At 47.0% G+C, this 57,531-nt stretch carries 56 protein-coding genes (2 of these 56 cut by a window edge); 15 read left to right on the top strand and 41 right to left on the bottom strand.

Going from position 1 to position 57,531, the window contains the following annotated elements:
- The 4 genes in view from QJQ48_RS08460 to QJQ48_RS08475 are tightly spaced (at most 53 nt apart) and all read left to right on the top strand, a layout consistent with a single transcriptional unit that may run on beyond the window.
- Positions 1-527 carry the 3' end of a mechanosensitive ion channel family protein gene (locus tag QJQ48_RS08460; RefSeq protein ID WP_346290781.1) on the top strand. 1,219 nt of this gene lie to the left of the window's left edge, so only the last 527 of its 1,746 coding nucleotides appear in the window; its start codon lies off the left edge, out of view; the stop codon is at positions 525-527.
- 53 nt (positions 528-580) lie between these two features.
- The gene (locus QJQ48_RS08465) at positions 581-2,419 is read left to right on the top strand and encodes a glycoside hydrolase family 15 protein (protein WP_346290782.1); all 1,839 of its coding nucleotides are present in this window, start codon (positions 581-583) and stop codon (positions 2,417-2,419) included.
- Between the two features lie 40 nt (positions 2,420-2,459).
- Entirely contained in the window at positions 2,460-3,275 is an 816-nt protein-coding gene (locus tag QJQ48_RS08470; protein WP_346290783.1) for a Nif3-like dinuclear metal center hexameric protein, read from the top strand.
- Entirely contained in the window at positions 3,268-4,281 is a 1,014-nt protein-coding gene (locus QJQ48_RS08475) for a glutathione S-transferase family protein (RefSeq protein ID WP_346290784.1), read from the top strand. The genes QJQ48_RS08470 and QJQ48_RS08475 overlap by 8 nt, the downstream gene beginning before the upstream one ends.
- 169 nt (positions 4,282-4,450) lie before the next feature.
- Here QJQ48_RS08475 and QJQ48_RS08480 read toward each other — a convergent pair whose 3' ends face one another.
- Entirely contained in the window at positions 4,451-5,878 is a 1,428-nt protein-coding gene (locus QJQ48_RS08480; RefSeq protein WP_346290785.1) for a LuxR C-terminal-related transcriptional regulator, read from the bottom strand.
- A 283-nt stretch (positions 5,879-6,161) separates the two neighbouring features.
- Here QJQ48_RS08480 and QJQ48_RS08485 point away from each other — a divergent pair, with 283 nt between their 5' ends.
- Positions 6,162-6,695, top strand: a complete 534-nt coding sequence (locus tag QJQ48_RS08485) for a pentapeptide repeat-containing protein (RefSeq protein ID WP_346290786.1) — start codon at positions 6,162-6,164, stop codon at positions 6,693-6,695.
- A gap of 93 nt (positions 6,696-6,788) precedes the next feature.
- Complete coding sequence (locus QJQ48_RS08490) at positions 6,789-7,190, top strand: DUF4112 domain-containing protein (RefSeq protein WP_346290787.1); 402 nt, start codon at positions 6,789-6,791, stop codon at positions 7,188-7,190.
- Here the strand turns inward: QJQ48_RS08490 and QJQ48_RS08495 are convergent.
- The 4 genes from QJQ48_RS08495 to QJQ48_RS08510 all read right to left on the bottom strand — a co-directional run bounded on the left by QJQ48_RS08495 (position 7,187) and on the right by QJQ48_RS08510 (position 11,282).
- The gene (locus QJQ48_RS08495) at positions 7,187-7,810 is read right to left on the bottom strand and encodes a hypothetical protein (RefSeq protein WP_346290788.1); all 624 of its coding nucleotides are present in this window, start codon (positions 7,808-7,810) and stop codon (positions 7,187-7,189) included. The two genes, QJQ48_RS08490 and QJQ48_RS08495, sit on opposite strands and share 4 nt — an antisense overlap.
- A 32-nt stretch (positions 7,811-7,842) precedes the next feature.
- Positions 7,843-8,457, bottom strand: coding sequence for a hypothetical protein (locus tag QJQ48_RS08500; protein ID WP_346290789.1), 615 nt, complete (start codon positions 8,455-8,457; stop codon positions 7,843-7,845).
- 759 nt (positions 8,458-9,216) lie between these two features.
- Entirely contained in the window at positions 9,217-9,873 is a 657-nt protein-coding gene (locus QJQ48_RS08505) for an ABC transporter ATP-binding protein (RefSeq protein WP_346290908.1), read from the bottom strand.
- 161 nt (positions 9,874-10,034) lie between these two features.
- The gene (locus QJQ48_RS08510; protein WP_346290790.1) at positions 10,035-11,282 is read right to left on the bottom strand and encodes an FtsX-like permease family protein; all 1,248 of its coding nucleotides are present in this window, start codon (positions 11,280-11,282) and stop codon (positions 10,035-10,037) included.
- Positions 11,283-11,711: 429 nt separating this feature from the next.
- Here QJQ48_RS08510 and QJQ48_RS08515 point away from each other — a divergent pair, with 429 nt between their 5' ends.
- Entirely contained in the window at positions 11,712-12,566 is an 855-nt protein-coding gene (locus QJQ48_RS08515; protein WP_346290791.1) for a DUF4114 domain-containing protein, read from the top strand.
- Between the two features lie 75 nt (positions 12,567-12,641).
- Here the strand turns inward: QJQ48_RS08515 and QJQ48_RS08520 are convergent, their stop codons facing one another.
- The 4 genes from QJQ48_RS08520 to QJQ48_RS08535 all read right to left on the bottom strand — a co-directional run bounded on the left by QJQ48_RS08520 (position 12,642) and on the right by QJQ48_RS08535 (position 16,217).
- Complete coding sequence (locus QJQ48_RS08520) at positions 12,642-13,175, bottom strand: DUF2996 domain-containing protein (RefSeq protein WP_346290792.1); 534 nt, start codon at positions 13,173-13,175, stop codon at positions 12,642-12,644.
- 160 nt (positions 13,176-13,335) lie between these two features.
- Complete coding sequence (locus tag QJQ48_RS08525) at positions 13,336-14,292, bottom strand: GDP-L-fucose synthase family protein (protein WP_346290793.1); 957 nt, start codon at positions 14,290-14,292, stop codon at positions 13,336-13,338.
- Positions 14,293-14,474: 182 nt separating this feature from the next.
- On the bottom strand, positions 14,475-15,557 hold the full coding sequence (gmd, locus tag QJQ48_RS08530) for a GDP-mannose 4,6-dehydratase (RefSeq protein WP_346290794.1): 1,083 nt from the start codon (positions 15,555-15,557) through the stop codon (positions 14,475-14,477).
- Positions 15,558-15,926: 369 nt separating this feature from the next.
- Positions 15,927-16,217: a hypothetical protein gene (locus QJQ48_RS08535; RefSeq protein WP_346290795.1), complete on the bottom strand. Its 291-nt coding sequence runs from the start codon at positions 16,215-16,217 to the stop codon at positions 15,927-15,929.
- 172 nt (positions 16,218-16,389) lie between these two features.
- On the opposite strand from QJQ48_RS08535, the gene QJQ48_RS08540 reads away from it, so the two are divergent.
- The 3 genes from QJQ48_RS08540 to QJQ48_RS08550 all read left to right on the top strand — a co-directional run bounded on the left by QJQ48_RS08540 (position 16,390) and on the right by QJQ48_RS08550 (position 20,512).
- Positions 16,390-18,366: a 3-oxoacyl-[acyl-carrier-protein] synthase III C-terminal domain-containing protein gene (locus QJQ48_RS08540; protein ID WP_346290796.1), complete on the top strand. Its 1,977-nt coding sequence runs from the start codon at positions 16,390-16,392 to the stop codon at positions 18,364-18,366.
- Positions 18,366-19,331, top strand: a complete 966-nt coding sequence (locus tag QJQ48_RS08545) for a DUF6999 family protein (protein WP_428843034.1) — start codon at positions 18,366-18,368, stop codon at positions 19,329-19,331. Before QJQ48_RS08540 ends, QJQ48_RS08545 begins: the two co-directional genes overlap by 1 nt.
- A 140-nt stretch (positions 19,332-19,471) precedes the next feature.
- Positions 19,472-20,512: a pentapeptide repeat-containing protein gene (locus QJQ48_RS08550; RefSeq protein ID WP_346290797.1), complete on the top strand. Its 1,041-nt coding sequence runs from the start codon at positions 19,472-19,474 to the stop codon at positions 20,510-20,512.
- On the opposite strand, the gene QJQ48_RS08555 is transcribed toward QJQ48_RS08550, so the two are convergent.
- The 3 genes from QJQ48_RS08555 to QJQ48_RS08565 are packed head-to-tail and all read right to left on the bottom strand — an operon-like array spanning position 20,509 to position 23,038.
- A complete protein-coding gene (locus QJQ48_RS08555; RefSeq protein ID WP_346290798.1) occupies positions 20,509-21,165 on the bottom strand; it encodes a class I SAM-dependent methyltransferase in 657 nt (218 codons plus the stop codon). The genes QJQ48_RS08550 and QJQ48_RS08555 overlap by 4 nt on opposite strands.
- A 52-nt stretch (positions 21,166-21,217) precedes the next feature.
- Positions 21,218-21,766, bottom strand: coding sequence for a plasmid pRiA4b ORF-3 family protein (locus tag QJQ48_RS08560; RefSeq protein ID WP_346290799.1), 549 nt, complete (start codon positions 21,764-21,766; stop codon positions 21,218-21,220).
- A gap of 24 nt (positions 21,767-21,790) precedes the next feature.
- Positions 21,791-23,038, bottom strand: a complete 1,248-nt coding sequence (locus QJQ48_RS08565) for a glycosyltransferase family 4 protein (protein WP_346290800.1) — start codon at positions 23,036-23,038, stop codon at positions 21,791-21,793.
- Positions 23,039-23,082: 44 nt separating this feature from the next.
- Here QJQ48_RS08565 and QJQ48_RS08570 point away from each other — a divergent pair, with 44 nt between their 5' ends.
- Positions 23,083-23,865, top strand: coding sequence for an FkbM family methyltransferase (locus tag QJQ48_RS08570; RefSeq protein ID WP_346290801.1), 783 nt, complete (start codon positions 23,083-23,085; stop codon positions 23,863-23,865).
- Between the two features lie 59 nt (positions 23,866-23,924).
- Here QJQ48_RS08570 and QJQ48_RS08575 read toward each other — a convergent pair whose 3' ends face one another.
- From QJQ48_RS08575 to QJQ48_RS08645, 15 genes are all read right to left on the bottom strand, one after another.
- Positions 23,925-24,821 carry a glycosyltransferase family 2 protein gene (locus tag QJQ48_RS08575; protein WP_346290802.1) on the bottom strand — a complete coding sequence of 299 codons (897 nt, stop codon included), beginning with the start codon at positions 24,819-24,821 and terminating at the stop codon, positions 23,925-23,927.
- A 9-nt stretch (positions 24,822-24,830) separates the two neighbouring features.
- The gene (locus tag QJQ48_RS08580) at positions 24,831-25,763 is read right to left on the bottom strand and encodes a glycosyltransferase family 2 protein (RefSeq protein ID WP_346290803.1); all 933 of its coding nucleotides are present in this window, start codon (positions 25,761-25,763) and stop codon (positions 24,831-24,833) included.
- A 26-nt stretch (positions 25,764-25,789) separates the two neighbouring features.
- Positions 25,790-26,686: a glycosyltransferase family 2 protein gene (locus QJQ48_RS08585; protein WP_346290804.1), complete on the bottom strand. Its 897-nt coding sequence runs from the start codon at positions 26,684-26,686 to the stop codon at positions 25,790-25,792.
- A gap of 9 nt (positions 26,687-26,695) precedes the next feature.
- Positions 26,696-27,490 (bottom strand): 6-hydroxymethylpterin diphosphokinase MptE-like protein, encoded by a 795-nt coding sequence (locus tag QJQ48_RS08590; RefSeq protein WP_346290805.1) that lies wholly within the window; start codon positions 27,488-27,490, stop codon positions 26,696-26,698.
- 21 nt (positions 27,491-27,511) lie between these two features.
- Entirely contained in the window at positions 27,512-28,258 is a 747-nt protein-coding gene (locus QJQ48_RS08595) for an SDR family NAD(P)-dependent oxidoreductase (protein WP_346290806.1), read from the bottom strand.
- 1 nt (position 28,259) lies between these two features.
- Positions 28,260-29,192 (bottom strand): phosphoglycerate dehydrogenase, encoded by a 933-nt coding sequence (locus tag QJQ48_RS08600; RefSeq protein ID WP_346290807.1) that lies wholly within the window; start codon positions 29,190-29,192, stop codon positions 28,260-28,262.
- Between the two features lie 3 nt (positions 29,193-29,195).
- Positions 29,196-29,891 carry an acylneuraminate cytidylyltransferase family protein gene (locus QJQ48_RS08605; RefSeq protein ID WP_346290808.1) on the bottom strand — a complete coding sequence of 232 codons (696 nt, stop codon included), beginning with the start codon at positions 29,889-29,891 and terminating at the stop codon, positions 29,196-29,198.
- Positions 29,892-29,924: 33 nt separating this feature from the next.
- On the bottom strand, positions 29,925-30,743 hold the full coding sequence (locus QJQ48_RS08610) for a putative capsular polysaccharide synthesis family protein (protein ID WP_346290809.1): 819 nt from the start codon (positions 30,741-30,743) through the stop codon (positions 29,925-29,927).
- Positions 30,744-30,803: 60 nt separating this feature from the next.
- Positions 30,804-31,763 carry a glycosyltransferase family 2 protein gene (locus tag QJQ48_RS08615; RefSeq protein WP_346290810.1) on the bottom strand — a complete coding sequence of 320 codons (960 nt, stop codon included), beginning with the start codon at positions 31,761-31,763 and terminating at the stop codon, positions 30,804-30,806.
- Positions 31,764-31,820: 57 nt separating this feature from the next.
- Positions 31,821-32,645: an FkbM family methyltransferase gene (locus tag QJQ48_RS08620; RefSeq protein WP_346290811.1), complete on the bottom strand. Its 825-nt coding sequence runs from the start codon at positions 32,643-32,645 to the stop codon at positions 31,821-31,823.
- A gap of 35 nt (positions 32,646-32,680) precedes the next feature.
- Positions 32,681-33,466 (bottom strand): FkbM family methyltransferase, encoded by a 786-nt coding sequence (locus tag QJQ48_RS08625; protein ID WP_346290812.1) that lies wholly within the window; start codon positions 33,464-33,466, stop codon positions 32,681-32,683.
- Between the two features lie 17 nt (positions 33,467-33,483).
- Complete coding sequence (locus tag QJQ48_RS08630) at positions 33,484-34,746, bottom strand: ABC transporter ATP-binding protein (protein ID WP_346290813.1); 1,263 nt, start codon at positions 34,744-34,746, stop codon at positions 33,484-33,486.
- Positions 34,747-34,752: 6 nt separating this feature from the next.
- A complete protein-coding gene (locus QJQ48_RS08635) occupies positions 34,753-36,051 on the bottom strand; it encodes a protoporphyrinogen/coproporphyrinogen oxidase (protein ID WP_346290814.1) in 1,299 nt (432 codons plus the stop codon).
- 8 nt (positions 36,052-36,059) lie between these two features.
- Entirely contained in the window at positions 36,060-36,896 is an 837-nt protein-coding gene (locus tag QJQ48_RS08640) for an ABC transporter permease (RefSeq protein WP_346290815.1), read from the bottom strand.
- A 72-nt stretch (positions 36,897-36,968) separates the two neighbouring features.
- On the bottom strand, positions 36,969-39,059 hold the full coding sequence (locus tag QJQ48_RS08645) for a glycoside hydrolase family 10-like protein (RefSeq protein WP_346290816.1): 2,091 nt from the start codon (positions 39,057-39,059) through the stop codon (positions 36,969-36,971).
- A 433-nt stretch (positions 39,060-39,492) separates the two neighbouring features.
- Here QJQ48_RS08645 and trxB point away from each other — a divergent pair, with 433 nt between their 5' ends.
- The 4 genes from trxB to QJQ48_RS08665 all read left to right on the top strand — a co-directional run bounded on the left by trxB (position 39,493) and on the right by QJQ48_RS08665 (position 43,894).
- Entirely contained in the window at positions 39,493-40,872 is a 1,380-nt protein-coding gene (gene trxB / locus QJQ48_RS08650; RefSeq protein ID WP_346290817.1) for a thioredoxin-disulfide reductase, read from the top strand.
- Positions 40,873-40,971: 99 nt separating this feature from the next.
- The gene (locus tag QJQ48_RS08655) at positions 40,972-41,820 is read left to right on the top strand and encodes a DUF1206 domain-containing protein (RefSeq protein WP_346290818.1); all 849 of its coding nucleotides are present in this window, start codon (positions 40,972-40,974) and stop codon (positions 41,818-41,820) included.
- 233 nt (positions 41,821-42,053) lie between these two features.
- Entirely contained in the window at positions 42,054-42,875 is an 822-nt protein-coding gene (locus QJQ48_RS08660) for a hypothetical protein (RefSeq protein WP_346290819.1), read from the top strand.
- Positions 42,876-43,003: 128 nt separating this feature from the next.
- The gene (locus tag QJQ48_RS08665; RefSeq protein WP_346290820.1) at positions 43,004-43,894 is read left to right on the top strand and encodes an ABC transporter permease; all 891 of its coding nucleotides are present in this window, start codon (positions 43,004-43,006) and stop codon (positions 43,892-43,894) included.
- Positions 43,895-43,942: 48 nt separating this feature from the next.
- Here the strand turns inward: QJQ48_RS08665 and rfbB are convergent, their stop codons facing one another.
- The 14 genes from rfbB to QJQ48_RS08735 form a co-directional block, all read right to left on the bottom strand.
- Positions 43,943-45,031: a dTDP-glucose 4,6-dehydratase gene (rfbB, locus tag QJQ48_RS08670; protein WP_346290821.1), complete on the bottom strand. Its 1,089-nt coding sequence runs from the start codon at positions 45,029-45,031 to the stop codon at positions 43,943-43,945.
- 11 nt (positions 45,032-45,042) lie between these two features.
- The gene (locus tag QJQ48_RS08675; protein ID WP_346290910.1) at positions 45,043-46,116 is read right to left on the bottom strand and encodes a glucose-1-phosphate thymidylyltransferase; all 1,074 of its coding nucleotides are present in this window, start codon (positions 46,114-46,116) and stop codon (positions 45,043-45,045) included.
- Positions 46,117-46,129: 13 nt separating this feature from the next.
- Positions 46,130-47,014, bottom strand: coding sequence for a dTDP-4-dehydrorhamnose reductase (rfbD, locus tag QJQ48_RS08680; protein WP_346290822.1), 885 nt, complete (start codon positions 47,012-47,014; stop codon positions 46,130-46,132).
- A complete protein-coding gene (gene rfbC / locus QJQ48_RS08685) occupies positions 47,011-47,562 on the bottom strand; it encodes a dTDP-4-dehydrorhamnose 3,5-epimerase (RefSeq protein WP_346290823.1) in 552 nt (183 codons plus the stop codon). Before rfbC ends, rfbD begins: the two co-directional genes overlap by 4 nt.
- A 63-nt stretch (positions 47,563-47,625) precedes the next feature.
- Entirely contained in the window at positions 47,626-48,687 is a 1,062-nt protein-coding gene (locus QJQ48_RS08690; protein WP_346290824.1) for a glycosyltransferase family 4 protein, read from the bottom strand.
- On the bottom strand, positions 48,677-49,603 hold the full coding sequence (locus tag QJQ48_RS08695; protein WP_346290825.1) for a glycosyltransferase: 927 nt from the start codon (positions 49,601-49,603) through the stop codon (positions 48,677-48,679). Before QJQ48_RS08695 ends, QJQ48_RS08690 begins: the two co-directional genes overlap by 11 nt.
- Before the next feature lie 87 nt (positions 49,604-49,690).
- Positions 49,691-50,626, bottom strand: coding sequence for a glycosyltransferase (locus QJQ48_RS08700; protein WP_346290826.1), 936 nt, complete (start codon positions 50,624-50,626; stop codon positions 49,691-49,693).
- Between the two features lie 240 nt (positions 50,627-50,866).
- The gene (locus QJQ48_RS08705; RefSeq protein WP_346290827.1) at positions 50,867-51,802 is read right to left on the bottom strand and encodes an NAD-dependent epimerase/dehydratase family protein; all 936 of its coding nucleotides are present in this window, start codon (positions 51,800-51,802) and stop codon (positions 50,867-50,869) included.
- 5 nt (positions 51,803-51,807) lie between these two features.
- Entirely contained in the window at positions 51,808-53,052 is a 1,245-nt protein-coding gene (locus QJQ48_RS08710; protein WP_346290828.1) for a glycosyltransferase family 4 protein, read from the bottom strand.
- Between the two features lie 66 nt (positions 53,053-53,118).
- A complete protein-coding gene (locus QJQ48_RS08715; RefSeq protein ID WP_346290829.1) occupies positions 53,119-54,102 on the bottom strand; it encodes a glycosyltransferase family 2 protein in 984 nt (327 codons plus the stop codon).
- Between the two features lie 130 nt (positions 54,103-54,232).
- Positions 54,233-55,138 carry a class I SAM-dependent methyltransferase gene (locus tag QJQ48_RS08720; RefSeq protein ID WP_346290830.1) on the bottom strand — a complete coding sequence of 302 codons (906 nt, stop codon included), beginning with the start codon at positions 55,136-55,138 and terminating at the stop codon, positions 54,233-54,235.
- A gap of 16 nt (positions 55,139-55,154) precedes the next feature.
- The gene (locus QJQ48_RS08725; protein ID WP_346290831.1) at positions 55,155-56,060 is read right to left on the bottom strand and encodes a DUF4915 domain-containing protein; all 906 of its coding nucleotides are present in this window, start codon (positions 56,058-56,060) and stop codon (positions 55,155-55,157) included.
- A 72-nt stretch (positions 56,061-56,132) separates the two neighbouring features.
- Positions 56,133-57,479 (bottom strand): ABC transporter ATP-binding protein, encoded by a 1,347-nt coding sequence (locus QJQ48_RS08730; protein ID WP_346290832.1) that lies wholly within the window; start codon positions 57,477-57,479, stop codon positions 56,133-56,135.
- A gap of 20 nt (positions 57,480-57,499) precedes the next feature.
- On the bottom strand, positions 57,500-57,531 hold the final stretch of the coding sequence (locus tag QJQ48_RS08735) for an ABC transporter permease (RefSeq protein WP_346290911.1). Its footprint extends 808 nt past the window's final position; the window shows 32 of its 840 coding nt (coding positions 809-840); its start codon lies beyond the right edge, outside the window; its stop codon occupies positions 57,500-57,502.

Consider the following 57,531-nt stretch of genomic DNA (forward strand, 5'->3'; position numbering starts at 1 on the left):
AGCTACGGGACGCAGATGGTCGCCTAATTACCATTCCCACCAGCGATATTGACCGGGTGGCTAACTATTCCCTGCACTGGTCACGGGCCGACCTGAAGCTACCGGTTCACTACAACGCCGACATCAATCAGATGATTGAGCTGGCGCGTACAGTGGGACAGGATTTGCAAGATGATCCAGACTGGGGCGAATTGATTTTGGAAGATCCGCAAATTTTAGGCGTGGACGACTTTGGCGATAGCGCTCTGATTATTCGCGTCTGGATTAAAACCCAGCCGCTGAAGCAGTGGGACGTATCGCGGGAGTATCGCCGCCGCTTCAAGCTAGCCATGAACGAAACGGAAACTTCGATTCCTTTTCCCCAGCAGGAGATCTGGCTGCATCAGGCTGATTCCTTCACGATTGAATCGAAAAATCGCTCAGAGAAAGCTGACTCAGCCGCGCAGCGAAACGGACAGGGGAAAACCGATGCTCAACCGCGAAACGCACCCAGCGAGGCGACAGAAGAGGCTGAGCCAGATACTTAGGTGCGCTGCTAGCCCTTTATATTGGTTAAAGACAAGGTTTAGAGGACATCGCGTTGAAACCCTATCAGCCCATTGAGAACTACGGCGTCATCGGCAATATGCGCACCACTGCCCTTGTCGGACTCAATGGCTCAATTGACTGGTTTTGCTATCCCAAACACGACTCACCCAGCGTATTCGCGGCCATCTTAGACAATCAAAAGGGCGGCTATTTTCGGATTTATCCCTGCCTAGAGGGCGTCAACCATAAGCAGTTTTACTGGCCAGAAACCAATGTGCTGGTGACGCGGTTTTTAGCAGACTGCGGCCTGGGCGAAGTTGTAGACTTTATGCCAGTGGGGCTAGAACCCGGACAAGAAGGCTATCACTGGTTAATTCGCCAAGTACGAGGGATTCGCTGCAGTCTCAAGTTTCGACTGGAATGCTACCCGGCGTTCAACTATGCCCGCGATCGCCACAAAGTAATTTTGACCGAAAATGGCGCTATCTTTCGCTCAGAGGGTTTAAGTCTAGCTCTGGTCACGGACGTTCCGCTGCAGGTAGACGAAGGGGGCGTCTGGGCAGAGTTTACTTTAGAAGCGGCTGACCTGAAAACCTTCGTGCTGCGGGAAATGCAGTCTGACTGTGATGACTGCGGCCTGCCATTGCCCAACGATGCAGCCACCGGACTCTTTGAGCAGACCGTGGGCTATTGGCGCAACTGGATCAAGCAGTGTGTTTACAAAGGGCGCTGGCGGGAAGTGGTTGAGCGATCGGCGCTGGCCCTGAAGCTGATGACCTACGAGCCAACCGGCGCGATTATTGCTGCCCCCACCTGTAGCCTGCCAGAAGAGATCGGCGGCGAACGCAACTGGGACTACCGCTTTACCTGGATTCGCGATGCCGCTTTCACCCTGTACGGCCTGCTGCGCATCGGGTTTACCCAAGAAGCGGCTCAGTTTATGGACTGGATTACAGCTCGCTGCCACGAGCTAGATCCCAACGGCACGTTGCAGACGGTCTACAGCATTGATGGTGAGCACGATCTAAAGGAAGAAGACCTGCATCATCTAGAGGGCTATCGCGGCTCAGCCCCCGTGCACATCGGCAACAGCGCAATGGGTCAGCTCCAGCTTGACATCTACGGCGAGCTGCTAGATTCTGTCTACCTGTTTAATAAGTATGGTACGCCGATTTCCTATGACCTTTGGCAAAAGCTGCGAGAGCTGGTGAACTGGGTGTGTGACAACTGGCAGCGGCAAGATGAGGGCATCTGGGAGCCCCGCGATGGCCGCAAGCAGTTTGTCTATTCCAAATTAATGTGCTGGGTAGCGCTCGATCGCGGCTTGAGATTGGCGGCCAAGCGCTCGTTCCCGGCCGATCGCGATCGCTGGACAAAAGTGCGCGACGAAATTTACGAAGAGGTAATGGCAAAAGGCTGGAATGAGGAGCGCCAAGCCTTCGTCCAGCACTACGACAGCGATGTTCTAGATGCCAGCAATTTGATTATGCCGCTGGTCTTCTTCATGTCCCCCAACGATCCGCGCATGTTGAAAACCCTGGCCGCAATGCGAAAGCCACCATCTCAGGGGGGCCTAGTTTCTAGCAGCCTGGTTTATCGCTACGATCCGCAACATGCCGAAGATGGCCTTGAGGGGGAAGAAGGCACCTTCAATCTTTGCAGCTTTTGGCTGGTGGAAGCATTGACCAGAGCCGGACGCACCGATGCCAATAAGCTGGATGAAGCGCGGCTGATGTTTGAGGAAATGCTGAGCTACGCAAATCATCTCGGCCTTTATTCAGAAGAAACCGGCTCCAGCGGTGAAGCCTTAGGCAACTTTCCGCAGGCATTTACCCACCTCTCTCTGATCAGCGCGGCCTGGAATCTGAACGAAGCGATCGAGCAGCCCTAATACGGCTTTTTCTACAATAGTTAGAAACGGGGGAACAAAGATGAAAGTTGCTGACTTAATCCACTGGTTTGAGGCTTGGGCTCCCCCCGCCTGGCAGGAAAAGTGGGACAACTGCGGCTGGCAAATTGAACCCGGTGTCCTAGACGAGCCAGCCCAAGTGCTGGTGTGCCTGACGCCGACGCTGGCGGTGATGCAGGAAGCGATCGCCCTGCAGGCTCAGGGCACCCCCGTCAACCTGATTTTTGCCCACCATCCGCTGATTTTTAGCCCCCTTAAAGCCGTGACCAAGGGGGATGCCATTGGCGACATGGTACGCCTCAGCTTTAGCCACGGCATTGGCGTTTACAGTGCCCACACTAATTTTGATCAGGTTGCGGATGGTACTGCCGACGTGCTGGCCCAGCTCTTAAACTTGCAGGGCTCCAGCCCGGTTGTCCCGACTCAAAATGAGCTGGGCTATGGCCGTGTCGGTGACTTACCCAGCCCTATTTCGCTGCAGCAGCTCTTAGGCAAGATTCGCGCGGCGCTCAATCCGCCCGATCTGATTTTTTCGCCCACTGCCGATTTGGCTCAGCCAGTTAAGCGCGTCGCGGTTTTAGGCGGCTCTGGCGCTAGCTTCCTCAGCAACGTAGCTGAGACAGGGGCACAGGTCTATCTCACCTCGGACTGCAAGTTTCATCAGTTTCAGGAAGCCCGCGATCGCGGCCTAATCTTAATCGATGCCGGGCACTATGCCACTGAGCGGCTTGCCTGCGATCGCCTAGTGCAGAAGCTGCAGCAGGCAGGCGTGGAGCGGGCAAAGCTCAGCGATCGCGATGAAGATTTTCGTCAGTTTTGGGTGAGCAATCATGGCTAAAAAGAGCGCTCTGCCTCCTGGTCTGCTGATCCGCACCGGCAAGTGGGTGTGGACAACCCTGTGGCAGGTAATGATGTCTAAGCTAGCGCCGAGCGATCGCGGCGGTGCCTATGTGCGGCCTGAGAGTCAGTTCCGCGATCGGGTCAGCCCCGAAGCCGAGGCGCAATTTCCGGCAGCAGCAGGACGCTACACTCTGATTGCTGGACTGGGCTGTCCCTGGGCGCACCGAACCCTAGTGGTGCGAGCGCTGAAGGGGCTGACGGAAGCGATTCCGCTGGTGATTGTCTCGCCTAGCTCCGACCAGGGTATTTGGCTGTTTGAGCAGCCGTTTGCTGGTTGTCAGACTTTGCCCCAGCTCTACCAGTCTGCGCGGACGAACTATGGCGGGCGATCGACGGTGCCAGTGCTGTGGGACAGTCAGACTCATCAAGTTGTCAATAACGAAAGCGCCGAAATCATCATCAACCTGAATCAGGCATTTAATCAGTTCGCGCAAAAACCAGCACTCGACCTGTACCCGGCAGCACTGCGATCGCAGATTGATCAGTGGAACGACCAGATTTATCACGCCGTAAATAATGGCGTCTATCGCTGCGGCTTTGCCCAGTCCCAAGCGGCCTACGAGCAAGCGGTTGGGGAACTGTTTGAGATGCTAGATTTAATCGATCGCACCTTAGCGAGTCAGCGCTACCTCTGTGGCGCTCAGCTCACCTTAGCTGATGTGCGGCTGTTTACCACTCTGTTTCGCTTTGATATCGTTTACTACGGCTTGTTTAAGTGCAATCGCCGCCGCATTCAGGACTATACCCACCTTGGCCCCTACCTGCGGGATCTCTATCAGCTTCCCGGCGTAGCCGAAACCTGTAATCTAGCAGCGGTGAAGCAAGACTACTACGGCAATTTGTTTCCGCTCAACCCTGGCGGCATCATTCCCGATGGGCCAGACATCAGCGATCTTCAAGCTCCCCACGGGCGGGAAAAGCTAGGACAAGCCGCGATCGCCTAAATTCAAATCAGCAGCCTCTTCCTAAATCTGGTTTAAATCATGACAGCCTACACCATCAACCTTGACCCGGTAGTCAACCGGAAAATCGGTTTTACCTCAGTTTGAATTGGCTACGGCCAAGATTTGGTAAGTCTAGCAGTGGCGGCAGCAGCTTTAACTGGCCAGCCCCTTAGATCCAGCCGCGTATAGCCGCCTGATAGACAGCCTGATAGCGGTTTTTGGCGTTGAGCTTAGTGAGGCTGTTGTTGACATGAAACTTGACGGTGCTTTCACTGATAAAAAGCTGCTGAGCAATATTGCGATCGCGGAGTCCCTGGGCCAAGAGTGCCATAATCTCCTGCTCTCTATCGGAAAGAGGCGTTAGCGGGTTGGTCGCAGTCCTGACGACACAGGTTTCTCCGGCAATGACCTGTCTGACCAACTGATAGAGTCCTGACGGTTCAATTGACCAGTCAATCACAGCGTCAACCTGACTCGGCACAGGGGCAGCAGCGTGTCGAACCCAAATGACTTTGGCGGCTGTTTGAAGTTGGGCAATTTGATTTGTCAGCAAAATGGCTGACTGGTCAGTCAGGTTGCAGACAGATAAGCCGGCGGTGTGAGCTAAATGCGTCACTACAGATTGCAGCAGCGGCTGCTGGCAGGCAATGCGGACTAATGGCCCTACCTGGCAGTCGGGATAGGGCAGCGTCAGCAAAAAATGGACAATATCTTGTTCTGTGCCCGGCTGGGTTTGTAAGTTTCCCGCCAAGCGAGAGGCTGCAAAATTGAGTTCGCTGAAATGCGATCGCAGCCAGGTTTCTACGGTTGTCTGAACCGGATCTGAGGCTAGATCAGGCGCTTTGGCGATCGCCTCTAAGGTCACGGTTTCTTCCCCATAGGTGAGACGGCAGTAGCGGCAGCTGAGCTGACTCAGGCGTTCAGCAGCGCACAGGAATAGGTGGTTTAGGTCAGCGCTGAGTTTTTTTTCTGTCCCGACTAAGGTCAAGCGAGGCGAGATGAAGATAGCAGCTAGCCGATCGGATAGAGTTACCTGATGACTAGAGTCTGGACTTTGCAGAGTCGGCTGCTGGGCCTGGAGGGCAGCGTCTAGGCTAACAGTGGCCGTCATGCATAAAACCTGCAGCACTTCCAAAAATTCGGGGGCCATGCGGTGATGGCTAAAGGTTGCCAGAACACCAATGACGCGATCGCCCGCTGCCAGCGGGTATCCGGCGAATCCTTGAATTTTATTGGCGATCGCCCAGTCCCGATCTTTGACCCAGGGTTCGTTGGCTAGCTGGTTGCTGAGAAACGGAACCCGGTTCTGAGCAATTTTACCGACTTTATAAGCGCCCATAGGCACCCGCGCAAATGAGCCGTCAATGTGGGTATAGAGGCCCGAAGAGGCTACTAGCCGCAAACTGCTCTGGCCGGGTTCAATCAGCCAAATCCGGGCAAAGGCGCAGCCAAACTGTTCAACTAAAGCCTCTGTAATGTGGCGGGCTATCGTTTTGGGGGTCAGGCAGCCAGAAATCTGCTGCACGATATCGCTGATCCGCTGCAGATCGAAGAGTAAACGAGTAGAGTCTAAGAGGGTCGGAATTGAGTTAGCCACTCACGCCGCCAACGCTAATGGATCCTTTTACTGGGTAGGAAGAGTTGCGAGATGTTGCATTTTGCGCCCTATCTACTGAGAGACAGTGGTTCTCAATGCCTAACTCAAGTTGAATATAAATAAGCTTTTGACTCTGTATCGACAGGTACACCTAATAGCTCAGCTTGGGCTTATAGGTGCGGATATAAAAGAGTCGCTCTGTAAACTGTTGAACGACAAAACATCTGAGCCTTGGGCCTATACTGGGCCTGCTGCGGCGCAGCTTAGATGGGGAGAATTAAAAATGAGGTATGGCTCTCAATACTGGGCGATCGCGGCTGTGCTATTAACCCTGGCTAGCTGCTCCCAGCAGGCTCAAGATCTCTATAAAGTTGAAATTGAGCGCTCCTGTCAGAACTGCAACCTGCAGGGAATCAACCTGGCTGGGCAAAATCTCAGCGCCAAGTACCGAGTCCCTTTAAGAAATACACCACTCTCAACCGGGCCAGAAGGGCTGAACCGGGCAGCGCCCGTGGACTTAACCGGATCTAACCTGCGGCGGGCCAACTTGAGCAATGCTGACCTATTTGAGGTAGTGCTCAATCAAACAAATTTGAGAGAAGCTGATCTATCTGGCGCTAACCTAAATGCAGCCCAACTGGTTGAGGCCGATCTGAGCGACGCGAATCTACAAAATGCTAGGCTGCAGGACGCGAATCTACAAGAGGCCAATCTGACCGGGGCCGATCTGAGCGATGCTAACTTTGAGGGGGCGGATTTAACCGGCGCTGACCTGACCGATGCGCTAACTGCAGGGGCAACTGGCTTGGAAAAGTAACCGAGCTTCCGCCGTGCGATAGAGGCGATGGCGCTGACAAGTTTCTCTCTGGCGATATAAGACGGGTATCAGCCTTTTTGAGACGATAGAACTATGAATACAGACGCCCGCCTGAGAAACCTTAATCGCATTCGCCGCATCAGCCGCCTGATGGACACAGCCATTCGCATCCCAGGAATTGGCTTTCGTATCGGCCTAGACCCGATTATTGGTCTAGTACCAGGGGTTGGTGACGCGATCGCAACAGCGGTGTCTGCCTATATTTTGTTTTTGGCAGCCCGGTTTCGCTTACCGGCTGGGGTCTTTAGCTGGATGGTTTTTAATATTGCCCTAGAAGCCGTTGTTGGTGCGGTGCCTCTCGTAGGCGATCTCTTCGATGCTTACTATAAGTCCAATATTCGCAACCTAGCGCTGTTGGAGAAACACCTGCAGATCGAAGCGCCTCAGCTAGAAGAACTTGATCCACTCAATCTGTCTAGCGCCCCAGCAGATTAACCTCCGCTATGCATCCTATCTATTAGTGACTGCTGAAGCGCCGAAGGGACTCCAGATGCTAGTGCCATCGCCATCAATAGTTCTTGCAACGGCCTTTCTGTTATTGAGGTGGAAGCAGAGATCATCTTGACTTCCTCAGCGAGTTGATAGAGGTAGCCTAGTGCACGCTGCTTAGCATTCCAACAAGCCGCTGCTGCTCGATGTTGCTTAACGGCTTCTTGAGCCTGTGCTCGCAAGATTGGATCTTGAATCAGAATCGGATCTGCGCCGTCAGGCAAAGTCACTCCTGGTGGTAAATCCGGAGTAGCAGATATGGCATCAGGCCCGCGAGCAGCGGCGGCTCCTAAGTGTAGCCAAGCTAACAAAAAGAGCATTCGAAGTCGTAGTAGAGCCATCGCATCTGCTGTAGCCGAGGCAAAGACGAGCAGACACTCAGCACAGCAAAACCGCGACTCAATAAACGCTGCTTGGTTACGCCGCAAAGCTTGGCTTGTCAAGGCTATGACAGCATTAACTGGAACTAGACCAGTTGGAGCCGCTTTAATAACGTTGAATAAGCGGCTAAGCTCGCTATCGTATTCTGTAGATGACAAATTTTCCCAGGCTTCAGATTCTTGCACTAAGAACTGTTCAGCTTGATGGTCTGACATGGCTATGGCGTCCGCCCACGGGCAGCTCCTTCTTTCGCTGTTCCTTCAGAGCCGTCGTTTCCAATCATCACCTGCGCATGAACTCCTGTACTATAGGACATCCCATTACCGCCATCCCCCATAATTCGGTAGTGCTGGGGAATTGCCCAAGTGAACTCTCCGCGACTAAAGGGCCCTCCTGTGCCAGGTGGATTTGTGCCAACAGTATCAACAGCGCCGCTGTTCTGAATATTAGGCGTCAGCCAGACACCGGCTGGGTGTCTTATTCCATCCCAGCCTAGAACGGTATCATAATATCCAGTAGCCGAAGCGTTCACTTCCTCTTCTCGCACTTGAATTCGTGAAAACGACACATTGATAGGCATGATGGTTACGTCTGCTACAAATCCCGATCCAGCTAACCCCGCTGTGTAGACCCGATCGATAGGATTGCTCAGCAGGCGTCGGCTGGGAGAAATCGCCGTCATTACCACTGAACAGGGGCGGCCACGGTTAGGATTAGCTGTTACTGTAACTTGGCTGCCTGTGGCTGGTGCTGTCCAAGTAACAGCAGCTCCTTCGACTGGAGAAATAGAGCCGCCCGTAGCTGACCATCGCGCCGGTGTTGAACAAGTCATATGAACCTGTTCATTGACGCCTACTTCTCGGCGTATATTGCTTGTTCCATCAGGGGCGGCCACCAAAGTTCGTGTTGTAATAGTGCAAATACGGCGACGCGGTGGATCATCAGGCACAATTTCTGGCTGCGGTTCCGGCTCTGGAACCCCTGCTGGAAGTGGAACCCCTGCATCTTGAGGAACTCCTGCATCTTGTGATACGGGACCTGGTCCTTCTGCTGGTTCCTCCGTAGTGTATGAACTAGATGTCTGCTGACTCCATACAGGCAGACAAGAAAAATCGTGCTTACAGCCGCTCAATACAGGCAGTTTATCTATTGATGCGTGTTTGGTGGCTGTGGATAATGGTTGAGTCAGCGCGAGATTAGACCTGGGACGAGATAGTTGCAGTCTTGCTGGCTGCGCAAACGAATCTTGTTGACCCGATTGTGCTTCTCTAAAGGTGCGCATAATCCACCTCTTATCTACATTTGACAATAGATGTAAGACTAAAATTTTTGTTCAGTAATCAGGCAGTTAATTGAAATTGAAGCTGAATTTTTGCTTGAAGAGTATTAAGAGTAGGGAATCCCCCCGCTACGTACTTCCCTCTATACTAGCTTTGTCCACAATTCAAGTCCGTCTTGACCAGCATCTATAGAGCATTAGCTTTAGAAATTTTGGACTACATGGTCTGACTGAGGCGCAAAAATAGGTAGTTTGCTTTGCCCATAAAGATTGGTCAAAGCTCGATGCCTACGGTTGATGCTCTACTGCAAGTTACTCCCAGCTAGGATGCAGATTGATTTGGCCGTCCTCTAGATAGGTGATGCGATCGGCATAGCCGGTAATGCGCGGATCATGAGTGACAATTAACACCGTACAGCCTTCCTCTTTAGCAAGCTGATGCAGCAGTTCAATTACGGCCTGCCCCGTTTGCGAGTCTAGAGCGGCAGTCGGCTCATCTGCCATGATAATTTGGGGATTGCCCGCCAGCGCTCTGGCCACGGCTACCCGCTGCTTTTGCCCCCCGGAAAGATCCTGAGGCAAACGTTCGGCTTTGTCGGCGAGTCCTACCTGATGCAGCAGTTTCATCCCCTGCTTTCTGGCAGCGCTGCCTCGAATGCCCTGGATTTCTAGGGATAATTCTATGTTTTCAGCCGCCGTCAGCGCCGGAAACAAGTTGAATCCCTGAAAAATAAAGCCAATGTGGTTCCGCCGGAAACGAGTTAGGGCTTTGCGAGACAGGCGAGTTACCTCCTCTCCCAGCAAGTAAACCTGGCCTGCTGTTGGCGTTAAAATGCCTGCTAGGATCGACAGCAGCGTCGTTTTACCCGATCCCGAAGGCCCCATGAGTAGCCGAATTTCTCCCGGCTCAACCGTCAAATCAACGCCCTTCAAGACTCGAAACTGCTCTAGCCCGGACTGAAACACCATCTCGATGCCTTTAGCTGCGATCGCAAACTGATGAGTAGTCTGCTCTTGGGGCAGCAAACGGGAAGGGGTTGACCCAGGAATCTGGGAAGACGGCATAGATGCAATCATAAAAAGCTCTCTTTCAGCCTATCAAACTCTTTTTCTTTCAGCTCAGACCCTGCTCAAGCCTTAAACACAATGCCCGGATCGACCCGCATTACCTTTTGAATCGCAAAGACAGCAGAGCCGACACACATCAGCACCGTCACCCCTAAAACGCCAGCCGCCGAGGCCGGGGTGATTAGAATAACGATGCCCTGACTGGCCAATGTCCAAGCGCCCAATCCCCAGCACAGCAGAATACCAGGAACATAGCCCAAAATTGCCATCCATAGAGCCTGCTCTACAATGACGCCGTAAATAGTTGAGTCCGAAGCTCCCATCGCCTTGAGAGTGCCAAACTCCTTCAGGTGTTCAGCGACCGACGTGTAAAGGATTTGCGCCACAATCACCATGCCCACAATCACGCCCACAACGGCCCCTAAGCCCAAAATAAATCCGATACCCGTGCGGTTCTGCCAGTAGGACTGGGTCTGATCGATCAGCTCCTGACGGGTAAAAGCGCGAGTGCCGGGTAAGGCTTGCTCTAGCCGCTGCTTGGCTGTCGCCACGTCAACGTCGGCAGCAACCCGCACCAGCAAAAAAGTTACGGGCGCATCGGCCCCCAACTCAGCCGGTGCAGCCGACTGCTCTGACGGCGCATCTGCAGATTCACGCTCATAGGAGTTGACGCAGGTGATATCTCCGTTCCCAAGCTGGCAGGTAAGACCAGCCGAAAATCCCGAAGTCGCGTAGGCGTTGGCATTTTTAAGCGAAGCAAAAACAAACTTGCTGGAGACTAAGGACTGCGTTCCCTGAGTGACACCCACCAGCCGGGCTGGCAGCGAACGGATTCTAGCCATGTCGCCCACCTGAGCTAAGCCAAATGAGCGCAAATTAGTTTTATCGACAATTACCGTATAGGGCTGCTTTAGAGCCTCAATCGTCTCTGCAGCAATATCACCGGGTCTAAATAGCTCTCCATCTGGATCAAAACCGAATATTCTCAGCGTCGTCAGTCTGCCCCGCTCGGAATACCACCGGCCTGAGCCAATGATTAGCGGCTCTACCCGCTCAATTCCCTCAACCTGTCGTGCCTCTCGTAGCTGCACCAATGGAAACGGCTCGGTCAGCTCAAAGTTGACAATATTTTCGGAAGCGACCCAAATGTCAGCACTGGACTGCTCAATTAGCAGCGTCGTTGAGCGGGTAAACCCCTTGAGAATGCCAGTTTGAATCGTGACCAGACTAACCGCAAACATGATGCCAGCCTGGGCTACCAGCAGCCGAGGCAAATCTTTGAGCAAGTTCTTACGGGCAACAGAAACCATAGGTGAGATGAAACGGCCAGAAGAGTTGCGTAAGTCCTACTTTAATCGTTTTCCAGGTGGCTCTGAAGCCGTCTGAGCCAGTTATTCAACTGTACAGCCTTGGTCAGATGAATTGATCATGAAGGCGATCGCCGCAGCCAGCGACAAGTTCAGTGAGAAATCTGAGAGCAATTCCGACATTTGGCGCAGGATGTCTATCTCGCTTCAGTTTCAAATCAAACAGGCTGTGTACTTATACGTAGGAAAAATCCAAGCCAACAGCAACCTGTGAAGCTCTACCTAGAAAAGCTCTAACTGAGATAAATAGAGCAGTTGAGAGACTCGCAAATTCACTATTAATTTTGACGATTGCTTTGTCCATACTGAGGAAAGTTGAATTCTCAAAGTATCAACTATTGGAATCGTCACTCAATTGGAGGTCATAAATTTATGAGACGTTATAGTTCTGCCCTAGCAGCAACTATTGCAGCGATCGCCCCCCTGATAGCTGCCTCTGCAGCCAGTGCGGCCACCCTCTCCCGGCAAGCTGCAGATTTGCTGACTCTAGATGCAGCCAGCAGCGAGTATGCAGCCAGCTATAGCAGCCTGTCAGAGGCCTACGGAAACCAAGCTACCAGCCATTCATTGAGCTTTGAAGACTGGTTTACAATCAACTCCTTTATCAATCATGAAAAAGCTGCTTATGGTTCATCCGGTGCTCAGCTAGATGAACTCGTCGCTCTAGATATCAATGCTCTGACCTGGGAGACAGGGGTTCAGGATGTTGAGGTATTTTTTGTCAATGAAGGCGCGGCTAATCGCAATAAGCTGGGTTACGCCACGACAGCGCCCGTAGCGGGTAGCGGCCAAAGCCTGCCGAAGTTTTGGAACAACAACGTCAGTGTCATTTGGAGCGATCTTGCTTCGCCCAACAGTATTTTGGCCGAAAGCAACGGTCCGCTAACCCTGGGACAGGGCTACAGGATCGGCGATGTAGCGGCAGGCAGCACCCTCAACTTTTTCTTGCGCAACCCCGGCAACAAAGTGTTTGATAGCCTCAGCGCTGAAACCACGCAAAATGCTGATGGACTGCAGCATGTAACTACTTACCGCTACGGCGAATACCTGGTCCTTGCTTATGAAGATATCTATAATGGCGGCGACATGGACTACAACGATGTGGTTATCGCTGTCCGAGGCTTAGCAGATACTGAAACAGTTGATGTTCCTGAACCCACAGGTATTCTGGCTTTGTTAGGTTTGAGCCTAGTAGGTGCAGTAGCCAAGCGACAGCGTCAAAGCTAACGGCGCGGTTCAGACCCTACCCCAAACGTATCTGAAGCTGAGTTAAATTTGGAGCGGCTGTGTCAACCTATGAGCCTAATTACGAGTCAGCCACTTCTGCGCATTCAAACGTTGAATAACGTATAGCACCATCAGGTCGAGGTTGACTCGGCGCTCATCTCCCATGAACTGCTCAACCGTACTCGGCTGGCCGCCACCGTCAGCATAAGAGAAAATCTTTGGCCCCTTAATGTCTTCTTTCAAGAAAGCGACATTAAACTGGCGCTGCCCTTGATACCAGCGGCCAATCACCTGCCAGCAGTCGGAGACATCTTTTTGGTTGAGAATTTCCAGCTTGCGCTTTTCAAAGTCCAAGGTCAAATCATCCAGCCCCTCCTGCGCCAGCGCTTCTTTGAGTTGGGGCAGATAGTCTTGCTGAATAAAGTCTTGAAAAGGCTTATCCTCAGGGGCGGGTGGCTTTTCTTTCTTCGCTTTGGATTTAGCCCCTCCCTGAGCTGATTTTCCGGCACTACCGGAAGTCTTAGCAGAAGGCTGCGACTGTTCTGACTGCTTTTTGTCGTCAGCGTTGTTTGCGGATGACTGTTCTGTAGACTTCTGCTCTTCTGCCATAAGCACAATCGGGGTTAACTCTGCAAGGCAATCGGCACGTCTGCAAATACGGGCGATCGCCCAACTGACATGCCGCTGCACTTGTATAGATTCTAAAGGCAAATGACTCTAACAGACAGCTCTGTTGAGTCATTTACCAGCCCAAAGCGAGATTTTTAATCTAGGCGGCCTGAGGAACTGCTTGTTGGCGATACCAGGTGACCGTTTGCTTCAGTCCTTCCTTAAAGTCTGTCTGGGCTTCAAACCCGAAGGCTGCTTTAGCCCGTTGCGTGTCTAGGCAGCGGCGCGGCTGACCGTTGGGCTGCTCAGTTTGCCAGACGACCTCGCCCTCAAATTCCATTACCTCGCAGATTAGGTAGACTAGGTCGCGGATGGAAATTTCATAGCCAGTTCCCAGGTTGACAGGTTCAGAATCGCTGTAGGATTGGGTCGCCATAACAATGCCGCGAGCCGCGTCTTCGGAGTATAGGAACTCACGGGTGGGACTACCATCTCCCCAAACGGCTAGGCTCTTTTCGCCTCGGAGCTGAGCTTCATGGACTTTGTGAATCAGGGCTGGAATCACATGGGAACTGCGCGGATCAAAATTGTCTTCAGGGCCGTAGAGATTGACAGGCAGCAGATAGATACCATCAAAATCATACTGCTGGCGATAGGCCTGTAGCTGTACCAGCAGTGCCTTTTTAGCAATGCCGTAGGGCGCATTGGTTTCTTCGGGATAGCCGCTCCACAGATCGTCCTCTTTGAAAGGAACGGGGGTAAATTTGGGGTAGGCACAGATAGTGCCGACACAGACAAATTTCTGGACGCCCGCTTCGTAAGCCGCGTGAATTAGCTGCGCTCCCATCATTAGGTTGTCGTAGAACAGCTCGGCTGGCTTTTCCCGATTGAGGCCAATGCCGCCGACATGAGCCGCTAAGTGAATAATGACATCCTGCTGAGCTGCGGCTTGCTGACAGCTCTCCCACTGGCGCAGATCGCAATCGCGCGATCGCGGCACGGTAATTTTTTGGGGGTCTGCGCCTGCTGCGGTGAGCTGAGCAATAACCTGTTTACCTAAAAATCCGGCTCCGCCTGTTACGAGAATGCGCTTGTTCGTTAAATCTAAAGTGCTCATCAGCTTAAAAAGTCAAGATACAACTGCGAGATAAGGAAAAAGCCTCTAGGGTTGAGTCTGAGGGCAGGGAGTTAGAAACACCTGTTAAAGAAAAGACCCGGAAACGGCACAATGCAAGCTTGAACATGCGGTTTGTGATATTTCCAGGCCCAGTCATCTATCAGCAAAGACATCTACTTGGCTTAGGAGAGAATGCCGGCCACATCACGGCGGATGGTGGCGATGTCGATGATGCTGCCGTTACCGTTGTCTTCTCGCTTGACTGGAATACCAATGGCTTCCAGGTCAGCCTCCACCATGAGCTTAGTCAGTCCTTCAAAGGTGATGCTAGGCTCCCAACCCAGCTTCGACTTAGCTTTGCTCGGATCGCCAATCAGCAGATCTACTTCAGCTGGACGCAGATAGCGAGGGTCGAAAGCCACGTAGTCTTCCCAGTTGAGATTGACGTGCTCAAAGGCAATTTCTAAAAACTCTTTGACTGAGTAGGTTTCGCCCGTGGCAATCACGTAGTCATCGGGCTGCTCTTGCTGCAGCATTAGCCACATAGCTCTGACATAGTCTTTGGCATAGCCCCAGTCTCGCTTGGAATCTAGGTTGCCGAGATAGAGCTGCTTCTGCTTACCAGCAACAATGCGCGCGATCGCGCGCGTGATTTTGCGGGTGACGAAGGTTTCGCCCCGGCGGGGAGACTCATGGTTGAACAGGATACCGTTGCAGGCAAAGAGATCGTAAGATTCGCGGTAGTTCAGGGTTTGCCAGTGAGCGTAAACCTTAGCGCAGGCATAGGGACTGCGGGGATAAAACGGCGTGGTTTCTTTCTGAGGTACATCCTGCACCTTGCCGTACATTTCGGAAGAACCCGCCTGGTAGTAGCGAACTTCCAGCCCTGTACGCTGCTGGTAATCTCGAATCGCTTCCAGCAGGCGCAGAGCACCCATCGCCACAGAATCAACCGTATATTCAGGCGAGTCAAAACTAACTCGTACGTGCGACTGAGCACCCAGATTGTAGACCTCAGCAGGCTGTACCTGTTCTAGAATACGGCGCATCATGGTGCCATCAGTCAGATCGCCATAGTGCAGAAACAGTTTGGCCCCTTCGCTGTGAGGATCTTGGTAAATGTGATCAATTCGATCGGTATTAAAGGTCGAAGTTCGACGAATAATACCGTGTACTTCGTAGCCTTTTTCTAAGAGTAGTTCAGACAGATAAGAACCGTCTTGACCTGTAATACCTGTGATCAGTGCGCGCTTCACTTGCGTCATTTTCTAAGATTCCCTTGTACTTTCTAGGCGTAATTGGCTAGCCTTTTTTCCTATATTCACTCAGATAAACAGCCCCAACTACACTGGGAATATAACTATTGCCAACGTAGTGTTGCTTAAGGACTCCTGTTTCATCAGAGAAATCACCCAAACCTTTTCACAAGGTACATCGGATTCCTAGATGCTTTATCAAGAAACGATGTTTTGTCTACTAAGACTGCATCAAATTTCTTCCTAAAGTGTCTTGCTTGAAGAGCAAAAATCTGGTGCTGAACGTCTTGTATAAGCTGTCAGTTCCAGATTTAAGAAGTTATCCGTCAATAGTAAAGACGGATAAACTCAAGGGTACCCAGCCACTAGCCACTTCCCTCAAGCCCGGCGATCGCGCTGGATATCATAAATCGCTTTCTCCCAGCACCACTGCTCTGAGCGCCCTGGATTTTGCATTTTGACCCGGTCCACCAGTCGCAAAGCCACCGCCTGATTGCCGTTAGTTAAACGCAGCAGTTCTCGCTGAGTCTGCCGCCCCACGGCTGTTTGAGAAGCGGGACGCGGTGGCTGTCGTCTAGGGCGATAGGCGCGGGAGCGACGCGATCGCGTTAGCCAAAAGTAAACGCTAACCAGAATGACAATTGCGAAGAGTAAAGACAGAAAAGACATAGCTAGAAACGTCAACCCTGTGCGACTGAACCTGGAGCGATATTTTTGAGATTAACAAATTCTCAGCTGACTCAGGGTCATTAGCCAAACTGTCACAGCAACTGTCACTGTCCGCGAAAATCTACCTAGAGTTGGGCATAAAAGAACCGCTATTTTCAGCAGGTAAATTTTTATGCATGGCGCTTATATCACTCAAATCGGTCAGTGCTTGCCCAATCAGGCACGAGGCAACGAGGAAATAGAAGACTATCTTGGCAGGGTCAACGGCAAGGCGTCCAAGGTAAAGCACCGCATCCTCAAGAGTAACGGCATTCAGCAGCGCTACTATGCCCTCGATCGCCAACAAAATCCCACCCATCTCAATCATCAGATGGCGGCGATCGCCATTCGGGACGCTCTATCCCATTCGGATTTAGAGCCTGCTGCTTTTGATCTGCTCTGCGCCGCTACAACTTGGCCGGATCTACTGGTGCCAGGGTTTGCCAGTATGGTACACGGCGAACTGGCTGAACTACCGTCCCTGGAAGCGACCTCTCACCAGGGAGTCTGCTGTGCGGGAATTGCCGCTTTGAACTACGCCGCGTCTCAAATAGCGCTGGGACAGAGACGCAACGCGATCGCTGTGGCCTCTGAACTGGCCTCCCGCCTGTTCAAGCATACTCAGTTTGAGGCCCAGACAGCGGTGCAGGCCGGTAAGCCGCTGGCCTTTGACACTGAGTTTTTGCGGTGGATGCTTTCCGATGGGGCAGGAGCTTTAATTCTCCGCGATCGCCCTAACGCCAAGGGCCTTAGCCTCAAAATTGAGTGGATTGAGCTAATTTCCCATGCCAGCGCTTACCCGGTCTGCATGTATGCCGGCACTGCCGATGACACGGCAACTCAAAGCTGGATGGACTATCCCACTTACAGCGCCGCTGCTCAGGCCGGAGCAATCAACCTGCGGCAAAATATTCGCCTGCTGGACAATGTGATCAAGCTAGGAGTCGAGGGCTGGCTGCGGCTGATTGATCTAGGCCGAGTGCAGCCGGATCAGATTGACTGGCTTCTGTGCCACTACTCCTCTCACTTTTTCCGCAGTCAGATTGTGGAACTGTTAGAGAAAGCTAACTGCATGGTGCCGGAGGAGAAATGGTTCACCAATCTCTACACCCGTGGCAACACCGGCTGCGCTTCAATCTACCTGATGCTGGAGGAACTATTCCACTCTGGCAAACTCCAGCCTGGTCAGCAGATTTTCTGCTTTGTCCCTGAGAGCGGGCGATTTACGACGGCGTATATGATGCTGACGGTGGTGGAAGGTGGGGAGAAAGGGCAATGGGAAGACGCGGAGACGCGGAGACGCGGGGAGGAGGGAGAGAGTAGTGTCTATGGGGGGGAAAGACAAGCTTTGGCTTCAGTGGACTGTAATCTGAATGCGGAGCCATCAATCACCACCAAACCCTCAACTGATCTCCCGACTGACTCACTTTTCTCCCCTTCCTCACCTTCTTTACCTGCCCCGCCTCCACCTCACCTCCTCCGCGACCTCACCCTCACCTGGCTAGACTTCGAGCGGCGGCTGCAGGCAGTGCCGATTGTGCGGCGGCTGAACCGAGGAGAGTTTACCCTGGCGGACTATCAGGCACTGTTACGCAACCTGCGGCCTCAGGTGGTGGAGGGGGCGCGCTGGATTGCGCGGGCAGCCTCAAACATGACGGACTTTCGGCTGCGATCGCTCTTTATTGGTCATGCTCAAGACGAACACCGAGATTTTCAAATGCTGGAGCGCAATTATGTGTCCGTTGGTGGAGATTTGGCCGAAATTGTAGCAGCCGAGAAAAATATCGGTAGCGAAGCGCTGTCAGCGTTTATCTTTCACCGCGCCTCCCAGGAGAATCCGATTGATTTAGTCGGCAGCATGTTCATCATTGAGGGATTGGGCAATCGCCTAGCGGGCAAGTGGGCAGAGCAGATTCAGCAAAGCCTAAGACTCAGCCGGGAACAGGTGTCGTTTTTGGCTTACCACAGCGATAACGATGAGTCTCATATTGGCAAAATAGACTCTATTCTGCAGGCTGACTGGATGACGCCAGCGATCGCCCAGCGCATTGTCAAAACGGCTCAGGTTACGGCTCGACTGTACTTACTGCAACTGGAGGAAATTGAGTGATGTCACCGTCTGAAAAAGTTATGACTGAGGCGGCTGTCTCCGAGCAGATCTACCGCTGTCAGCCTTACGATCGTGCTAACCCCAATATGTGGGACGTACTGTATCTCGATCAGGCTATCCCGGTGGATCCGGTAGCAAAGGCACATATGATTGGCGATCTTAAAAGCAGCAGCCGCATCTATCTGCTGTGGCCAATTCGGCTGATTGCCAATATGCTGCTAGGGTTGATTCTTACCGTGAAGCGGTTATTGCCGTTTGAGTTCCACACCTACGGGCTGATGCATCGCTCGGCAGCTTGGTTTCTCAAAACCTGGGTGTCGCCAGCAGCCTGCTATTTGATTGTGCGCCACATTGGGCTAGGGTCTAACATTATCAATTTTCTAATTGACAATGGGCCAGATCCGGCCATCGAGCGATCGCGCCTTTACCCCAAGACGGTAGACGATCTGGCCGACAATGCCTTCCTAGAGCACGATCTGATTCTCTATAACTTTGTCTATGATTTCCACCGGGCGCAGCAGGAGAGTCCCCACTGGTTGGAACAGGTAAAAGCGCGAGGGCTTTGCTATGACAGCATTCAGCCTGTAGAAACCAACATTGACTTTACCCCGCGCTGGCATCGGCTGCTGGATTTAGAATCGGCAATTGAGCTATTCAAGGTTTTTTATTCGCTTTGCCTCACCAGTGAAGAGTTTGAGCGAGCGGTGCTATCGCTGCAGCTAGACGAAAACTTTGGCTGCTACATCAGCGCCCTAACTGATGACTATCGCTGGAACCACGTCATTTCTAATCGCCATCCCCTAGCTCCCAACAGCCCCTTTACCGCAGCTCGCGACTTGCTGCTGCATGGCATTACGACCGAGTATCTCCATCGCTACCTCGAAATACAAAAAGAAGTGTCAGCTCACCCGCTGACCCAGAGCGTTCCTTGCCATCAGACACCAATGCAGCCCGCTCAGCCATAGGCACTTCATCCGAGAAACGACGTATCTTTTGCAACCTAGATGGCGTAAAAACACGGTCTTTTGCCTAGCAAGATGGGCAATCTGAGAAAGGTGCCAGCAGGTTACTTGCGGCCATTCTCAGGGATAGACAGGCAAATACCATGATGAAGCAGCAGTATCTCAGCCTCCTTAAACAAGGAGTCGCTGAGTGGAACGATTGGCGATCGCAGGCGCAAGATGTCTCCCCCAAGATCACGGTTCAGAGGCCGCTTGATCTGAGAGAAGTCGTTCTGGCTCAGGCGGATTTGAGACAGATCAATCTGAGTCAGGCAGACTGCTGCATGGTGAATCTACGGAACACAGATTTGCGCTGGGCTAACTTCAAAGAAGCCCTGCTCTACACCGCAGATTTGACTCAGGCAGACTTAACTGCCGCAAATCTAATTGGGGCAGACCTGCGAGAAGCCTGTTTGGAGCGAGCCAATTTACAGTGGGCGCGGCTGGATGTTGCCGTACTGTCAATGACCGATTTAACGGCTGTTAACCTGAGAGAGGCTAGCCTGCGAGGCACCGATCTTCACCAAAGTCGATTACGAGGTGCGGATGGCTGTATGGCGAACTTCAGCGAGAGCAATCTGCAACAGGCTGATCTGACAGACGGCATATTTTATACTGCCGACTTTCAGGGAGCGAATCTAAAGCAGGCTAACTTAAACCGAGCTGATTTTCGGGAGGCTCACTGCATTCAGGCCAACTTTCAGGATGCGATCGCCCATCAGGCCAACTTTAGCTTGGGCAGCTTTGCCCTAGCCAATTTAGTAGGCGCGACGCTGTGCGATGCTGATCTGCACTGGGCTAACCTCAGTATCGCCAATCTCTGCATGGCGAACCTTCGCAATGCCAATTTAGCCGGGGCTGTTCTGTTTGGCGGCAACTTAATCAGCGCTAATTTGCATCAGGCCAACTTAACCCAGGCCAACTTAGCTGAAACCGATTTGCGTGAGGCCATGCTGAGCGGGGCTGACCTGAGTGATGCCAGCCTCAAACGGGCCAATCTCAGTATGGCTAATCTCAGAGGTGCTAATCTAACCGACGCTGACCTGCGCTATGCCAATCTCAGCGACACCAACCTATCAGAAGCGAATCTGATAGGGGCACGCCTGAAAGGGGCAACGATGCCAGATGGGAGCCGACATGATTAGGTCAGCGGCTCTGTCCGTTCAGCAATCACTGCATAGAAGGGATCGCCGCCGCCAACTCCCAGCATTTGCAAAAAACTGGGCAGGGTAGAGGCTCGCTCAACGACCTCAGGGGTACTGAATCCCGACACTGACCGGAAATAGCGCTTGACTAGCTCAACTCGTCCCGTTTCGCTGTTGTCGCGCCAAGCCGCGATCGCCTTCTGGTAAAACATGCGGTTAGAAAAGCTGACAATGGCAATTCCACCGGGCTTGAGAATGCGGTAGATCTCAGCGAAGACTTTTTCGGGGTATTGCAGGTACTGTACCGAAACCGTATTGAGCACTGCGTCAAACGACTGGTCTGCAAACGGTAGATGCTGGTTCTCGTTGAGGTTTTGGACGAAGTAGTGATCTAGCCGGGGATTTTTAGCCAGTTCCTCAGCATTGAGGCCGTGACCGTCTACCCGCTCGAAAGTGAGGTCGTCTGGCAGGTGCGAGACCCAGCTACTCATTAAGTCGAGAATGCGGGTCTGAGGCTGCAGGCGATCGCGGTAGAGATCGGTAAGCTGCTGGATAAAGCTGTCATCAACGTGGGTAACAAAGCGAGGTATTTCGTAAAAGCTGGTATCGCTGGAGGGGTCAAGCTTATAGCGCTGTTCTGGGGTGAGCAGCATAGGTGATTAGGGGAGTAAACAACTACTCTCTAGTGTAGAAAATTTAGAAATGTTAAGCAGACTGTAGCCTCTGGTTTGCAGCCGTTAGGTCAAAAGCATTGGGATCGAAATCACCACCGACCCAGTCCCAGAGATCCATATAGTCAGGATCTTCGGGGTCACTAAGCCGCTCTAGCAGTTCCTCATAGCCCCAGATGCCGCCGCTATTTTCCGGCGGACAGGCCTGCTCGCCCGCCAAGCAAACAGGATAGGTCTGCTGCTGCTCAGGGGATAAAACTGCTTCAACTAAAACCTGATGCAGCCAGCCGTCGCCAAAGTCATAGAAATAGGTGAACTGGCCCTTTGCTGGCAGGCTAAGCTGATTTAGGCCAATAGCCTGCTCGTCCTGAATGGCCTCGTCGTTGGTCAGACTCGGCGGGCCGTAGCGATCGCCGTCAATTCTAAACTCGTGCAGGTGCGCATTTTGCCAACCCATCACCGCCTGCAAAATCAGGTGGAGCTGCGCTAGGGAACAGCTAGCCTCGACCTGACAGCGCCGCCAAATGGCCGGGTCGCTATCGGTTAGGGTGATTAGGAGCTGATAGATCTGAGTTGACTGCACGTGTCTTTGAGTAAAAAGCGAGTTCTAAATCACTGCATGGTAAGCTGCCATCGTCTTTTCCGCTAGCTGCGACCAGCTATAGCAGGCTTTGACTTTTTGCTGTCCCGCTTTGCCCAAAGCCTCAGCTTGAGCAGGGTATCGCAATAGATAGCAGATGCGCTCAGCGATCGCCCCCGGTTCCTGCTGCACTAAAAAGCCGTTTTGCCCTTCGTCGATCACGTCTGCGATCGCCGCAATCTTGCCGCCAATCACGGGCTTAGCAAAATGCCAAGCTTCGGTGTAAATGCCGCCAAAGCTTTCCTGAGTCGAGGGCACACAGAGTAGATTACAGGCCGCTAGAGCATCTGTCTTCTGCTGCAGCGAGACTGTGCCTAGACGGTGGATTCGCGGGTCTGAAAACGGCTCAAACACCTGCTCCGACTGACGGATGGCTGGGCCAATGAAGACAAAATGGGTCTCTGGAAACTGTTGCCATACCTGACTAGTGGCTGCCAGAAGCTGCTGGTAGCCTTTGTACTCATAATGCTGCCCCAAGAACAGCACCATTGGGCCGCTGATATGGCGCTGCTTGCGAAAGCGATCGCCCTCAGCCTGCGGTGCTAAGACTGGACCAATCCCGGTGATGTGAACCTTCTCAGCCGCTACACCTAGCTCAATCAGGGTTCTTTTCTCCGTCGGCGTCAGCGCAATGACCGCGTCGGCTTGGCGGTAGAGATTGATATAAGCCTGGTAGCGCCAGCCGACCCAGCGGGGATGGTGAACGGGAGTAAAGACGAAGGGAATATTGTGCTGCCGGGCCGCCCGCAGGCTGGCGTAGCTAATGCCCTCACGCCCCATACGGACATTGTGAATCAGGTCGGCTGACCGAGCATAGGGGTCTAAATGATTAGCAATGCGGTTGGCGATCGGCGGCAGCGCCAGGAACATCAGGGGATAGTAAAGCGGCAGCCAGGGAGCCAAACGCAGCTTTTCTCTCCAAGAAAACCCCAGACGATGGACTGGAATGCCGTCAATTGTGTAGTGATGGGGCTGAGTAGGTGCTCTCAGCGTTGTTCCCAACAGCCAGTCGGTGCGATTCGTATCCCAGTGGCAGACAGCCTGTGAACTATATCCCCGCTGCTGCATCTGCTGGGCCAGCAGATGATGGTGAATCTGAGCGCCGCCGAGGGCAGGCGGATAGGCCGTGAGGGTGTAGAGCAGGTGCATGAGTTGGGTAAGCTGGAAGATAACTTGATCGCGTCGCGCATTTCTGACATTAGTGCGAGCGGGCAATTACTTACACTTGCTTCAGCCCTAAGATTTCAGGCTTTAGTCTCATGAACCGACTATTGTGGATTCGTCCTTTGCTGAAAAATTACACTTACACCATTCAGCGAGGGCTGGCAAAAGGTCTGAAACGCAAGGGGGGACTAGGTTTTATTCCGGGTCGCCAAGCCGTTTCTGCTGAAGATGCTTTTCTGCAGCAGCTCGACCTGACCGACAAAATCGTATACGACATTGGGGCATTTGAGGGGGTTTTCACCCTATTTTTTGCCCGCTCTGTCGGCAAAAGCGGCAAAGTCTATACTTTTGAAGCAAATCCTGTTAACTACGAACGAGTTCTAGAGAACGTTGCTCTCAATCAGTTTGCCAACGTTCAGGTGATTCACATTGCTTTAGGAGACGCACCAGGTCAGCTAAAGCTGATGTTTAGCAGTGTAGAAGCAGGTTCTGGCAGTTTACATACCGAAGTTCAGCAGACACAGCATCAAGACAATCAGGCACAGCAGGTTGAAGTGCCTGTTGACACGCTTGATCACCAGCGAGAAGTTCACAAGCTACCGCTGCCGGACTTTGTCAAACTCGATGTAGAAGGGTTTGAACCGAATATTCTCAAAGGCATGGAACAGCTTCTTAGCCAAACTCGGCCGGAGCTATTCATTGAGCTACACGGCTTTTTGATGACAGCGGAGCGGACTCAATACTGGCAAAACCTGATCTATCCCTTGATCCAGAAAGGCTATTCTATTCACCACATTGAATCTGATCGAAAGGTGACAGCAGATATGCCTGATCCACCGCTAACAGGACATCTATACTGTCAGATTAATCAAGATTAAAATGGTCGCACTCAGTGCAGAGCTAGAATCCTAAACAAAAGACCTAGCTATCAGCTTACTCAAAAAGACTGAAGCTGTCCCTGAGTTGCCCAAAAAATAGCAGTTAATATTTTTTTAAGGTACTGCGGAGAGTAAGAGGGCAGCGATCGCAGACAGGTGATCAACGTATAGAAAGGATACAGATACTTGGCTTTACCAGAGTACATTGAGTCGGCATACTGCCGATAAATGTAAAACAGGTTTCTGAAATAGTGATAGTGCTTTATCTCCGTGAATTTGAACAAAGATTCTGGATGGTAGTAAAAAGCATCTGATTTGGTAGCGATTTTATAGTTTGTCTGTTTGATACGAATAAAGTATTCGTATTCGTCACCCCAAATAAATAGCTCTTTTTGGACGTAGCCAATTTGCTCAACAATCTCTTTATTAATCAGAACGCCGTTGAAAAAGTTAGCAAATCCAGAATAAATACCTCCTGGGGCGGCAGCTAGGAGCTGCTCATAAGTTTGAATATACTGACGAATAGCAAAGTTTCCGTGAGCGTCAAGAATACGTAACTTCAACGCCAGCTTACTAGCATCCTCAGTCGAAAGCACGGTGGAGCCGATGACCTCAAAGCGATCGCTAACTGTCAGCAGCTTCTCTAAACAGTTCGGTGCAGGATAGCCATCGTCATCCATCAGCCAGAGCCAGTCATAACCTGCTGTGTGAGCCCGCTTCATGCCTTCATGGAATCCGCCTGCTCCACCTGTATTTGCGGGCAGTCGGACATAGTCAATTTGCGAATTATCAAGATAGCCTTTGTCTTGCAATAAGTCAGGCGTGCCGTCGCTAGAAGCGTTGTCAATAACTATAATTTTATCGACAGTTCTCGTCTGCTGTTGCAGGAGTTCTAAGCAGCGAATTAGCAGTGCTTTGCGATTAAAAGTAACAACAACGGCAGCAACTTTAGACATACCTGAAATTTATGACTTAAACACAAATTTTATCCACGCCTCAAGATACCCTAAAGATTCAGGTAAATTCAGCAAAAACCAAGAATAGAAACGAATTTTGATTCGTTGAGTCAGACTTAGCTGAACTGAATCAAAAGGAAGGCTGTGCCAATCAAACCCTCGCGGCGATAAAAAGTTTCTGATAATTCTTAGCGGATGCTTCCAGCCCCATCTGCCTGCCCAGGCCGCATTTTTCTGACATAGCCAAAAACCGCCATGACCGCTGCGCTTAGACTTGTGCCAGACTTGCTGGGCGGTTGTGCGAGGCGGATGGCTAACGATGCAGTCAGGAGCATAGGCGATCGCAAAGCCTGCGGCGCTGAGACGCATTCCCAGGTCAATGTCTTCAAGCTCATTGAGAGTTTCATCAAACCAGCCGATTTTGGTGATGGCGCTTTTTTTAATCATCAAATTGCCTGTCATAGCCGCTCTGTAGTTTTTAATCAGGTTCTTCTGACTGAAGCTGTAGAGGGTATCTAGCATCTCTGCGGTAGAACTTTGAGGCGTTAGGGGTTCTACCACAACTCGCCCCCCTATAAAGTCGGCTTGAGATGTTTGCAGCGCTTTGATGCCTTGTGTTAGCCAGTTTTGTCTGGGTACGCAGTCGGCGTCAGTGAAGGCAATAATTTCACCTGCTGCCTGAGCAATTCCCTGATTGCGAGTGGCGGCGGCGTTTTGAATTTCGTCTTCTATGACTGAGCGAACTTGCTCAAAGGTAGCAACAACCTCGCGGGAATTATCCGTAGAGTTGTTGTCTACGACGATAATTTCAAAGTTGCCTGCAAGGTCCTGTGAAATCAGGCTAGAAATAGTATTGGCAACAGTCTCTGCACAGTTAAAACAGGGGATAATGATACTGACTTTAATAGAAATGTTACCGTTGATCGTTTCTAATTCTTCCACTTCTTACTTGTCGATCTATATTTTAGTTATCTTATGACTTTAAAGCTGTTACATAGCTCTTTAACGAATTTAATACAAGACCGAGAGAACATTAAGCGCAGTATAGTAATAATCGTCAATCTCAAATAAGGTTTCATAAATGGAATGATTCCTCTAATGCCCCAATATCGAAAACAAAATTGAAAATAACCTCGAATATAAAAAGGCGATTTAGGTGAAAGCATAATTTTCCAATAGCTCCAAACAGATTTACTGTCTAAAGACCAGCTTTCCTGCACATGGTCGCGTGGACAGGTTGCAGTGGCGTAGCCTAGTAGGCAAAGCTGATAACCTGATTTTTTGGCAGTCCAAGTATAGAGATTATCGCCTCCGTAATGAGGAACTGCTCTGCCAAGAGGATAACCAATTTGATCAATAACTGAACGAGGTAGACAAACCAAGTTACCATCTAAAGCATCACAGTTAACAACTTCCTCAAACGCTGCATAAACAAACTCTTGATGTAGTTTTTTACGTAGCTGTCCTCCATAAGTAAATGAGCCATTAAAGTAACATTGACTAGCTGCAATAGACTTAGGATTTCGGTAACAGAAATCAAGCAACTTTTTAATAGTCTTAGACGCAGGAATAGTGTCGTCATTAAGCCAGAGGATATATTCAGTGCCTTTTGAATAGGCATAGCGCATACCCAGTTCTATTGCTCCAGTCCACCAGAGATTTTTGTGACCTTCAATAATATGTATTTGTGGATACTGAGCTTTTACAGCTTCGCTAGTACCATCCGTAGAACCATCATCAATAATAACAACTTGACAAGAGTCTATATCGCCTTGGTTCTTAAGCTGTTTCAAGCAAGTAAGAGTCACGCCCTTACGATTATGAATAGGAATAAGTATAATAGGTTTCAAAGTATCAAATTGCAATTCTTAAAATTATAATTTGCACTTCTCCAAGGCTGCTTCGTAAGAAATCTTCGGAAAAACTTTTAGTTTTCCATCAAGAGTGGCATCGTAAATAAGGCGATCGTCTCTTTCAAAATAGAATTTTGCAAGACGGTAGGATAGCTCAGATGCTTCCAAATCAGGTAAATTCCATTGACTTCCTTTAAAGTAATCAGGAGAAAAATGGTTGGGATCATCTTGCTTCAAAAACTGTTGTTCATTTGGTTTTCCTTTAACAGCAAAGTTATGGTCAACTCCTATCAAAAAAATATTTCTGAATCCCATGTAAAAAGCTATTTGCATAGCTACATAAGTTACTGTATATCCTTCGCAAACAGTCTTTGAAATATCCTCTTGAAAAGACATAGGTACTCCAGTCATAATTTTATAAATATTTTGTTTTGAGCAAACTATGTTATGAGAAGCTCTTACTGATAAAAAAGACGGACAAGTTAGGGATTCGAATTCTTTAGTGCTTTGCTGAATAACTAACGAATTGACTGATACATGGTAGTTAATATCAAGGTCTACCTTATCAAACATTAAGTAAATTTTATTGAGTCCAAATGTGTGATGGTTTTTGAGAAGAGAAAGATCCATACGGTTAAGCGAAGGCCCATTGCCAATAATAAAACAGCTTTCTCCTTTGTGTTTATCTTTAAATTTCTGAAGTCGTGGAACTTCTTTAAAGTACCAGTGGCGGTGCACTGGATCTGAAAAATGATTGAGATATTCTACGAGCGCATCACGCACAGGCTTAAGAGCTGCTTTAACTGAAAATGGCATGAATTTCTACTCCATAAATACTTACGCTGGATCGTATAGTCTATTACCAATACCACCGTGAAGATCAAGCATAGTTCCTGTTATAAAGTTAGCTTGATCAGAGGCCAAAAATAGTGCGGCTTGAGCAACTTCTTGCGGGGTAGCTATATGCCCTATAGGATGCATTTTAGATAGCTGTTCAAGTGCTTCAGCTCTGTCGTGAAAACCTGCTAATAACATAGGAGTTGCCACAGCAGCAGGTGCAATAGCATTAATGCGAACTCTATCACTAATTTCTACGGACAGGCTGCGTGTCAGACCAGCTAAAGCAGCTTTACTAGTCGCATAGCAAGCAAATTCAGGCTTAGTCAATCTGGTATGTACACTCGCAATATTGACAATAGAACCTTTGTTGTTAGTAAGGCTGGAGAGAAAAGCTTGAATTAGCAAAAAGGGAGCAAGCAAATTCACATTCAGCGTCGCATTCCAGTCATCTAATGTAAGAGCTGTAGCAGGTTTAAGTATTTGAATAGCTGCATTATTGATAAGTACTTTAATTGGATTAGCTACAAGATGCGATCGCACTTGAGCAAAAATTTTCTTGCGATATTCGCTGTTGGAGCATATAGCTTCCAAGTCAGCATCGATTTTTACGGCACAGCTATCAGGCATGGTTGTGCTAAGCAAATCTAAACCGATAACGTGATAACCAGCTTGTTGAAACTCTCGGCACAAAGCTTGCCCAATCCCTCCAGCGGCTCCAGTGATTAGTGCCGAATATACCGTCATATCAGGCAACTCCAAGAAAATTGAATAACAGAGCGATTGCCCGATGACTTGCACGACGCACCGCATCTACTGTGTTGGAAGCGTTGTGGGAGCCGAAGATACATTGATCAAATTTTCGCAAGGGCGAATTCAATGGTAAAGGTTCGCTCTCAAAAACATCTAAAGCTGCAGAATGAACCTGACCTGATTCTAGGGCAGCAGTTAACGCAGCTTCGTCAATCAATGGGCCGCGAGCTACATTGACAATGCGTATCCCTGGTTTAACTGAAGCCAGAATCTTATTGTTCAGCATGTGCCAGTTTTTGGCGGTTAGGGCGCAAGTTATAACAACAAAGTCTGCCTCTTCTAATCGTTGAGGCCAAGCGACTGCCTTCACTGCCGCTAAATCTTCAACTGTTTTGAACTGTGGATCGTAGACAATGACCTTCATGTCAGCAGCAAGTAACCGCTTTGCTGTTTGACGACCAATATTACCGAAACCTATTAAAGCGACAGTTTTTTCAGCAAGAGAGATACCAGCAGGTTTAATCCATTGATGATTACGTACCGCTCTATCAATAGAGAATGTTTGTCGAGCAAGACCGATTACGTAGCCCATCGCAACATCAGCAACCTCTTTGCCAAACATGTGTGGGGTGTTTGTAATGGCAATACCCAGAGACTCGGCTGCAGAAAAATCAACATTATCAACTCCAACGCCCCATTTAACAGCCGCTTTTAATTTTCCTGCTCGTCCGGCTTGAAAGACTTCTGCATTAGCTGGATCATCTCCAATAATCCAGCCGTCATACTGAGGTAGTAAATCTTTGAGTGTTTCTACAGACAAAGTCTGTACTACGTCAGGACAGCTTAGTTCAATTCCTTTATCGATGAACAGAGGCTCAAACTCAGCTATACGTCCTATCATTGGTGGACAGGTAACTAAGATTTTCATAGCTTACTGAATTGATTGAGGATACAAGTATTGTGCTACTGCTTCAGCTAGCTGCCAATCTTCTACATTATCTATGTCGATCGACTCTAATCGAGGTGTCTCAAATAAGAGCGGACGCTGACCAATCCGAGCTTGAGTCGCGGAAAAACTCTCTGCCGTAAAAAGATAGAGATTAGAATTTTCCTCGTACCAAGGTTCTAAATCCTGAGTAGGAACTAAACTTTGAGGATCGTGATTGATCGGCGACCCATCTTGGCGATAAAAACGGGTCTGAAAGCGATTGACCGCAAAGAGCGAATCAGCCTGCCTTACGCCTTGAGATTGAGAAAAAGCCTGCAATGCCCCTCTGATAGTTTTACTGCTTAACAAAGGATTAGTTGTATGAGTCATCAAATATAAATCAGCAGGAACGTGCTCTATATCATCTGCCAAAATACGATTCATACTAACGGTATCGCCACAAAGCTCAGGTTTGCGATCGCGAATCTGCACTCTCTCTGACTTGATAGACCCACTAGATTCTAACTTTTTTCTAGCATCGGTATTGATAACAATTTTATCTATTTCTGATATTGAAAGCAGCGTATCCAAAATCCATTGAAATAAAGGTTTTCCATGTAGCACCTTAAAATTTTTAGCCTTTACACGCTCACTATGAGCTTTCATTGGCAGTAAAACAACTATGCCTAACTTTTCCATACATAAAAAATATAATATTAATCACTATGTTTACTAAAGCCATTTTCGATAATTCGCAGTAATTTCTTCCTCAGAATAAAAATGTTTTGTATATTTAGAATTATACATTTCATCAATATAATATTTTGGCAAGTAAACCGAACTAATAAATCTTTTTTGTAAGTTTCCGTATTCTTTGTGAATACTTACATTACATCTCTGGATCTTAAAGTTTTCTAACTTTAAAAAGTCAGAGATAGTTTTTTCTTTCCTTATGTCAGGTATTTCCGATTTTAGAATAAGAAAATCATAATTTTCTGTCTGAATTTGAACCCAACCTTCAGCTTTGTCAAATTCAAAGTCATAGATATTTAATCCAAGAGTTGTAAAAACTTCTATGTCAAACCAATCTAAAATAGTTCTATGAGGATATTCTTTTAAAAAAATAGAATTTATTTCTGGTAAATTAACTTCATACATATCAGAATTTGTAAAAGTTTTAAAGTTTTGGAAAAAAGCTGATATATTTCTAGATATTGGTTCTCTAACCATAGAAATCGCTTTAAAGTACCGCTTTGGAAGAATTACCTGATCATATACAAGTCTTCCAATTTTTTCATGATGTACCAACGCTCTATTCTCAGCAGATTTAATTCGTTCAATATGATTTGGGTTTATTCTATGAACATGTAACAAACCATGAACTCCATGAGCTTGAAGAGATTTTAATATTGAACTAGAGCCTACCTTTCCAGGCTGATATATAAGGATTGGAGCGATCTTTCCTGTAGATAGCTCTGCTTGTAGACTTCTCAGGTAAAAAGACTCTTTTAACTTACCTTGTAACTTGCCTAAAAAACTTTTATTAATCATAAATGTAAGCACACTGCCTGAAAGTTTTTGGAAAGATCAAATAAAAATTAACCTGATTTTTCAATTTTTAACTTTAGAAGAATAGTCAATGACTTTACCTGAATATTTTTTTGAGCTAGCTGAAAACTTGGAAAGATTTCGAGGGTAATAAAATGTTTGTCGGAGCTGCTTAGAAACAGGGACATGATGAGAATAACCACGGTATGTACCCCAGAATTGCATGAGACGAAAGATTAAAATGCTCTTTATCGCTCCAGCAAAAGCTTTATCATGTAAAGCATGACAACAGTCACTTAAAATATTGGTTATAAGTAAATACAAGAAACTTAGAAAACTAAATTTCTCTTGAGGGTAAATCTGCTTGAGAGCAATCGCTTCACGACGATAGCGGTTGTAAATCCTCAAAGGAGTTTCGTTATGAACGTGGATAACTTCAGCTTCAGGAACATAGACAATACGATAGCCAAGATCCATAATCTGCTTTGCCCAATCCAGATCTTCTAATCCTGTGAGCGTTTCATCATACGGAACTTGTTGCCAAAGGCTGCGGCGAATAGCAGCATTAGCATTATTACAAAATGGATAATCTTGATGGGTAACACCTGTTGAAATATCAGGAAACCAAGTGGCAAAAACCTGTTTTTCAGAATATTTTGTAGTTTCGTTGCCCCTCTGTTTACCATAAGTGAGCGCAACATTAGAACGTTCAAAAGGTGTTAATAAGGTTTCTAACCAATCTTGATAAACTGGATAAACGTGAGCGCTTGCAATTGTAATAAATTCTCCGGTAGCAGCTTGACATCCTAAATTTAGAGCACGCCCAAAAGAAAAATCTTCAGGTTGAATAGTAACTAGCTTGACAGGATATTGAGAAGCGATCGCTACAGTTTCATCCGTAGAACCAGAATCTACTACAATAATTTCTATACCTTGAACATTTTGCTGCAGAATTCCTTGCAGCAATTTACCTACATGCTGAGCTTCGTTATAACAGCGGATAATAACCGAAACTTTAGGCATTACTTAATAGAGAAAATGTTTTAAAACAAATTAGGGTAGATATAAAGGCTTTATTATTCAAACTTTGACTATCTTATGATAGATGGATATAGTTCCAGGTATTTTTTTGACAACTTGGCGTAGCCAATCTATTTTCTTCAAAAACCTTAAAGACTTTAGATAGTTATTCAAGACGTTAGAAAACTTTTCTTGATTTTCTCTAGGAATAAAAATTAGATTGCCCCATGCAGGTTCATGATCTAAGGGATAAAGAACACACTGTAGCCATACATGTGGATGATTAGATACACCTTCTCGACCATATTCCTTAATAGATTCCCATTCTGAAACAAAAGTGGTATATCCTTTAGACTCCATAAACTGAACCATATCATGATGGGTATAACCAAAATTCAATTTTGATCTTTCGTCCATAAATTCAACCATTATTAGTTCTGGACGATAAATATCAAAACTAAAACTTTTTAAGGCTAGAAAATCTGCTCCTTCTATATCGATCTTCAATAGAGAAACCTGAGATATTTTAAGCTCAGTTAGTACTTGATCTAACCGAACAGTTTCAACGTTGTAGGCAAACCGATGTGTTTTGTGAAACGGCTTAAGTGAATGAATGCCGTAATGTTCTTCACTTACGTAAAAAGCCTGAGAAGAATCTGATATATCTGAGACTGCTTTAGATATAAGTACAATATTATCCAGTTGAGAAATCTTTTCTTGAAGTACTGCAAAGTTGTGTTGCTCTGGTTCAAAAGCTACTACATACCAACCACATTGAGCAAAAGCTTTAGAAAAGGAGCCTTGATGCGCACCAACGTCGACAAGAACAGGAGATTTAGTCTCAAAAGGAAATGCTTTAATTAAGTTAAGTTCGTTGAAGCTCATTGCGACTCTATTCATCATTGAATATAGCTATTGATTTAGAGTTGAGAAATCACCATGTTTAAATCTGATTCTTCGAGAGGCTCTTTAGATAGAAGTAAATCGGCTCCAGCAAATACGCTATTGATTAGATATCCATACTTGAAGCCTAATTGCTCACGAAGTTTCAATGCTAACAGTATAGTATCTATTTCTAACCAAGAAGATTCAAGAAAAATTTTTTCAGTAAATTCAAGCATTTTTGATGCGCCGTCAACAACATGCTTTTCAAAGCCTTGAACATCCAACTTAAGAACATCGATATAAGATATTGAGTTTTCCATACAGTATTGATCCAAAGTTTTACAGAGCGTTTTTTGCTCTATAATTTGATTTAATTCTGCAATAATTTCTACAGATTTGCGATTCAAACTGTTAGTCTGTTGCGAATTTTTGTTAATATATAAAACTGCTTCGCCTTCTTGATCAGATAAAGCTAAATTATTTAGGTATAATCTTTTAGAAAAATTCTTACAATTTAATTCAATGATTTTAATTAGTGATTTAGAAGGTTCAAAAGCATGAATTTCCAAATTTGCATTTTTTTTAAAGCACATTGCAGAAAATAATCCACAGTTAGCTCCAACATCAAACACTATATTTGACTTAGCAGGAACCAGGCTAGCCATATTATGTACTTTCTCTACACTATGAGTAATATGATACTTAGCTGAGCTCTCATTATTAAGATGATAAAAGTCGCCTCTAAATTCGAACTTCACTGTTTTTCTTTTTAAAAATCTTAGATTTTCAAAAAAATGTTTAATTTTGTGATTTATTTCCATTGGGTAAGCCTAAAAATTTATAATTTGCCACTATTCCATTTTAATGGAATAGCGATTAAGCCAGGTCTTTTATCAGCATAACTAAGAAACGATGACGGTTTAGACGTAAGCTCTACGTCAAACTGAAGGATATCATTAAGTCTCTGAAACGTTTTTAGGTTAGCTATTCCAGTTGCCAAATCAATTGAATAGAAACCCGACTTCAATAAAGGATTTGGTAGTTTTATTTCTGAGAAATATTTTCCTGTCTCTCGAGACTCAAGTTTATGAGTATCTTGATCAGTGTCAAATGATAAAAATAGCGCTGTTCCATTTCTCTTGATCTCTAAATTAATAATCATTCCAGATTTACTCATGTTAACTTTATACTCAATGTAAACAATAATGTCTTCAAAAAGATCAAATTTCGATTCAGGACTACCTTCAGAATTCAACAGCTTTCCATGAGTAATCTGAAGAGGTAAATTATTGTCTTCTTGAAGACTGAAGGATAACTTCTGCTGTGAGTCAGAATGCTGCAAATACTTTTCTACCATCAATGGAGGTAAACCACTATTAGCTATACTTCCATCTTCAATGAGAAAACAATAACTGCACAGATTTTGAATCATATCCATTTGGTGACTAACGAAAATGACCGTTCGCCCATCTTTGCCTACTTGTTCCATCTTGCCTAGACACTTTTTCTGGAAAGACGCATCACCAACTGCTAATACCTCATCAATGATTAAAATCTCTGGTTCTAAGTGCGCAGCTACCGCAAATGCCAAACGCACATACATGCCTGATGAATAGCGCTTGACCGGCGTATCTAAAAACTTCTCCACCTCCGCAAACGCTACGATCTCATCAAACTTGCGGTTAATCTCAGCCCGGCTCATGCCTAGAACAGCACCGTTGAGAAAGATATTTTCCCGGCCCGTCAGCTCCGGGTGAAAGCCTGTACCGACTTCTAAAAGGCTGGCAACCCGCCCCCTAATCGCGATTCGTCCCGTCGTCGGTTCCGTGATGCGGCTGAGAATCTTCAGCAGCGTTGATTTACCCGCCCCATTGCGGCCAATAATGCCAACCACCTCACCCCGCTTCACCTCAAATGACACATCCTTCAGCGCCCAAAACTCCTCGCGCTGAGCATTTGTCTGTTTTCCAGCAAAGTGATGCTTCAGTCCGTGAACGCTACCCGCAATCGCATCTCGCAGCGTCTTATACTGCCCCGCCTGCTCGTGCCGCAGCAGATACTTCTTACCTAAATTCTCAACTCGAATAACCGTCTCGCCCATCAGAACTTACGCCTTCAACCCCATACCTGCATAAAACCCATCTCGAATCGAATCCGCAATGCCCTGAAAATGCCAGCGGGCATAGCGGCCAATTGGATAAATGTGATGGGCTTCGAGCGATCGCATCGCCTGCTGCTTCCACTGCGAACCTGGTAACGCCCAAGTATAAGCCACATCAATCCAGGTCGGATCAACCACTTCTGCGGCAGCAATAAACTGCCAGTCCTGTAGCTCTTGAATGACTGCTTTTGTATAGGCCGCTATTTCTGCCGCAGTCGGCCGCAGCCCACCCAGGTAAGCCCGCTCTACATAAATGCTGACGCGATCGCCCGTCTCTCTAGCACTCTGGGGTAAAAATGAGCGATCCACGTTGCTGTAAAAGCCTACCCGGTGAAAGCCAGAGCGAGCATCCGGATTATAGAGCCAGTGATCAGACGGACAGCGATCGCCTCGCACCGCGCCAATATTGAGCACTAAAACTGACGTATAGGGATCAGCGGGGGCCTCTACGGTTAGCCCCGTTAGCGTCATCATCTGGTTGAGCGGCAGCGTCGTCAGCAGCTTGTCGTAACCTTGCTCCGCCCCGCTAGCAAACTGAATTCGCTGGCGATCGACATCAATATTCACCACCCGGCAGCCATAGCGAATATCACAGCGCTCAGCCATTCGCTGTGCCAGCGTGTTTAGTCCCTCGGCAGGATACACAAACGTTGTGTTATAGCCCACAGGCGGCGTCTCCTGCAGCGCCCCTCGAATCGCCAAAGACAGATTGACCGGAGATTTGTAAGCATCTTGCGGCGCAATTTTGGTGTATAACCCCGCCGTGTAGAGCTGATTAAACGGATAAAAAAATAGTTCGCAGAGCTTGGGGCCAAAGTTAGCTGCCAGCCAGTCTTCCAGGGTTACAATAGCGGGCTGCGGCTGACTCATTTCGGCTAAAATTTGAGCCGCCGTTTCGGTGTCTAAAAACCGCAGGAAGTTTTGAATGGGATAAGGCACATAGCGATCGAGCTGGCGAAAATAAACCGAAGATTGCCGCGTATAGCGCTTCACCGGCGTGAGCTGTTCTATAAAGTGCAGCACAGTCGGATCGCCGCCAAAAATCCAATGTCCGCCGCCAATTTCAAACCGATAAGCCTGCTGATCCGCCGGAGCCTGCTTCAGGCGCTCTTGACTGCCAGGCCGCACATAATAGGACGAGCAGATTCCTCCCGGCGCTGCCGCCGCTTCTAAGACAGGCCACCCCGAAGCCAAGCCCGCTGCCAGCCCGGTCACGCCGCCCCCCAAAACGAACGTCTGTGCCATAGAAGCCCCTAGATCACATCTGCAAAGCTTTTTTCCATGCGGCGAAAATACCAAATGCCGCTGCTGAAGAGAAAAATCACCAGCAGCAGCGATAGCGAAAAGCCCGGTAGGTAAATAGCCGAGTTGTTTCCCAAAATCGCCCAGCGAAAACCGTCAATCACCCCCACCATTGGATTCAGCAAGTACAAAAGACGCCACTGCTGCGGCACAATGCTGCTGCTAAAGCCGACTGGCGAAATATAGAGGCCGAACTGGACCAGAAAAGGCACCACATAGCGAAAATCGCGGTACTGCACATTAAGGGCGGCTAGCCACAGCCCCGCTCCCATTGCAGCGGCAAAAGCGATCGCGATAAACACAGGCAGCGTCAGGATCCGCCAGTCGGGAACAAAGTTGTACCAGGCCATCAGCGCTAGCAAAATCATGCCTGATATCAGGAAGTCTACAAAACTAACGATGACAGCGCTAGTGGGCACTACCAGTCGGGGAAAATAGACCTTAGAAATTAAATTGGAGTTATCAATCAGGCTATTGCTGCACTCAGCTAGGGCATTGGCAAAGAACTGCCAGGGCAGTAGGGCCGCGAATACCAAGATGGGATAAGGTGCATCCCCCTCAGAAGGCAGATTGGCCAAACGGCCAAATACCACGGAAAACACAATCATGGTTAGAAACGGACGAATCAAGGCCCAGGCAACGCCAATCGCTGTTTGCTTATAGCGCACCAAAATATCACGCCACGCTAGAAAGTAAAACAGCTCCCGATAGCGCCACAGATCTCGCCAGTACTGAGCTTCAGTGCGGCCTGCTTCAATGATGATTTCGGGCGGAGACACATTCTCCATAGGGTGAGGGCCATGAAACAGTCGTTCATTACTTTATAGACTGCCCATGAAGATTTGAACAACGATCAGTAATTACCGACGCGATCGCCGCTGTTCACCATAAGCCAACAAACGCTCGATCGCGGTTAGCCGATGGGACCAGGTTTGCAGGCGATAGCGATTGCTGGCCGTATTGAGTGAAATATCGTTGCTGTAAAGACTTGCCTGGAGCTGACTGAGGCGCGATCGCGCCTGTATAAGTTTGCGGGGTGACGGATCATCCGCTAGCTCTGATAGAGCGCGGCCCAGTAGGTTAACGTCTGTGATCCACTGGGTTCGGCGTCCGCCATCAATCCAGAGCTGCTGGTGGGTTAGGAGCAAATTCCATTCCTGCTGCAGCGCCTGGTAGCGAACGGACGCAGCCGCAAAAGGAGCCTGCTGGGGCAGCGGTTCTGGTGTATCAGCTGCTGGCCCTTGAATACGATTGAGGGTTTCCTCAAAGTTGCCGTCCAGATTGGCAGTAGCAAAGAGGGCATAGCCACCAGCCGGCAGATCTCGCAGAGCCTGAATTTGGTCTAGCGCTGCCGCTTCCGGCAGGTTAAGCAGGCGAATGCCGGGGATGATTAGGGTAGAACCAAAAGTATTTTCGACCAGCCAGGGCTGCGTCAGCTTTTCCAGGCGATTGGTATCAAGGGCATAGCTCATCAGCACTACCCAGTCTACGGTACCCTGCTCGGCCCAGTTGCCCCAATCCTGCTGAATTTTCTGCAGCCGCTCATGCTCTGGCTTAGCAAACACTGCCGTTGATAGAATGATGTCAGGGCGACGACGGCGTATCAGTTGAGAAACTTCCTCGACAAACGAGCTAACCTGCTCAACTCGGAACTCTGTCCAGCGATTCCACAGACGCCGCTGCCGCTGCTGTTCGGCAGCCGTAGCGCTAGCATCGTCCCGAGGAGAAAGCGTGCGCGGATCAACGCCAGTGAGCTGCAAGAACTTATGCCGGGCAGCAACGCCATAGCCATAGGTGCGATCGGCGCTGGGATCCTGAAACGGATAGCGGATATAGTCAAGCTGAAAACCATCGACATCGTAGCGGGTAATAATTTCTTCGGTGAGCCGCAGCAGGTAGCGGCGCACTTCGGGGTTGGCCGGGTCTAGGAAGGGTTTGGTTTGGCCCCGTGGAATCAGATTGCCGCCATTATCATAGGCAGCCCAGTCGGGGTGGCGGCTGAGCAGAGGGCCGGGATAGTCGGCGGGCTGGTTGAGTAACTGATTGTGGAGCTGATTACCAGCGGCAAACGTCCAGATCCAGGCGTGCAGCTCGATATCGCGCTCATGGGCCAGCTCTACAGCCGCCTCTAGCGGATCCCAGTGGCGGGTAAGCGGGTTTTGCTCTGGCGCAATGCGGCTGGGGTAAATGGTATAGCCGGCATTGACGGTTTCAAAAAAGACGGTGTTGATGCCAGCGGCGGCCATGCGATCAAAAATTTCGGCCAGTCTTTGCCGCGAGCCAGCACGCACGATGGTACCCCGATCGAGCCACATAGCCCGAATTTCTGGCTGGGCAAAGCGATTTTCCGTTGGGAAGCTTGACCACAGAGCGCGGCGCACAGCGAGCCAGCGATCGCGGGCAGCGGCATAGTCTTTTTGCTCTATTAGCTGGGGCCAGTCCTGAATCAACTGCCTGGCCTCAATCAAAGCCGGATGAGAAGTGGCAGCAGGTAGGGTAGCGAGATCAATATCGGTGGTGCCAGCCGTTATCAGAGGTACCGGAGCTTCTGGATCTAAGCTGACGGGCTGTTCCGTAGCAGCAGCGGCGAATAGAGCGCTCTCAAAGCGCCCCACTAAGCTATTTAGCTCCTGCAGCATGGCCAACGACAAAAAGCCATTGATCGGCTGATTGCCTGGCTGAATCAGCAGTCCCGGCGGCTCAGCCTGATCGGCGGGATCCTCCGTCTGCGCTTGCCGCTGCAGCAACCGGGCATTCTGGGCCAGTAAGCTAGTTGTGGGCGAGGTCGCCGCCGGGAAAGGTTCAGGAGCGATCGCGGTTGGGGCCGCCGGATAAGCCCTATCCTCCAAAGTCTGAGCAGCCTGAGCTGAGGAGCTAAGAAGGCCACCTAAACCACAAAGGGTGCCTAAAAAAGCTGAGGCCAGTCGGGAAGTTGAAGGAACGCTAGACATACGCAACAGTTTAAAGATGAACAGTCAACAAAAAACAGATAGCCGATTACAGTAGTTCATTCCGTTAATAACGCCGCAGCCAGTTTGACCTATGCGCTATCTACCGAACTTGCTCAACCATCTGTTTAGGAACTTTCAGCGGGGTAACCCAGGCAAAGAGAATGCTTTTGTTAGATATACAGCAACTCTTCTGCTTTTCCCTACGGAAATCGCGCAGGTTAACAACAGCTTATTATCCGCTCTTTTGACCGAAATTTATGAAAACTGCTTTAGACCCAAGCTTGACCAGGCTGACTGTTTGGGAGATCAAATTTCAGCTCGGTTAGGATTTACACAGCCTTGATCGTTCTTAGCTAACCCGTTAGCGGGTGGCAGACCGCAGAAATCAGTACAGTATACTAAGCGTAGTCATTACGAGTTCATTTCTGTTTCCATGACGAATCCAACGGTAGAAAATGTAGCCATTATTGGCTCTGGGCCAGCGGGCTATACCGCAGCTATTTACGCAGCGCGAGCTAACCTGAAGCCATTTATGTTTGAAGGCTATCAGGCTGGCGGTTTGCCAGGGGGACAGCTGATGACCACGACCGAGGTAGAGAATTTTCCTGGCTTTCCTGACGGTGTTACCGGGCCGCAGCTAATGGAGCAGATGAAGTTCCAGGCGCAGCGTTGGGGGACGGAAATGGTGACTGAAGACGTGGTTGAGGTGGACTTTAGCCAGCGGCCCTTTGTGTTGCGTTCAGAGGAGCGCGAAGTGCGATCTCATAGCGTCATTATTGCCACGGGCGCAACGGCTAAGCGGTTAGGATTGCCCTGCGAAAATCAGTTTTGGAGCCGGGGCATTTCCGCCTGCGCTATTTGCGACGGAGCGACGCCGATCTTTCACGGCGAAGAACTGGCTGTGATTGGCGGCGGTGACTCGGCGGCAGAAGAAGCGGTGTACTTAACTAAGTATGGCTCGCGCGTACACCTGCTAGTGCGTCGCGGTGAAATGCGAGCTAGCAAAGCTATGCAGGACAGAGTTTTTAATAATCCTAGAATCACGGTGCACTGGCACACGCAGGCAACAGACGTGTTCGGTGCTGGCGATCGCTTAGAAGGGATTCATATTCGCGATCTGCAGACAAACGAAGAGCGCGATCTGCACGTTAAAGGACTTTTTTATGCCATCGGCCATACCCCCAATACCAGCTTGTTCAAAGGACAGCTAGACCTTGACACAGTGGGATACATTCAGGTTCGACCCGGTTCGGTAGAAACCAGCGTTGAGGGCATCTATGCGGCAGGCGATGTCCAGGATCATGAGTTTCGGCAAGCAATCACCGCCGCCGGAACAGGCTGTATGGCGGCGATGCTGGCTGAGCGCTGGCTCTCTGCTAACGGACTGGTGAGGGAGTACCACCAAACGCAGGCGTCAGAAAAGGCAGAAACCGCCGGGCGTAAATCTGAGTATCAGCAGGCGGCTGAATTTGATCCCGGCACCACTCGCCACGTGGGCGGCTATGCCCTGCGTAAGCTTTATCATGAAAGCGATCGCCCAATTCTAGTCAAATATGCTTCGCCTACCTGTGGCCCCTGCCATACGCTGAGGCCAATTTTGAGCAAGGTCGTAGATGAGTTTGAGGGTAAGATTCACTACGTTGAAATTGATATTACCGAAGATCCCGATATTGCTGAGTCAGCCGGCATTACGGGAACACCAACGGTACAGATCTTTAGAAACAAAGCCTTGGTCAATGAACTACGGGGGATGAAGCAAAAGAGCCAGTATCGAGTAGCCCTGCAGCAGGCTGGGGCGGCAGTGCCTGTGTGAGGGCACGAACCAATTTAAAGATCTTTCAGCCTTGACTCAGTAGTTTAAGACTGGCCCAGTGCTTTATCATGCTTCTACCCCCTTCGTAGTTCACCCGCTTTGATACAAACTTGGTTGCAGCGTCTGCAGCAGTGGATTCGCCATTTTTATCATCAGTCCTGGCTCCAAGCCTGGATTCGCTGCGGCTATGCCGCTAAGGGCAGCGTTTATTTTGTTATCGGGCTGATTGCGGTAAGAGCCCTGCTGCTGCCGGGCCGCTCGGTCAGCGGGACGGATGGCGCTTTGATCGAGATTTTAGTCCAGCCTTTTGGTCGTGTTTTCTTGGGTATCCTTTGCGTTGGGCTAATAGGCTATGTGCTATGGCGGTTTATCCAGACCATTCTAGATCCTGAGCATGAGCAGACCCTCAGCCTGCAGCGAATTGTGCAGCGCTGCGGCTATGCGACGAGCGGGGCTAGCTATGCGGGCGTCGCCTATTCAGCTTTTGAGTTGGCAACGGGCACCAACGAGGTGAGCGAGGGGGATGACGCCATTGAAGATTTGGTCACGACCCTATTTGAAATTCCCCTGGGTGAATGGCTGATTATCCTGGCCGGGTTGGTTGTTATTGGCGTCGGCCTTTCTTACGTCTATGGCGCTATTAGCGGTTCTTACCTCAGCGAATTCCAGGACTCGGCTGATCGGGTGGTGGAATCTTGGGCTACGCGGGTAGGGCAAATCGGCATCGCGGCCCGTGGCATTGCTTTTTTGCTGATTGGCTTGTTCGTCGCCAATTCCGGCATTTCGCTGAATGAAGATACGGCAGGTGGTCTAAGCAATGCCCTTCAGCACCTGCGATCGCAGCCTTTAGGCTTTGTCGGTTTGGGCTTAATCGCGGCTGGATTTATGGCCTACGGCATTTACATGGGTTTTGCCGCCTGGTACCGACAATTTACAGAAAAGTCTTAGCTCTTAGCCGAATAAGGCGATCGCTAGATGCCAGCACCGGCTTGAACTAAACCGCTTCTATCAAAAGCGATATGACTTCCGAAATGGTTCTGTATTCTGCATTACTTCTGAGGGTAGAACTTGGGCTTGAACCTGCCATCAGATAGAGAAGAATCTGAGCTACCTTTTCTACGGTTGAGAGGTGCAAGCAGCAGTTCACTCCTGAGCGCTTGCGATGTGAGAAGAGGTTGAATATGAAAGTACAACAAGATAATTCTTTAATGCGTTGGTTTAGCCGGGGCAGCGTGAAGCTGACAGGTACGCTCGCGCTTGCGGCGATGGCTTTGGTACTGCCAGCCTGCAGCAATGAGCCTTCTAATTCCGAGATTGTCAATCCTGAAGAGAACGTCACCTCCGAAGAGGTAAGCGACAACGTTGATCAATACGTGGGGCAAAGCGTTTCGGTACGGGGCGAAGTGCAGTCTGTCCTAGATGACTCATCCTTTGTCCTCAATGAAGATGAGCTGTTTGGCGGCGAGGAAATCCTGGTCATCAACGCTTCGGGGCAGCCGTTCATTGTCTCTGACGAGTACAATGACGTTCAGGTAACGGGCGAAGTTCAAGAGTTTATCATCGCTGACTTTGAAACCGCATATGGTTTAGATTTAGATCCTGAACTCTATGCTGACTACGAAAATCAGCCAGCGATTGTGGCTCAGTCTTTGGCCCTATCCCCTGATCCAGGTGAACTCGCCGAAGATCCTGAAGGGTTCTACGGTCAGCGTATCGCAGTTGAAGGTGAAGTTGAGGAAATCTGGTCAGAAGCTGCTTTCAAGCTGGATGAAGAGCAATTCTTTGGCGGTGAAGGACTGCTGGTTCTCAGCCCAGATAGTCTAGCGGCTGTGCAGGAAGGCGAAGATGTTTCTGTGACAGGTACGCTACGGCAGTTTGTGGCTGCTGACTTTGAGCGCGACTACGATCTCACCTGGGATTTAGATGTCCAGCAGCAGATTGAAGCTGAGTATGAAAACCAGCCTGTCTTCGTAGCTGAAGAGGTCTATCCCTCGGCTCAGTAAATTAATTCAACTACCGTAGAGTTTGAAAACAGGGGTGCGATCGCGCCTCTGTTTTTTTAGTTCGCCTTTTGATTTCTGAGGGTTCGTAAGACTCTGCCATAATAATCGGGCAGCGTTTATCAGACACTATGGCACCGCGATCGCTTCAATTTTTTCGCTGGCTGTCCCCCAAGCGAGGGCTGACCATCTCAATTATTTTCATGTGGCTGGGACTGTTGATTACCTTGCTTTTTGGGGCGATCGCCCTGTTGGCTCCGCTGCTCCAGTCCTGGGGAATTTTACAAGATCCAATGGCCGCGATCGCAAATCCGATTCATCAGCCGCCCTCCGCCCAATACTGGTTTGGCACTAGCCGCCAAGGCTACGATATTTTTTCTCGCACTCTATTTGGCACCCGGGCAGCTTGGCAGGTCGTAGTGTTAGCCACGCTGATGAGCGTAATCGTAGGAGTGCCACTGGGCATGATCAGCGGCTATCTGGGCGGGCGGCTCGATCGCGGCCTGCTGTTTTTTATGGATACAATCTACACGCTGCCGGGGCTATTGCTGTCAGTGACCTTGGCCTTCGTAGTGGGGCGAGGGGTGCTGAATGCAGCAGTGGCGCTGAGCATTGCCTATGTGCCTCAGTACTACCGCGTGGTGCGCAATCACACGGTCAGCGTCAAAACCGAACTGTTCATTGAAGCTGCTCAGGCTATGGGAGCCTCTACCTGGACAGTGTTAAGCCGCTACCTATTTTTGAACGTGGTGCAGAGCGTGCCGGTACTATTTACCCTCAATGCTGCCGACGCGGTGCTAATTCTGGGGGGATTGGGCTTTTTGGGACTGGGGCTACCGGAGCAGACACCGGAGTGGGGCGCTGATATTCGCCAAGCGTTAGACGCCCTGCCGACAGGCATCTGGTGGACGGCCCTCTTTCCTGGCTTGGCACTGACCCTAATGGTAACGGGGCTGTCGCTGCTAGGAGAAGGGCTAAACGAGTTTATTAATCCCCTGATGCGGCGAGAGAACTGGCAGTAGAGAACTGCTAAAGGCAAATAGCCACAGCTCAAAATAGGCTGATAGCTTCTAGTCGCGATCGCCGTAGAGCGCTTCGTAGTAGTGCTGATATTCTGCCGACAGCAGCGGCTGCCACCAATCACGATTGGCTAAATACCATTTCACCGTTTGCTTCAGCCCTGTGGCAAAGTCGTACTGAGGCTGCCAGCCCAACTGCCGCTGAATTTTGGCAATGTTCATGGCATAGCGGCGATCGTGTCCCGGTCTATCAGCGACAAAGGTGATTAACTGGCGTGCTGGGGTAACAGGCAAATTGTCAGCATAAGCAGCCATTAAGTCACAAAGCTGCTCAACAATATCAATGTTCTTGACCTGATTGTTGCCGCCAATGTTATAAGTTTCACCAGGTTTAGCTTGGAGCAAAATTGTCTCTAGGGCACGGCAGTGATCCGTTACGTGCAGCCAGTCTCGGACATTCTGCCCGTCGCCATAGACAGGCAGCGGCTTGCCCAGCAAAATATTGACGCACATCAGCGGAATCAGCTTTTCTGGAAACTGATAGGGACCGTAGTTGTTAGAGCAGTTGGTGATTAGGGTGGGTAACCCGTAAGTGTGAAAGTACGCCCGCACCAGATGATCGCTGCCGGCCTTAGAAGCGGAATAAGGACTGTTGGGCGCATAGGGCGTTGTCTCGCTAAAAGCTGGCTCATCTGGCCCCAAGCTGCCAAACACCTCGTCCGTCGAGACATGTAAAAAGCGAAAGTGTTCCGGTTTACCCTGAGCCTCCCAGTGCTGCCGAAAGGCTTCCAGCAGCGTAAACGTGCCCACCACGTTAGTTTGAATGAAAGCAGCCGGGCCAGCAATAGAGCGATCGACATGGGATTCAGCCGCGAAGTGAAGCAGAGTATCAATTTCGTAGGTTGCCAAAATTTTGGCGACTAGCTGCGCATCGCAGATATTGCCCTGAATGAATTGAAGACCTTGCTTTCCTTCTAAGTCGCTCAAAGTAGCGCGATTGCCCGCATAGGTGAGGGCATCTAGAGCGATTAAAGTACCGGCGCGATCGCTCTTCTGCCAATAGCGTACAAAGTTGGAGCCAATGAATCCGGCTCCTCCAGTAACCAAAACCTTCTTAAGCTGCAAGACCTTTTCCTTCACGCTTGACTTAGCTAAATGAGTTCAATTTGACAATCATCGCCAATCATAAACCTTGATGCCTTAGGACGCTGAGGGCTATGAACTAACCTGGCTCGCCGTCCAATTAAGCTATCTACAATTCGCTGATGTAGGGACTCAATCACAGCTCCCTCAAGTACAACACTATGATCTAATTCCACATCAACTAACCGTACATTATTAGCAATGCTGCTGTATGAACCAATAAAACAGTTTTCAATATGACAGTTTTTACCAATAACGACTGGGCCTCGAATAGTAGAGTTGATTACTTTAGAACCTTGATCGATGCGTACTCGTCCACTAACCTTTGTAGCGTTATCTACCTGTCCTTCAACCGAGCTATATATCGTATCGTCCAAAATTATTTGGTTAGCTGCCAACAGATCGTCTTTCTTACCTGTATCCAGCCACCATCCCCTTAGGTGCTGAGCCATGACGGTTTTATCAGCATCTATCAGAGCCTGAATAGCATCGGTAATCTCTAATTCTCCCCTATCTGAAGGACGCAATGCAGAAATTGTTTTATGAATAATAGGTGCGAATAAATATACGCCCACCAGAGCCAAATTGGAAGGTGGTTGCTCAGGCTTTTCTACTAGCTTGATAACGCTTCCCTGCTGGTTTAGCTCAGCCACTCCAAAGGCCGCTGGATTAGAGACTTGCTTCAGTAGAATCATGGCATCCAGCGATCGCTGAATAAATTTCTCTACAAAGCTTGTTAGATTATCTTGAATAAGGTTATCACCTAAATACATTAGAAAAGGTGAACCACCTAGAAACGGTTGAGCTACTTTCACAGCATGCGCCAAGCCATCAGGACTCGCTTGCTGAATATAAGTAATTTTCGCTCCAAATTTATCCCCATTGCCCGTAACTCGGCGAATTTCATCGCCGGTTTCAGGGCTGATAATAATACCGATATCGGTGATGCCTGTAGCTACAATTTGCTCAATGCCATACCAAAGAATAGGTTTATTGACAACAGGTACGAGCTGTTTAGCGCCAGTATGAGTTAGCGGTCGCAATCGAGTCCCTCTGCCGCCCGATAAAATTAGCGCCTTTATATCCATAAGCTCATTACGCAGGTTTCATCTGTAGGTTTTCCTTGAGCATTTTGCGTAAGCTAATACGCCAATAAGGAGCTGTTTGGCAAAGAAGTTCGGCTAACTTCTCACCGGCCAACACAGAGTAAGCAGGTCGTTTTGCCAGGGTTGGATACTGGTCGCTTGTAATAGGTTGAACATGCTTAATTTGCAACGGATAACCTATGACTCTGGCTTCTTCGAAAATGGCGACAGCGAAATCATACCAGCTCACAGCGCCATTGCTGGTGTAATGGTAAGTGCCAAAGGTCTGTTGGTTAAGCTGGGGTATCAGCATAGCGATAGTTTGGGCAATATCAGATGCCCAAGTAGGACTACCCACTTGATCACAAACTACCTGTAAATCATCTCGTTCGGCTCCTAAACGTAGCATGGTTTTGACAAAATTATTTTTTCCTCTCGCTCCGTAGACCCAAGCAGTCCGCACAATAGCATAACGGCGAGTAGTAGCGTGTATAGCTAATTCTCCGGCTCGTTTAGACTTGCCGTATACGCCTAGAGGGTTGGTAACATCATCAGTTTGATAAGGACGATTTTGCTGTCCATCAAAGACATAATCAGTAGAAATGTGAACGAGCTTTGCTCCGCAGGTTTCAGCGGCTTGAGCTAACTGCTGCGGAGCGGCGGCATTGACTTGCTGAGCTAGCTCAGGCTCGCTTTCAGCTCTGTCTACAGCAGTATATGCGGCAGAATTGACAATGACATTGGGTTTTTGAGCAACGACGGCAGGAACAATCTTGTTCAGTTGAGTCAAATCAATATCTGATCGGTTCCAAGCTGTTACCTCCCCAAGACTGGGTAGGGTTAACTGTAGCTCTTGACCAACTTGTCCATGACTGCCTACCAATAAAATCTTCATGACTCAAACACCTCAGCCGTTTTGAAAAGAACAGCATTTTGGTCCTTTTTCGATAGTATGGGGCTGTCAGCTACTAAAGGCCAAGCAATCGCCAAGTCAGCATCGTTCCATAAAAGGCTGCGCTCGTATTCTGGCGCATAGTAATCAGTGGTTTTATAGAGGACATCTGCTGTCTCTGACAGCACGTAAAAGCCGTGAGCGAAACCGGGTGGCACCCAGATTTGCTGCTTATTTTCGGCGCTGAGAACAGCGGCGACCCACTGCCCAAAGCTAGGCGATCGCCGACGGATATCTACAGCAACATCGTAGACTTCACCCTCAATGACGCGAACCAGCTTGCCTTGGGGCTGCTGCACCTGATAGTGTAAGCCTCGCAAAATATTTTGCCTAGAGCGGGAGTGGTTGTCCTGAACGAAAGTATAATTCAGCCCTACCTTGTCAACGAATACTTTCTGGTTGAAGCTCTCAAAGAAAAAACCGCGATCGTCCCCAAATACCTGAGGCTCAAGCAATAGAACATCGGGAATAGCGGTTTTGATAATTTTCACAACAGATCTGACTTACTTTTATCTTCTGAAAACTGTATCATCTGTTGCGAGCCAACATGCTAGCTACAGGTAAGGCTCTAACACAGCGACTGTGGCCTTTCCAGTCTTTTCCCAGCTAAACCAGTTAGCCCTTTGAATACTTGCTTCGCTGAGTTGCTGCCTGAGTTGGGGCGAAGCAGCGATCGCCCCCATAGCTTCTGTTATTTCATCTATATTACGTGGGTTGATTAGCCAAGCGGCTGAACCGACCACTTCGGGTAAAGAAGATAAATTTGAGGCAATCACCGGAGTGCCACAGGCCATTGCTTCTAGGACGGGCAAACCAAAACCTTCCCACAGGCTGGGAAAAACCAGGGCGATCGCCTGATTGAGCAAAGCAGGTAGTTGCTCGTAGGGCACGTACTTAAGAAACTTAACCTGATTGGCTAGTCCCATTTCTGCGACTTGAGTTTCCAAAACTGGGGTGTAACGTGGATCGTAAGGGCCAGCTATCCATAGTTCATAGCAATCGCGCTTAGGCATTTGGGCAAAAGCTGAGACAGCCCCCGATAAATTTTTGTAGGGAGCATGTCGGCCCAAAACAAGAAAATAGTTTTTTGTCGCTAGATTCAAAGGCCGAAACTGGCTTGCATCATGAGCCAGCAAGATCGGAGTGATTTTATTAGCACTAATGCCATAGAAAGTAACAACGTCGTTTGCTGTAGCTTCAGAATCACAAATAATATGTTCTGCTGATTTTAATACCTGGGGTACATAGTAATGGTACAGCCATTTTAGAGCTACAGAAAAATGTGGGAAACGCAGAGGTGTTAAATCATGAACAGTGACTACAAATCGGCAGTTCGATCCTAGGGGCGCTTCAGTTATTGGAGAAAAAAGCAGGCGATCTGACTGCCGATCGCAAATCATGGGCAGACGAAACTGTGTCCACAGCAAGCGTCTTACATGCCCAGCTATACCTGACTCAGCCGTCATGTTAGCAGGTACGGCATAGTATTGGTCAAGATGGCTGACCGCAGTGGCTAGGTAGCAAGGGTTTAGCGAGCTGAGATGGGGAATTAAATTTAGAGCGTAGGTAGTAGTGCCAGTAGGTTTGCTAATTAAATAAGACAGATTAACTAGCATAATCGTTGAGTCCTTTTACCGGCTCTTTACGCCCTGTCAGCCTAAAACGTATGAACTGACAGATACCTTGCCAACGGGCAATCGCCATACCAGTATTACCAGTCACTTGCTCCCAAAAACTCCGAGCAAGCAAATAAGCTAAATTCAAGTATAGCCCTATAGGAGTTCCATACTTCTGCAAAAAATACAGCTTGCTAAAAGTTGCATGCATTAGCTTCGCGCCTGGATTCTGCCCGGTTGTACTGGAGACTGCATGAGTAACTAACACAGCTTCAGTAACAGCAATCTGCTTACCTTGAAGCCTGTAGCGCTCACAGAACTCACAGTCTTCATAATACAAAAACATATGCTCATCAAATGTTGGGCAACTTTGAAACTGAGCTAAATTAATAATTAAACTACAGCCCGAAACCCAGCGGCTGTTGATAACAGTAGGACAATGTCTATTTGGTTCTAAAAAGCTAGATCTTTTAAAATTTGTTTTCAAATGAGTCACCGAACCTGACCAAACATTGAAGTGCCCAATCTCAAACCAAGGACGTTCATAGCCATCGCGAATACGTGTGCCTAAAATAGCCAAATCAGAATATTTCTCTAAACATCTTTTGACGTATGAAATAGCATCTTCATCCAAAATTGTATCGGGGTTAATCAACCACACCAAAGCATCTGAATCTTGCTGATAAATCCAATCTAAACCAATATTACAACCGCCCCCAAAACCTAAATTTTTACCTGCTTCAATCACTATCAATGATTGATATGTCTGTGCTAAAGTTCGAATCTCGATATCAGCAATTGCATTGTTTACGACGATTACACCATAATCACAACCATCTAAGTCGACTGATTTCAACAGCTTACGAATAAAGTCGGTGGAGTAATAGTTAACTACCAAAAAATAAAAGGTAGTCATTGCTTCTGAAGCTTTTTGAAGATTGGATTGATACAATGAAACAGTTTAAACGATGAAATTAAAAAAGAACAAAATCTTTAGTTTTGGTCATTTTCCAACACTCTTATTAAACTGTCTATTCAAATCTCCTCGAAAACCATAGTAGGTACCGCAAAAGCAAGCCCAAACTTTTATAAGTTTTTTGTCGTGTTCAACTAGTAAAATAGATAAAGCTTTTATACTTAAGACTTTAAGGCGTCTGTAAATGCAAGTTAACTTGTAAAATCCTTGAGAATTTTTAAGCTCAAGATAGGTATGATTGCGGCATATATAGTAGTAACGCAAAGCCGAGTAACGCTGAAATATTTTTTTGATACCCCAAAAGTTGAATTCAATCGGAGTTGCAAAATTGTGGTACAAAGTTGCGCTGGGAACAACAATATTATGAAAGCCCTTTTGACTAAGTCGTAAACCAAAGTCTAAATCTATTCCGTCAATAAAAAGTCTGATATCAGGCGGTGTCACTGTAGCTATAGCGTCTAAATGTAGCAAAGCTCCAGATGTTATGGGTGCATCACAGAAGTATGGCGAGTCAGCATTTGTTTTAGTAAAAGCCTCAAAATGATCCTTTCTAAATTCAGCAGGCATGATTATTTGACCTGTGCGTGTGTCTAAAGGAGTTGGAGCAACAATTCCAATTTTTAAATCTGTTTTATGCGCGTATTTATCGAATACAGAAAGGAGTTGACTCAAACAGTTTGAAGCAGGAATACTGTCTTGATCAAACATCCACAAGAAATCATATTTATTCTGAAGCGCAAAATTTATAGCCTTAATAACTCCGCCCGAAATACCTATATTTTCCGGATAATTTTCTACAACTATTGACTTGATTTGCGCCTTCAAAATATTTAATGGTTTTGGTGAGTTATTAATAACAAAAATTTCATTGACTGTGTATGTCTGACTTGAAATACCTTTTATGCAACTTTTAGTCGCGTTTTCATCATAATAGGAGGTAATGTAGGCAAGTACTTTATGCACTAATTTATTTCCAATTCTCTAAATAGTAACTAAATAGGAAAGTAGCTCAGAGCTAAAACGATTTATTTTTTCGGAGCAAGTATGCTAGCTAAAAGCTGTGATCGAAGCTAGCTTTGCTGAGAAAAGTTTTGAACAGTTCTTTGAAAGAGTGAATTTTCTAGATCTAGACAAATTAGCTTAATCTAGATTTAGGTAAAAGCTAATAAAATTAAATTCTTTTAAAGACTTAGATATGCATTGTTAATCTTTAAGGTATTCTCTTTTTAGGTAAAAATAGGTTCTTTCCAATGCTTCTTCCCATGAGATGATAGGCTGCCAATCTAGTTCTCTCCTAGCCAAATTGATGTCTAAAACATTTCTGGGAACATCTAACAATCTGGAAGGCTTGAATACTCGCTCCATTGAGCAATCAGAAATCTGTTCAACTGAGCCTATAATCTGTAGAATACTACGACCAACGCCAGTGCCTATATTGAGGACTTTGTGATCACCTGTATAATCTTTTGCTTTAAGGAATGCAGAAATTACATCACCAACATAAATGTAATCCCTAATAGTGCTCCCATCACCCCAAATTTCAACTTTTTCACCTTGTAAGTGCTTACTTATAAAGTTAGAGATTGCACCTTGCTTACGGCCGCCATATCCCTGCCCTTCTCCAAACGGATTGGATATACGAAGAGCACAATAATCTAATCCATATAACGAAGAGTACATGTGAAGATATTTTTCTATGCTAAGCTTAACGATTCCATAAGAGCAAATTGGGTTAGTGCGAGCATCTTCTGAGATTGGCATAGAAGATTGAACTCCATAAACAGTTCCGCCTGAGGAAGCAAATATAAGCTTGGAAATTTTTGCTTCAAGTGCAGCTTCTATAAGAGTAATAGCTCCTTTGAGATTGATCTCTATATCTCCGTTAGGATCGAGATTCGATGTTGAAGGAATATGAGATGAACCAAGGTGGTAAACTGTATTACAGCCTGCGATTGCAGCCCTTAAACTTTCTGAATTTTGCAGACTGCCCTGGAAAAAATTGGTACACTGCGCACATGATATAGCCTCAACCTTTCTGCTTAGTACATTGACCTCTGATCCCTGAAGCATCAAGGCTCTACACAAATGACTGCCCAAAAACCCTGAACCACCAATTACCAAGCAACGATCATTAGTCATCAATATTAATTGTTTGTTATTCTGTCAAGAATAGCCGAAAATCGCTCACATTCTGCATCCCAGCTTGTATTAGAGGCAAAATTTAAGCCTGCGTTTGCAATTTGCTCTCTCTTATCTTCGTTTTCTAGTATTAAGCAAAGAGCGGCACTAAGACTTTCGACAGTAGGCTCAGCCAAGAGACAATTCTGTTCGTTTAAAAGCCAGCTAACATTAGAACCAGAATTACTAACAACTGGACACTTACATGCCATTAGTTCAAGCGGTAAGAGTGACAAGTTAGTGAAAGATAATACAAGAGCTGCATAGCAACGACTATAGACATCGGGTAACTCCTTTAAAGCGACTACTCCAAGGCTAGTGTGTTTAAATGGGATATAGTAAGAAGCCGTATCCCAACCAGCTAATATAAATTCAACATCAGGAAAGCGCTTTGAAACTTCGGTCAGCACCAATAAGCCTAATTCGAATCCTCTTCTAGGTGTAACAGGCCGAGCATAAAAAAATATTTTCCTGGTCTCGTTGTAAGCTTTACGAAGTTTAGGAGTATATAAATTTTTGTCATATGAAAAACCAACATAGTTAGTTTTCATATCGTAATCTTTAGCTAATTTTTGAGCTAGCCATTTACCAGCTGTGATACCGTAAAAGCCAAATTTATACGTTTCTTCAGCCCAATAGTATTCACTGCTTTTAGCATAAAAAAATGGCTCAAAGTCTTGAACAAAATAACATTTGTGTTCTGTAGCTTGGAAATTTCTTACGATATAAGCAGTTGTCCAACTTGTTGCGAATGTAACCCATGCTGCTGGTATATTCTCCTTACCAATAAATACCTCCGCTTGTAATTGCCTAAAATTCTGATTTATACGTTCTTTTGCAACGCTGGCTTCTAGAAACTGGCAAGGTTCAGTAATAGTAATTGAACATTTATATTTTCGCTTTTCTAGTCCATCAATAAATCTGAATATATTAATATGCCCGCCGGAACCAATGCTGAAATCCGGAATAATCCAGTTAATAGTTCTTTTGTCTTTTAATGAAGAAATTCTACGCTTATCTCCGAAAGGTTCATATAAAATAAAGCTGTAATGTGAAACTACGTCAGCTTTACCATTTAGCTGCTTTTGTTCACCTGAAACTATAGCTTTCAATCGCTTAAAGACATAATTGCAATATGCCTTCAAACCAAATTTTGAAAGGTTCAATTTTATCGAAAAAAATTTTCTTTTTGCTTTAAGTAGAATTGACATCAGCCTTTTAGTATCGCTTAATTAACTTTATAATCGTTTTTTACGAAGCGACGCGCTTGTGCTGCTTTATAGTTTCCTTTCACCCCGTTTCATGGCTTTATCAAGAGAGATTCTGTCTAAAAGAAAGCTGCTATCTTCCTGCACTAATCTCTGACCTATGTAGAAACCTAACTGCTTAGAAAAATTAAGTAGTGGAGAAATCAGAAACCAATAAGGACTTTTTAAAAAAATCTTTTCTTTGTAAGCAAATTTTATATCTCTGATAGTCGTCCTAATGGTTTGCAACAGTAATTGATATACACTCGGACAAAGCTGATAGCCAAAAATTTTCGATAAAGCTCTTGACTCGTCAACAGATCTTTTAAAAAGTTGAATAGGAGAATAATCATGAGAGTGATAAACAGCAGAACTATCGACGTATATTTTAGAGTATCCTGCTTCTAAAACGCGCATTGCCCAAACTTGGTCTTCTGCAAAATCAACATTGGGAAATGGAATTTTTTCAAGTATAGTTTTCCTAATGCAAGAATTATTATTAGAAAAAAAGTGTAAAAACTGTCTGTAAGCAATGTCAGATTCATATCTTTTCTTATCATCTATCTTCACAATATGAAAATCTAATAGAAAGTTATCAAAGTGCAGATTTAGATCTCGTCGATTAAATGGATTGCCATCAGGATAGGGTAAATGACGACCAAAAGCACCTGCAATTAGCTCGGATTCATACATTGCATTTACTATGTTGAAAAGCCAATTTTCATCTTTTGGAATAGCATCATGTGTTAAAAAGACTACAAACTCTCCAAAACTTTTAGAGGCTGCATAGTTTCGTGTCTTACCATGTCCAAAAGACTCAGGAGAAATCTGAAGCAAACGTATCTTATTACCTAGTTGCTTACAATAGTTTAAAGTCTCATCTGTTGAACCAGAGTCAACTACAATTATCTCGTATGCCCAAGGAGTCTTTTGTGTAAGCACTGCATCAATAACTTTATAAAAACGCTTACCTGGATTTTTGGTTGGAACTATAACTGATGCTTTAACTTTCATTTTCGTGTAATTTGAATATTAATTCTTGACAGGTTTAAAAGTCATCAAAAATATAACTTTATTTGGTTTAGAGACAAAATCAAATAACTTATCAAGGTTTCGATTTTTCTCTTTTACACATTTTTGTCAATCATACTTTTTCCAATTTTATTAAGTGCTTTAACCAAATCCAAAATTGCCAAACCTTCCAGAAGTTACTATGCTTTACACTTTCAACTACTTGCAGGGCTTGCTCGAGCTCAGCTTGCGTTTGCTCAAGATTATAGGACAGTTGATCTATATAGATTTTAGCCTCATCATAGTTTTTTGATAGAAAAGCATATTTGCTAGCCATAGATGAAGGATAAGCGCGAATAATAAACTGAAGAACTTCTGAGTTTTTATCATTAGTGACATACTCAAGTAGTTCAGCAGAAAATTTTCTGGGATCTAGAATAGGTGTTAGAGAAGAACTATTAAAGACCGATAAATGTGTAAAATCTTCTGAGTCTATACAGTAACCTGTAGCTTCAAACAAATGATGAATCGATTTTCGAGTGAAAAATCTCAAATGAGTATTATCGAGAAGGCCAAACTTTTCGTAATCAAACTTGCCCTCGAGCAAGGCTAATCGCACGGCACCGTGAGCAACATTAGGAATAGAGGCTACTACAAAACCATCGGGCTTCAAAATGTTGCGAACAGTGCTTAGCAAACTCCAAGGATCCTTTAAATGTTCTAGAACATCGCCAAATGTAGCAACATCAAATCGCTCATTTCCTAAAATATTCTCAATGTTTTCATAATCTAGATCTGCAACAATCACTCTTTTGCAGTATTGCTTGGCAATTTCGGCTGCCTCTGGATTTATCTCTACTCCTACAACTTCACAGTCTTCTTTCTGTAATAAATTAGCAAAATATCCGGATGCGCAACCGAAATCCACAACCTGTTTATTCTTTCCAACAAAGGTCAGCATTTTAAAGAGACTATTATTTTCACCTAAAATTTCCTTTGATATATCAGCATTGTCCGGATATTTTTTATATTTTTCCATTACTTTTTAAGGTTAATTAAACCAGCATCAAGTCGTATATTTCTTTGCCTAATTCATCTAAATCAAAAAAACGTTCAAGTCTGCTTTCTGATACTTTCTCTGAGTTTAGAGAGTACACTGCAACACCACATACTCCAATGTCTTGACCAGGATCAGCCATATTGCCGACAACTTTGTCAGTTGACCTAGAAATTTTTCTCCCGTGAGAAAGACCAACAAATAATCTATGTCCATCGTATGCTAAACCTCTGATATATGAATTAAATACTTTAAGATATCCTCCCTTCAAAAATAAAACCCTTGAGCGTGCTGACTCACACAAAACCAATCCAAAATTCGTGATGATGCAGGAATGCGGATGGCTAAGTTGATTTAACAAAAATTCACCAGACTGAATGTTAATTAGATAGCCTTGCTGCGCTGACTGCCAAAGAGCTCCTTCCTTTTTGCCAAATGCCGTAGCGTGTAATTCATTCTTGACAAACAATAAGGAATTAATGTGTACAGAGTCTTTGCCTGAGTCTGTGACAACTGCATAGACCGATTCTTTTTGAGTTACTAAGTTGAAAGCAATAATTGAGTCTGTTCCTGTAGAAGCTACATAAATAACTTCATTCTTTAAAGCAACTGAATGAGGATCTTTAACGAGATTCAGCAACCAAACATCAGTAACAGAATAAAAACGATTTAGCTTAATCAGCATTGGTGGAGAACTCTGAGTTGCTAAAATATAACCATCTTCAAAAGAAGCTATTCCTGTTACGCCTAATATCTTGATATTATTCCAGCGGGCTAGGTCAAGATGTATTTTCGTATAAATACCACTTGAAAGATCTATTTCAGCAAGATAGCAAGGTGCAGTATTTGTATTATTTTCGGATACTGTAGTCTGATTACAAAAGGTTGCTATGATCTTAGGCATGCAATTTTACAGTTCTGATTTCAGTTTTCACTTCTAAAAATAAATTTTTATTCATAAAAATCTTTTAATAAACTAATTGAAGACTTTTATGATCGGCTTGTTAGAGGAGCAAAAATCGACGTAGGCCGAACTTCCTATAGACTTCTCGTCATCAGAACAATCAACTTTAAACTGAGTAGCATCTATTATCCGATGTAAAAACTGAATTTCATGATCAATAATTCCTAGAACTCCTACATTCATAAAGTAAGTCCCAGGAAACATAATGGTTAAGAAGTTTATTTTTACAGATACTTTTGCATATGGAGTGATCTCATCTATAACTTCAAATCTATCTGTTCTTATACCACCTATTTCAATACCAGATATTGATTTAATCAGAGTGCCAAAAAAGACTTTCTCAGCTTTCTTATAAAATTCTACCTCGTACTCAAGAGTATATTCTTCTTTACTCTTTAAAAGAGTAACTGCTTTATTCTCATTATCTCTAATAGCAACTCCTTTTATTTTTGCCCCATTGGGTTTGTACTCTATAGAGCTTTTAGGTTTGATGACCTTATCGTTGGGCTTATATACAGAAGAATGTCTTAAACTATTCTCTTTAGATGCTTGGTCAGAATAGCTTAAACTAGCACTTTTATGAAAATCTAGTATTTCATGCCGAACTAACGATCGTAGATTTCGAGGTGCAAGAATTAACTTTCTATAGTTTTCAACTGCTATCTTAGAGGGTGCTCGCATAAGTATTTGGGATTTGTCTAAGATGCAAGCAGAATCACAAATTTCAAGAACTATATTAGTCGCATGTGAGACAAATAGTATGGTAACTTTCTGCTGTTTAAATAATTCTAGTCGGGAAAAACATTTTCTCTGAAACCCTTCGTCACCTACAGCTAAAGCCTCATCAATAATGAGAATTTCTGGGTTTACATTTACAGCTACTGAAAATGCTAACCTCACAAACATTCCACTTGAATACGTTTTAACTGGTTGATCAATAAACTCTCCAATATCCGCAAACGATTCAATTTCACTAAACCGAGCCTCAATTTCTTCTTGATTTAATCCCAAAATTTGACCATTAAAAAAGACGTTCTGTCGCCCTGTAAACTCAGGATTAAATCCGCTCCCTAACTCTAGCAGGGCCGACACTCGTCCACTTACTTGAACCTCACCACTAGTTGGCTGCAAGGTTCCCGCTATTATCTGCAATAAAGTGCTCTTTCCCGATCCATTGCAACCAATAATTCCAACTGTTTCTCCTTTAGGAATTTCTAAATTAATATTGTCTAAAGCCCAAAACTCTTTTGATTTTATTTTTCCTGGCAAAAAAATTTCCTTTAAGCGATCGCTAGGATGATGGTATCGCTTAAATACCTTAGAGACATTTTTGAGTGAAATAGCAATATCGTCGGACATGTAAATCCAGAAGACAGAAACTACAGTACATCAGCAAAGGCAGGGCGGAGCT

The organism is Sphaerothrix gracilis Ecp01, assembly GCF_030405905.1.
Classification (GTDB): Bacteria; Cyanobacteriota; Cyanobacteriia; order Phormidesmidales; family Phormidesmidaceae; genus Sphaerothrix; species Sphaerothrix gracilis.

Coding starts and splice junctions, on each gene's coding strand:
- QJQ48_RS08720 (WP_346290830.1), bottom strand. CDS start 55,138: ATGGAAAAATATAAAAAATATCCGGACAATGCTGATATATCAAAGGAA.
- QJQ48_RS08500 (WP_346290789.1), bottom strand. CDS start 8,457: ATGACTTGTTCAACACCGGCGCGATGGTCAGCTACGGGCGGCTCTATT.
- QJQ48_RS08695 (WP_346290825.1), bottom strand. CDS start 49,603: ATGACTACCTTTTATTTTTTGGTAGTTAACTATTACTCCACCGACTTT.
- gmd (WP_346290794.1), bottom strand. CDS start 15,557: ATGACGCAAGTGAAGCGCGCACTGATCACAGGTATTACAGGTCAAGAC.
- QJQ48_RS08600 (WP_346290807.1), bottom strand. CDS start 29,192: ATGAAAATCTTAGTTACCTGTCCACCAATGATAGGACGTATAGCTGAG.
- QJQ48_RS08630 (WP_346290813.1), bottom strand. CDS start 34,746: ATGGGCGAGACGGTTATTCGAGTTGAGAATTTAGGTAAGAAGTATCTG.
- QJQ48_RS08490 (WP_346290787.1), top strand. CDS start 6,789: ATGAATACAGACGCCCGCCTGAGAAACCTTAATCGCATTCGCCGCATC.
- QJQ48_RS08690 (WP_346290824.1), bottom strand. CDS start 48,687: ATGCTAGTTAATCTGTCTTATTTAATTAGCAAACCTACTGGCACTACT.
- QJQ48_RS08570 (WP_346290801.1), top strand. CDS start 23,083: ATGAACCGACTATTGTGGATTCGTCCTTTGCTGAAAAATTACACTTAC.
- QJQ48_RS08635 (WP_346290814.1), bottom strand. CDS start 36,051: ATGGCACAGACGTTCGTTTTGGGGGGCGGCGTGACCGGGCTGGCAGCG.
- QJQ48_RS08555 (WP_346290798.1), bottom strand. CDS start 21,165: ATGCTGCTCACCCCAGAACAGCGCTATAAGCTTGACCCCTCCAGCGAT.
- QJQ48_RS08640 (WP_346290815.1), bottom strand. CDS start 36,896: ATGGAGAATGTGTCTCCGCCCGAAATCATCATTGAAGCAGGCCGCACT.
- QJQ48_RS08715 (WP_346290829.1), bottom strand. CDS start 54,102: ATGAAAGTTAAAGCATCAGTTATAGTTCCAACCAAAAATCCAGGTAAG.
- QJQ48_RS08725 (WP_346290831.1), bottom strand. CDS start 56,060: ATGCCTAAGATCATAGCAACCTTTTGTAATCAGACTACAGTATCCGAA.
- QJQ48_RS08485 (WP_346290786.1), top strand. CDS start 6,162: ATGAGGTATGGCTCTCAATACTGGGCGATCGCGGCTGTGCTATTAACC.
- QJQ48_RS08660 (WP_346290819.1), top strand. CDS start 42,054: ATGAAAGTACAACAAGATAATTCTTTAATGCGTTGGTTTAGCCGGGGC.
- QJQ48_RS08730 (WP_346290832.1), bottom strand. CDS start 57,479: ATGTCCGACGATATTGCTATTTCACTCAAAAATGTCTCTAAGGTATTT.
- QJQ48_RS08535 (WP_346290795.1), bottom strand. CDS start 16,217: ATGTCTTTTCTGTCTTTACTCTTCGCAATTGTCATTCTGGTTAGCGTT.
- QJQ48_RS08515 (WP_346290791.1), top strand. CDS start 11,712: ATGAGACGTTATAGTTCTGCCCTAGCAGCAACTATTGCAGCGATCGCC.
- QJQ48_RS08645 (WP_346290816.1), bottom strand. CDS start 39,059: ATGTCTAGCGTTCCTTCAACTTCCCGACTGGCCTCAGCTTTTTTAGGC.
- QJQ48_RS08595 (WP_346290806.1), bottom strand. CDS start 28,258: ATGACGGTATATTCGGCACTAATCACTGGAGCCGCTGGAGGGATTGGG.
- QJQ48_RS08705 (WP_346290827.1), bottom strand. CDS start 51,802: ATGACTAATGATCGTTGCTTGGTAATTGGTGGTTCAGGGTTTTTGGGC.
- QJQ48_RS08575 (WP_346290802.1), bottom strand. CDS start 24,821: ATGTCTAAAGTTGCTGCCGTTGTTGTTACTTTTAATCGCAAAGCACTG.
- QJQ48_RS08510 (WP_346290790.1), bottom strand. CDS start 11,282: ATGGTTTCTGTTGCCCGTAAGAACTTGCTCAAAGATTTGCCTCGGCTG.
- QJQ48_RS08550 (WP_346290797.1), top strand. CDS start 19,472: ATGATGAAGCAGCAGTATCTCAGCCTCCTTAAACAAGGAGTCGCTGAG.
- QJQ48_RS08620 (WP_346290811.1), bottom strand. CDS start 32,645: ATGAGCTTCAACGAACTTAACTTAATTAAAGCATTTCCTTTTGAGACT.
- QJQ48_RS08475 (WP_346290784.1), top strand. CDS start 3,268: ATGGCTAAAAAGAGCGCTCTGCCTCCTGGTCTGCTGATCCGCACCGGC.
- QJQ48_RS08610 (WP_346290809.1), bottom strand. CDS start 30,743: ATGATTAATAAAAGTTTTTTAGGCAAGTTACAAGGTAAGTTAAAAGAG.
- QJQ48_RS08520 (WP_346290792.1), bottom strand. CDS start 13,175: ATGGCAGAAGAGCAGAAGTCTACAGAACAGTCATCCGCAAACAACGCT.
- QJQ48_RS08590 (WP_346290805.1), bottom strand. CDS start 27,490: ATGCCATTTTCAGTTAAAGCAGCTCTTAAGCCTGTGCGTGATGCGCTC.
- trxB (WP_346290817.1), top strand. CDS start 39,493: ATGACGAATCCAACGGTAGAAAATGTAGCCATTATTGGCTCTGGGCCA.
- QJQ48_RS08470 (WP_346290783.1), top strand. CDS start 2,460: ATGAAAGTTGCTGACTTAATCCACTGGTTTGAGGCTTGGGCTCCCCCC.
- QJQ48_RS08545 (WP_428843034.1), top strand. CDS start 18,366: ATGTCACCGTCTGAAAAAGTTATGACTGAGGCGGCTGTCTCCGAGCAG.
- rfbD (WP_346290822.1), bottom strand. CDS start 47,014: ATGAAGATTTTATTGGTAGGCAGTCATGGACAAGTTGGTCAAGAGCTA.
- QJQ48_RS08525 (WP_346290793.1), bottom strand. CDS start 14,292: ATGAGCACTTTAGATTTAACGAACAAGCGCATTCTCGTAACAGGCGGA.
- QJQ48_RS08710 (WP_346290828.1), bottom strand. CDS start 53,052: ATGTCAATTCTACTTAAAGCAAAAAGAAAATTTTTTTCGATAAAATTG.
- QJQ48_RS08615 (WP_346290810.1), bottom strand. CDS start 31,763: ATGCCTAAAGTTTCGGTTATTATCCGCTGTTATAACGAAGCTCAGCAT.
- QJQ48_RS08540 (WP_346290796.1), top strand. CDS start 16,390: ATGCATGGCGCTTATATCACTCAAATCGGTCAGTGCTTGCCCAATCAG.
- QJQ48_RS08505 (WP_346290908.1), bottom strand. CDS start 9,873: ATGGTGTTTCAGTCCGGGCTAGAGCAGTTTCGAGTCTTGAAGGGCGTT.
- QJQ48_RS08625 (WP_346290812.1), bottom strand. CDS start 33,466: ATGGAAATAAATCACAAAATTAAACATTTTTTTGAAAATCTAAGATTT.
- QJQ48_RS08665 (WP_346290820.1), top strand. CDS start 43,004: ATGGCACCGCGATCGCTTCAATTTTTTCGCTGGCTGTCCCCCAAGCGA.
- QJQ48_RS08605 (WP_346290808.1), bottom strand. CDS start 29,891: ATGGAAAAGTTAGGCATAGTTGTTTTACTGCCAATGAAAGCTCATAGT.